Source organism: Phormidium sp. FACHB-592, assembly GCF_014695795.1.
In the GTDB taxonomy this organism is placed as follows: Bacteria; Cyanobacteriota; Cyanobacteriia; order Leptolyngbyales; family Leptolyngbyaceae; genus Stenomitos.
The window spans coordinates 1-40,723 of the sequence record NZ_JACJOZ010000065.1; the positions used below are offsets into that span (position 1 = coordinate 1).

Sequence of the window (40,723 nt, forward strand, 5' to 3'; positions counted from 1 at the left end):
CTCATCGGTCAGGTCACTGTCGTAGTAAGGCTGACTCATATCCTCAAGCCATGTAGATGTCACTCTTCTGGTATCGCGCCTTTGTGACCGTAGTTGTCTTCTACTTCACATACATTTACAAACAGTTTCTTAAGGTAGGTGCAATGCCTGCCTTACTCATTCTCTGCGTCCTTAAGCGAAGTACTTCTGGCGCTTATGCCAAAAGACGTCGATCGCCTTCTAAAGCCCTACCGATCTAACTTTAGGGGTATGTTTGGCAAATCTTCATCCTTAACAATCAAGCGTAAGGCAATGAGGCACACACATCATGGTTCGCTCGCTGACGCTCTGGTTAATTTGGCTGGGTTTTATCCTTTACTTGCTCTTTTTGGCACCGCCCTTGCAGGCTGATACGCTTCAGCCCCTTCAATCGCTACTAGCAGGAAAACTTCCTTCGATTAATCCCGTCATCCTGTCGCTGTTTAGCCTGGTGGGTATTTGGCTCTTAATCTATAGCTGTCTCATTTTCGCAGACGGGAGAATGCAGTCTTTACCTGCGTGGATGTTTATGCTTGCTTCGATCGCTACTGGTGTATTTGCTCTCATTCCATACCTAGCATTGCGTCAGCCTAATCAATCCTTTTCGGGCGAAAAAGATCCGTGGCTTGCTGTATTAGATTCGCAGACGACTGGGATCGTTCTAAGCATCAGCACACTGATTCTGATGCTTTATGCCATTGTGTGGGGCGATTGGGCTAGTTTTGCCCAGGAGTTTTTAACGAATCGGTTTGTGCATGGCATGAGTCTTGCTTTCTGTCTGTTCTGTGTATTGTTTCCCTACCCAACCCTGTTACAGGATGATATGGCGCGACGTGGGCTGACACCCAATTCTCAACTCTTTCATCTAGCAGTGTGGGTGCCCCTATTGGGACCGCTCGCCTATTTGTGTTTACGTCCTTCACTGTTGGCATTTCGGTTTGGTAATGCTTGAGAACCGTTGCTTTCATTGGTGGCGTGATGTCGATTGCCTGGTTTGTAATCATGCGGCGTTTGAGGTCTGAGAGAGGCTTTTTAATCCTCACTACGCAGCAGGCAACGCAAGCGATACGTTAGCCTTAAGCAGGCTCAACGAGGGTTTCCATCACCGTCTAGAGGAACCCTCTGAACCATTGTGTGCAATGGGTTTGAGTCAGTTTGGGCTGTTCTTCATAACTTTTGCCAGTGCTGGGTTTTTTAATCGTTCTACTGTCGTCAGCCTTTTTTTGCATTCAAAACGTCATTGTCAGGGTGCTCTTTAACGAACAAACTGTTTTGGGTGTGTTCCCTACGGGTGGCTTTGTTGCGCCGACGTTGCCCAATTCGTTTCTGCTGATGTTTATGCGGATGCTGCTGGCAGTGCCGTTGATGGCAGCTCTGGCTGTCAGGTTGTATCCACCGACCTGGAAAGAGATTGGGCAGTTACGCCACTCGGAGCAACGCCCCACTTTGCAACGGGCGATCGCCGGTGGCGTGCTGATGTTTCTCTACCTGGCGCTGCTCTACGTGTCAATGGGGCTGATTCCGGTAGGCATTGCGATTACGCTGTTCTTTGCATATCCCGTCTTTACAGCGCTTTTTTCGTGGCGTTTGTTTGGCGATCGCCCGACTCCTTTTCGTTGGAGCGTGATGGGACTGGTGCTGTTGGGCAGCATCCTCACCTTGCCGCACACGAGCGCTGCGGTTGAGCAGACAACGTTAATTGGCATTCTGACGGGGGTTGCATCGGGCATTACTTACGCCCTTTATACAGTGGTTGCCCAAAAGAGCTTTGAAACGTTCCATCCTGTACCCTTCACCTGGCTCAGTTTTTTGATCACGCTGGTTTTGTCAGGAGTCAGCCTGTTGTTTTGGCAGGAACATGGCACAGCGTTGCCCTGGCTACCGCTCTGGATTGGTGGTCTACTGTCTGCGATCGTCACCTTTGCAGGGCACTTGCTCAACAATATTGGCATTCGCATGATTGGTGCCACCTCTGCCTCCATCATTGGTGCTAGCAATCCCGCGCTGACGGTCGTGCTTGCCTGGTTGATGATCCAGGAAACGCTGAATGGCTTGCAAATAACAGGAGTGGCGATCGTTACTTTAAGCGTCGCGCTGTTAGGTCGAGAAAGAGGGTTGGAGAAGGGATGAGGGGAGAGGGAAAGGATAAAGGCTAAAAGTTTTACTCCATCCCCCCACACTCTCTTTTGCCCTTTGCCTTTTACCTTCTGCCTTCTGCCCTTTGCCTTCCACCTTTCTTCAAACTTCCTTTTGCAAAGCAGTCGTATCCCAGGCTCCATCCAGATCGTGGGTCATGCCTCGATCGTCTGCTCGTAGCACTCGTTCAAGGTCTTGCCGGAGTTGTTGCCCCCGGGCAAACCGGGTATCGTCTTCCAGCGTTGCCATTTCCCACAGGGCTTGCTCATCATGCGTTTTAAAGATGCGGGCAGAACGGTGTGCCTTGTAGGCACGAGTACCGAGGAGTCTGAGGGCTGCTTCTCCCATTTCAAGGGCAGAGTCAAAGGTTTCGCGCTGTACGACTTCGACACCGCGCCGAATGAACTCATAGGCATGACGACGATCGATCGCGCGTGCCAGAATTTTGAGATGAGGAAAATGCTTTCGCACCAGATCTACCACATGGAGCGATCGGTCGCGATCGTCAATGGCAACTACAAAAAGCCGTGCATGCCGAGCGCCTGCTGCATGAAGTAAATCAAGCCGGGAGGCATCGCCATAAAAGACCTTGAAGCCAAACCGTCGCAGCAGTTCAATTTGGGTCGGGCTGTGATCGAGAACGGTGGCTTCAAACCCATTGGCAATGAGCAACCGACCCACAATCTGCCCAAAGCGCCCAAAGCCAGCAATGATTACAGGGGTTTCGCCATCATCAATTTCATCCGCTTCTGCTTCGATTTCGGCAGCAACGAAGCGTGGTTGAATCAACCGATCGTTGATGATCATGATCAACGGGGTGAGCGCCATCGAAAGCGCGACAACGACCACTAACGGTCCAGTTACGTCTTCGGTAAGGACTTTGTTTTGAGTTGCGAAGGAAAACAGCACAAAGCCAAACTCGCCGCCTTGCGCCAGCGCACAACCAAACAGCAGACTTTGGCTCATTTCTAGCCGAAAGACGCGCCCTAGCCCAAACAACACTGCAAATTTGACGATCGCCAGCACCAGCACCAGGCACAGAATCAACAGCGGTTGCTGCATCAAGAGATTAAAGTCGATGCTGGCTCCAACGGAGATAAAAAACAGCCCCAACAACAAGCCTTTAAACGGCTCAATATCACTTTCTAATTCATGGCGATACTCATTCTCAGCCAGCACAACCCCTGCCACAAAGGTTCCCAATGCAGGAGACAGCCCTACCTGCTGCATCGCCAGCGCAATGCCAACCACCAAGAGCAATGCTGTGGCGGTAAAAATTTCGCGCTGCTGTGTGGTGGCAATAAAGCGAAAAAGCGGGCGTGTGAGAAACCGTCCGCCCAGGATAATGCCGCTGACTGTGCCAATGACTAGCAGCGCTTGTTGCCACGCGGGTAACCCTGCACTCGCTCCGCCTGACTGCTCTGCTGCAACTAAAAGCACCCGATCGGCGACCGCACCTATAGCCGTGATTGCGGGTGCTGCCAGTAGCGGCAAGAGCGCCAGGATGGGAATAACCGCAATATCCTGAAACAGCAGCACTGAGAAGGCAGACTGCCCGGCTTGGGTTTTCGTGAGCCCTTTTTCATTCAGAGTTTGCAAGACGATCGCTGTAGACGATTGCGCCAGAATCAAGCCCACTGCTAGTGCTGTTTGCCAGGGAAGCCCTGCCACAAAACCGATCGCAGCCAGCACCAGCGACGTGACTAGCACCTGCAAGCCGCCCAAACCCAAAATTGGGAGCCGTAGCCGCCACAGCAGCGAGGGTTGCAGTTCTAACCCCACCAAAAACAGCATCATGACCACGCCAAATTCAGCGAAATGCATGACATCTTCGTCCTCGCCGCCGACAAACTTCAGCACAAACGGACCAATGATCACGCCTGCAATCAGATAGCCCAGCACAGAACCAAGTCCTAGCCGTTTGGCGATCGGCACCGATGCGACAGCCGCTACCAGGTAGATAAAGACTTGAAAGAGGAAACCTTCGTCATGCATAGTGTGTCACCTCTGGTTGTTTCAGCAGCCAATCGAGTTTCGGGTTCAAATGCTTTCGTTGCCGTAGCTGTTCCCAATTGATTGTGTCGTCACGCAGTGCCGTAATAACTGCGCGGTAGTCTGCGGCGTGCTGGTCGATTTGATGGCGTTCTTGCAGGCGATGCGTTCCCTGCACAACAAACGGTGGTAGATACTCCATACCGCATAGACCGGCTGTTTGCTCAAAGGGCACCAGCAGTTCACGAATGGTAAAACGGTTATACCCCTTCTGGCAGTAAGCTTCTTTGTCCCCACCCGTTGTGATGGCAGTGAGGAATTTTTTACCGCGTAAAGCCGTGCCGCCATGCCCATAGGCAAAGCCATGTTCCAGCACTAGATCTTGCCACTCCTTTAGGATCGCGGGGCTGCTATACCAATAAAACGGATGCTGAAACACAATCACATCATGTGTCAGCAGCAGGTCTTGTTCTGCTTTGACATCGATATGAAAGTTGGGATAAACCTCGTAGAGATCACGAATGGTGACGGATTCCAAACCCTGTACGGCTCGAATCAACTGCCGATTGATCCGCGATTTTTCGAGCGCTGGATGAGCAAACAAAATCAAGATCTGGTTAGGAGTATCCATGAGTTTTGCTCTGCGAGGTGCAGGTGAGGAATGCTGTGCAAAGGATAGCATTTCAGCGGTGAGAGCATAGCAGTAGCGAAGCCCAACCTGTCACGCCCTACGTAAGCAACGATCGCACTTGACCCAGCGATCGCATCGGCTGACCTACTGGTGCGTTAACTGGAGCCAGTTCAGCGATCGCTCGACCTATCTCAAAGACTGCTCGACCTATCTCAAAGACTGCTTGACCTATCTCAAAGACTGCTTGACCTAACGCAAAGACTGCTCGACCTAACGCAAAGACGACTCAACCCGGTTCAATCCTTGCTTGAGCCATCGTTTTGCTCACTCGACTGAGCTTTGCTCTAGCTCATCCAGGTAATTTAACCACTCAACCAATCTCAGAACTTGCTCGTCCTACCTCAGAGATAACTCAACCAGGTTGCAGGCTTGCTCGGCTATAGAATGCAGTGCTTCAGCACGATCGCCCCCACGTAGGTTGGGTTGAGGAACGAAACCCAACACACGCCCCTGTTACATCCAAGCTTCTGTAGCCCATCCTAAACCCATCCGTTACAGAGCAATTCATGCACTACCGTCGCACCAAAACTCCCGGTGCTACCTACTTCTTCACAGTTGTTACCCATCAACGTCAACATATCTTTTGTGAGGCTCAAACGATCGCTTTACTGCGTACCGCTTTTCGCACCGTCAAAGCCAAACATCCTTTCACCATTGATGCCATTGTCATCCTTCCTGACCATCTGCACTGCCTCTGGACATTACCCGAAGAGGATGCAAACTTTTCTACTCGCTGGAGGTTGATCAAAAGCGAATTCAGCCGCCATTGCCCTGCTCAATACAAACGACAATGCTCAAAATCTCGTCACAGTAAAGGGGAGCAAGCTATTTGGCAGCGACGCTTTTGGGAGCATCAGATTCAAGATGAATCGGATTTGATTCGACATGTCGATTATATTCACTACAACCCCGTGAAACATGGTTTGGTTGAAGCACCAAAAGATTGGGCATATTCCAGCTTCCATCGATTTGTCCGAGAGGGCGTTTATGCAGAGGGTTGGGGTGCCAACGAGAGTATCAGCTTTCCTGGTTGGATTGCTAGAGAATAATGCTTGAGTTTCGTTCGCTCAACTGGCAGCGAATGGTTGTCATCCCAGTTAACAGGTGTTGGGTTTCGTTGCCTCAACCCAACCTACGGCTACTGAAGAATGGCATGAGGATGGGCGATCGCGCTGACCGCTGTTACAGTAAGGGTCAATATCTTTCGGCTCTATAAAATCCATGACCCGCGACGAACTGCTGCAACTGATCGATCGCGCCCAGCAGGAAGGGTGGGAAACACTCGACCTGGCTGGCAACGATTTAGAAGAACTACCGCCCGAAATTGGCAGGTTGACCCGGCTCAGAACCCTCATCCTGGGCAAATGGGATGAGGAAGAGAGAGTGTGGAAGGGCAATCAGCTACGCACACTGTCAGCAGTCATCGGGCAGTTGACCAACCTGCAAACCCTTCATCTTAGCGGCAACCAGCTACGCACGCTGCCAGCGGTCATCAAGCAGTTGACGAACCTGCGAACCCTTCATCTTAGCGGTAATGAGCTGATCACACTGCCAGAGTTCCTTGGGCAGTTGACGAACTTGCAAACCCTCTACCTCTACAATAATGGGCTGAGCACACTGCCAGAGTTCCTTGGGCAGTTGACGAACCTGCATACCCTTAACCTTGGCAGCAATCAGCTAAGCAGGCTGCCAGAGTTCCTTGGGCAGTTGACGAACCTGCAAACCCTCTACCTCTTTGACAATTTACTAAGCACACTGCCAGCGGTCATTGGGCAGTTAACAAACCTGCAATTCCTCCATCTCAGCGGCAATCAGCTAAGCAGGCTGCCAGTGGTCATCGGGCAGTTAACGAACCTGCAAACTCTCTACCTCTACGACAATGGGCTGATCACACTGCCAGAGAGCATCGGGCAGTTAACGAACCTGCAATCCCTCTACCTTGGCAACAATAAGTTAAGCAGGCTGCCAGTGGTCATCGGGCAGTTAACGAACCTGCAAACCCTTGACCTCAGCAGCAATAAGCTAAGCACGCTACCTGAGTCCCTTGGGCAACTGACCAACCTGCAAACCCTTAACCTCAGCAGCAATGGGTTGAGCACGCTGCCAGAGTCCCTTGGGCAACTGACCAACCTGCAAACCCTCAACCTCAGCAGCAATGGGTTGAGCACGCTGCCAGAGTTCATTAGGCAGATGGTATCCCTCAAAACGCTGGATTTACGGGGTAATCCGGTGCCCATTCCGCCTGAAATTTTAGGATCAAAGGAACCCTACAAAGACCCAGGCGATCTGAAGGCAATTCTCAATTTCTACTTTCAGGTGCAAGACCTGGCTGAGACAGAGCCGCTGTATGAGGCGAAGCTCTTAATTGTGGGGGAAGGCGGAGCCGGAAAAACCTCTCTGGCAAAGAAGCTTGAGGATAAAGACTATGACCTCGACTCAAAGGAAAAGTCTACGGAGGGCATTGAGGTCATTCGTTGGAGTTTTCCACTTCCTAACGGGCAGGAGTTTCGCGTCAACATTTGGGATTTTGGCGGTCAAGAGATCTACCATGCCACCCATCAGTTTTTCCTTACCAAACGTTCTCTTTATGCTCTAGTCGCCGACGACCGCCAAGAAAACACCGATTTTTATTACTGGCTCAATGTGGTGGAGCTACTCAGCGACAACAGCCCCGTCATCATTATCAAAAATGAGAAGCAAGACCGCCAATGCCCCATCAACGAGCGCCAACTGCGGGGAGAGTTTACCAACCTGGAAAAAACACTGGCGACTAATCTGCAAACCAACCGAGGCTTGCCAGAAATTAAGGATGCTGTTCAACGCTATCTCTCACAATTGCCCCACATCGGCACTCCCTTACCCAAGAAATGGAAAGAGGTTCGTGCTGCCCTAGAAGCCGCTGCTCAAACCAATAACTACATCAGTATCGAAGACTACTTTCAGCTCTGCCAACAAAATGGCTATACTGATCGACCCAATATGCTGCAACTCAGTCACTACCTGCATGATTTAGGTGTCTGTCTCCACTTTCAAGAGGATGACCTGCTGAAGAAAACCATCATCCTCAAACCCGAATGGGGCACCACCGCTGTCTATAAGGTGCTCGACACCAAAAAGGTTAAAGCTAATTACGGCAGGTTTACCCGCGACGACCTGACTGAGATTTGGAGCGATGCTAAGTATGCTGACATGTGTGGTGAACTCTTGCACCTCATGATGCGCTTCAAGCTCTGCTACGAAATTCGCGACCAGCCCCACCACTACATTTCGCCACAACTACTCGACATTGAGCAGCCCTCTTATAATTGGGACACCTGCGATAACCTGATCCTGCGGTACAAGTACGACTTCATGCCCAAAGGCATCCTCACTCGCCTCATTGTGGAGATGCACCAATCAATCGAGCAACAAACTCTAGTCTGGAAAACGGGTGTTGTGTTGAGTAACAACAGAGCCAGAGCCGAAGTCATTGAGTATTACCATCGCGGCGAAATCACCGTTCGCGTTTCTGGAAACGACAAAAAGGGCTGGCTCTCCGTCATTGACCACGAATTCGACAAAATCCACGCCTCTTATAAACGGCTCAAGTACGACAAGCTCGTTCCCTGCAACTGCACCATCTGCAAGGGCAGCCAAGAGCCTCACGCCTACCCAATGGAAAGGCTCTTGCAGTTTTTGCAAGACAGAAACCCTATTCAATGTCAGAAAAAACCTTACGAACTGGTTGATGTTCGCAGACTAATCGACGATGCTCTAGACTTTGAGGCAGCTGTTAGGGAAGAGCAACGAAAAGACGAACAGCGCCAAAGTGGAGATGGAGCCTTCGCTGGCTCTACGATCGGCACACTTATCTATCAACCACATCAGAGTGAAATCACGCAAGGAGATATAACCGTGAATGAGCCACCACAGCCACAAGAACCTTCTCCCTCAGAGCCAAAGGTCACTCTCCCCTCAGCCTTTCGCAACGGCATGTTCTACGTGTTGGTTTTTGAAGTGGTCTTTTGTGTGATTGCTTTCTTTTCAAGAGATTTACCGCTGCCCACGCTGATTGTTATTCTGATCGCTACACTGCTGGCATTTGTCTTGATTGGTGTCTTTCAACTTCGCTCAGACGATCGCCTCTCCGAGAAAACGTTTGGAGAACTGGTTACCCTGGTGCTTGAGCAGTTACCCGTCTTAGGCGGCTTCTTTAAACAAGTCTTAAGACTTTTTGGCAGAGGGTAGTTTGCAAGGTTAGTCGAGGTATTTCACTCTATTTCATACGGCTCAGCGATTGCGTGTCTCAACTACTGTTGGCGATCGCTGCACCCTCCCGATCGAGCCATTGTCTACAATTGAGTACATCGCTATTGTCTGGAATGCCCTATGCAAATCACTCTGTCACCCGAACTAGAGCAGTTAGTACAGCGCCAGATCGACAGTGGTAAATATCAAACTGCGATCGATGTCATTCTGGCAGGTGTGCAACTGCTTGAGCAACAGGAAGATCCTTATCAAGGGCGACTGCAAGACCTGCAACAAGATGCGTTGCTTGGTTGGGAAGCGGCTCAACGGGGTGAAGTAGTTGATGGTGCAACGGCGATGCAGCAAATCCGCACTAACCTACACTCGCGCCACGCTTCTTCTGAATCATGACTCCGCAGTTTCGTCTGACTCAGCCTGCAATTCAGGATATTGAGGAAATCGCAGATTATATTGCCAATCAGTCTGGGTTAGAGCAGGGCGATCGCTTTCTTGCCAAACTCAATGCCAAATTCTCTAAAATTACTCAGTTTCCTAATCTTGGGCGACAGCGCGACGAAATCTTACCAGGGTTGCGGAGTTTGTCGATAGATAACTACCTAATTTTCTACATCGTCTCTCAAGCAGGGGTAGACATTCTTCGAGTCGTCAGCGGCTATCGTAATCTGACCGATCTGTTCGCAGACTCCAATGAGTAAATGCACATTGACGTAGCCCTGTTCTAAATTTTCGTTGGCGGGAATTCTAAGGGGACAGGTTGAGTGGGCGATCGGTGCTGCAAATACCATTCGTCCCGCCGCATTTACTACTTGGAGATCTTCTCATGCCTTACGAAAATATTAGCGCGTCGATTTCACCAGAGAAATTGCATGAAATCAAAGCTGCGATCGCTTTACTCGATGCCAATATGCCGTTCTTGATTAGCCTGACACCCGACGAACGCCGCAAGCGGGTCAAAATGGGCGACAAGAGTTTAGCCTTCGTCAGCAATAGTTTGAACGTGACCCAAAACAACGCTGACGTTGTGCCTGCCAGCTTTAACGTTGCCGAATTTAGTCGCGATTATCAGTTGACGATCGCGCTCACGGAAGTGCTCAACCTGCTAGAGCAATTATCTGAAAAGGTAGACGACACCCTGATGGCAGTCGGCAGCGAATCAATGGCAAGCAGTCTGCTGGTGTATGACTATGTGAAAACTGCTGCCAAACACGCACCCGGCTTAAAGAGTGTTGCTGATCAACTTGGTGAAAGATTCAAAGCAATGGGCAACAGACGCGCTAAACCTGAGCCAAGCACAGCTCAAGCTATCTCACCCATAAGCTAACCGAGCTTAAAACAAGCTCAACCCAGATCAAAGATAGTCTGACTGATCGAATATATAGCTCGACTCATAGCAACGATCGCCCGACTTAGCTTAAAACTCACTCAACCTGGTTCAGACATTGCTCAAGCTACTCTGAAGCTAGCTCGATTCAGCTCAGAGGTAGCTCGACTCAGCTCAGAGGTAGCTTGACTCATCGCAGAGATAGCTCGTCTTGTCTTAAAGATAGCTCGACTTATCCCAGAGATAGCCCGACTCATTCCAGAGATAGCTCGGCTCATCGATTAATGCGTTACGGCTGCGCCTCAGACGATCGCTCTACTGCATCTAAAAGCGCAAAACGGACTAAAGGTAACTCTAGCCCGCTTCGCGGTCATTGGAGAACGCCAGCGCTAGGGCGATCGTGACGTTAGCCTGCGGGAGGAGGAACCGGGGCTTCGAGACCGTCGATCGGGCTAATGTCCTTCGTAAAACAGATCAGGTCTGCGAAGGTAAACGTCCCTGGCACTTTAGCAGGCAATGTAGGTTTCCAGTTGCGATTCCGCACAAAGAAGGAATCGCTATCGCCCTCCAAGAGACCCAAGAAGACCTCTGCCACAATGCGGCTACCCACTTCACCCAGGCGTAAGCCCTTTTGCTGCACGTGCGCTTCTTTAAGGATGTAGTACCAGAGCGGTGTTTCCTTATCAAAGCAAAACTGCTTTGCAACAGCACCATCAGAACCTGACGCAATCTCGCTTGAACTCAAGGGTTTGAGCTTCATAAAGCGTGCCACACTTTGACCAGAGGGTAGCCCCATACTGCGTCCCCGCAGCAGATTTCGCACCGCCAGCGATGTCGGTTTCTGCATATTCGGTACATCCGGGATATTGGGGATGTCCTTCAGCGGATTGACAAGGAAGGGATCAAGCTTGCGAGAGTGGTTCACTGGCACGGCTGGGTCAATCTCAAAGAAGCGTCTCCAATCAATAATCCAGTTAGTGGGCAAGAGCGCTTCTAGCCCTGGACCATCAGGCGGCATGCGTCTAGATTTGCCCGTAAAGTTAAACAGCAGACCCAGTGTTGCTGGGGTGAAGCTATCGGGAGCAATATCCTTGAAGGTAAAGACGCGGTTGTAGTCGTAGGAACTGCGGATCATGCTGTGACCCAAGCGGTACGCTGCCACCGAGAACTCTACTGGGATAAACGGAAAGGTGTTGAACTTATAAAACTTGCGACCCTCACTCAGCACTTTGTTGACCTGATTGGAGTCAAGAATGCGATCGAGGAAGTCAAACACCACAATCCATTGATAGTGCCACACCACTAGCTGTCTGGCTTCTTCAAAGACCGTCTTGCTGATCTCAGCTTTGCGTGGAATCGAGCCGTCTCTAAGTCCATCAACAATCTTGTTGTGGAACTTCAGGATCGCCAGGTGAGTTTGCGCCACCAGCAAGTTCTCGTCATTGCGAGGATCACCCAATAACGCGACTGTGCTGGGGGCACGAGGCAGATCGTGATCACCCTTAACGACGATTACGCCGTTGGCATCGCTGCTCTCCTCGTTCTTGCCAATGAGGAACTTCTCTTTGTCCTTAAGCTGAAACAGGTATGGCTGATCATCAGGACCAGAGCCATACACGCTATCCAGATCGAGTGCAGGTGTGCGGAAGTTGACAACGGCTTGAGGATCGACTTGCTTCTCTTTCAACGATGTGGGGTCAAAGGTCAGGTCATGATCAACAAACTGCCCCAAGTATGTAAAGCCAGCAGGCACATTGCGATTATCGCCATCGGGATGGTCTCTCAGTGGCTCGGATGGGTCAGTGCGATCGTCGATCATGGCATTGCCCAGTACTACCAGGCTGTCGATCGGTGGTGTAAACGCTGGCAGCTCCGGAAACATTCTGCCGAATTTGCCCGTCTTGGCAAAAGCGCCCTGAGGTGTGTTGTCTCCGTTGCGAACACTAAAGCCGTGTTGTGGTGATGGCATAAGCTTCCTCTTAAAAAGTTTTCACCTAACTAGGAGACAGCCTAAGTGATGAGGCAAAGTATTGATGGTACCCGTTCGGGTTATTTTTCTTTGTGTAATTAGTTTTCTGTTTTAGCGCTGCATGGTCACAGTTGCCATCACACGAGCGCTTAATCACAATGGAAGGGGTGAGAAGGTAAAAAACAACGGCAAAGGGAGTCAAGGAAGCATGACTGAGTATCAGAAAATCGAGTACCGCATTGGCAAAGACGGCAAAATTGTCGAAACAGTATTGAATGCATCGGGAACCAGTTGTATGGAGGCAACAGCAGCGATCGAGCAAGCGCTGGGTACGGTCGAGTCGCGTGAGCTACTGCCGAGCTATAACGAGAGCGAGGAAACCTTAGCTGTAGACCTTACCCAGTCACTACAGCAGCATGAGCAACATTAGAGCAAGTGAGCCAAGTCAATGACTAATGATCCCGAGCTGTTTTGGTTTGGCGTTGTGCTGACCCTCGTCACCATTTGCTTTACGCTGAGTCTGGTTGGCGCGGGCACGAAAACGTTAGCAACACCGCCGACCGCAACATCTGATGTGAACTCGATCGCCAATGCCGAAATCGTTGCGCTGCAACAACAGTGCCAACGGTTACGCGCCGAACTTCAGCACCAAAAAACGCAGCTTAATGTAGACTTCCAGGACAATACCTTTGCTCAACTGCAACCCCTACTGACCCATTACCCCAGCGCCCGCAAGATGGCAGAGAGCAAGCCCGATTTGCCTGCCCGCAACTTCAACGCGCTGTTTACGCCCTTAGAAAACCTGCTGCAAACCTGGCACGTCGAATCGATCGGCTCTGCCTGGGAGCAAGTGTCGTTTAATCCGCAACTGCACCAACCCGATGTGGAGGATATGACTACGGGTGAGCCAGTCTATGTTCGCTTTGTTGGCTATACCCAGGGCGATCGCATCCTCAGCCCTGCGAAGGTCAGCCGAACGTTGCCAGGAGGAGCGGAGAGAAAGGTATAAGTTATGAGTTATGAGTTTTGAGTTGCTTGTCTGTCTAACGCTATTTCTAGCTCCCCAATCTGATTCCCTTCTAACAACCAAAAACTAACAACTAACCACTCCTCCATGACCGCGATCGCGATCGACTTTGGCACTAGCAATACGGTGGTCAGCCTTTGGGAGCCAGATACACAGGCACCGAAAACGCTCAGGTTTCCGGGTCTTTCGCGGTTGTTCAAGCTGACCACGCCAGCAGGGGATGTGCAGGACGTTCCGGTGGTGCCGACGCTGGTGTTTGTCAAAGATGCAGCAACGCTGCTACTGGGAGAGCAGGTGCGATCGCAGCGGTTAGGTCTGTCGCAACCAGAGCGTTTATTCAAAGCGTTCAAGCGTGAATTGGTTGCTGATTTTCAGCCGCCAGCGCGTCAGTTGGATGGACAGTCATACAGCGCGGAGTTCGTGTCAGAGAAATTTTTGCAGGTTATCTGGCAACAGCTTCAACAGCAGCAAATTCAACCGACTCAGGCAATCTTTACGGTGCCGATCGGTGCGTTTGAGCGTTATCTCGGCTGGTTTCGCGATCTAGCAAAGCGGCTAGATATTCCAGACGTACAGTTAGTTGATGAAGCGACGGCAGCAGCGTTAGGGTATGCCGTACAGCATCCTGGTGCGTTGGTGTTAGTGGTTGACTTTGGCGGCGGTACGCTTGATCTCAGCCTGGTACGAACGATTGTCACTCCAACGCAGAGGGCAACGGATGCGGTGCCAGTGCAATGTGCCGAAATCCTGGCAAAGTCTGATGCTTACCTCGGTGGTGAAGATATTGATCTCTGGATTGTGGAGGATTATCTGCACCAAATTGGTTCTTCGCGTAGTGCTGTCGGTGCTGTCGGCTGGCAAAATTTGCTGTCATTGGCGGAACGGCTCAAGATTCGTTTATCCAGCGTGGAGTCTGCGAAAGAAAGCTGGTTGGATGAAGAGACGTTTATGTCTTACGACATGGAGCTGAAGCGCGATCGCTTCGAGTCCATTCTGGAAGCGCGGCAGCTTTTAGAACAAGTACGGCAGGCGTTGGATGCAGTACTGGCGATCGCGATCGCCAATGGCATTCGCAAAGCGGAGATTGAACAGGTTTTGCTTGTCGGCGGCAGTTGCCTGATTCCTGCTGTGCAGCAGCTTGTGTTGTCTTACTTTGGGCGGCAGCGTGTCCGGTTCGATCGACCGTTTGAGGCGATCGCCCATGGGGCGCTTGCGGTCAGCCAACTAGCGCGCCTTGACGACTATTTACACCACACGTATGCCATTCGTCTTTGGGAACCCTCTGCTGGCACCCATACGTATGTGCCTCTTTTTAAGCAGGGCAGCCGCTACCCCTGCCAGCGGTTAGAGCCGTTGACGCTACAAGTTGCCAGTCATGGACAAACGGAAATTCGGCTAGATATTGGCGAAGTTGCCACGATCGCCCAGTCAGAGATGACTTACGATGCCCAGGGTCGAATGACCAGCACCCCCTTGCTACAACGAGAAACCTATCGTTCGCTTGAAAGCCAGCATGAAGCCGTTTGCATTGCGCGGCTCAACCCACCGGGGCAAGTTGGGGTTGATCGTGTCACCGTACAGTTTGAAGTGAATGAGCAACGATCGCTTGTCGCCACGGTGCAAGATTTGCTGACCAATCGGGTTCTGGTAGAGCGGGTCGCGATCGCGAAACTGCGTTAAATCGATTTCTAACCAACAAAAGACCCGTAGGGGCAGGTTTGACACCAACGTGATCGGCTATGAGCAAAGCTTCTGGCAAAACCTGTCCCCTACAAGCAGTATATTCTTGCTCAGTAAGCTCCTAAAGAGTTAAAGAGCCAGCAGACGCGAGTTCAGGTGATGTCAGTCTGCTCAACGAGGATTGCCAGATAAGATGGTACAAGGGTATCGCTATCGCTTACTGGTAGGAGTTCATGACGGATTCTGCTGCATGGCAAGTTCAATCGATCGCGCCGCTACCGGACTGGTTTGTGCAGGCAGTCAATCAAGCTGCGAACCTGTCTGCATCCAATGTGGCTGCGCCGTATGTGGCTCAACTATTGTGGCAACGTGGCATTCAAGACCCCGATCGCTTGGCAGGTTTTCTCAACCCAGATTGCTATCAGCCTGCTAGCCCGTTCGACTTTGGGCAAGAGATGCAGTGGGCAGTGGAACGGTTGCAGCAGGCGCGTCTCCACCAGGAACCGATCGCCATCTGGGGTGACTTCGATGCGGATGGCGTTACTGCAACGGCGGTGCTGTGGGATGGGTTGGGGCAGTTTTTTTCGCAGCAGCAAACGCTGTTTTACTACATTCCCAATCGCTTGACTGAATCGCATGGCTTGTCGCAGCAGGGCATTGACACGCTCTATGCGAAGCACTGCCGTCTCATCGTCACTTGCGATACGGGCAGCACCAATCTGACGGAGATCGAATATGCTCGCAGCCTGGGAATGGATGTGATTGTGACCGATCACCACACGCTGTCGGCTATGCGACCGCCCGTTACGGCGATCGTCAATCCTCGTCACTTACCGACGGATCACCCGTTGGCAACTCTATCCGGTGTGGCAGTAGCTTACAAACTCGTAGAGGCACTTTACGAAACGCTGCCCGACATCCCACAAAAGCCGTTGGAATCATTGCTCGACCTAGTGGCGATCGGTCTCATTGCCGATTTAGTTGAACTGAAAGGCGACTGTCGCTATCTCGCACAGCGCGGCATTGAGCAACTGCAAAAGCAGTCTAATCCAGCAACTGCAACGCGGCCGGGGCTGTCTAGATTGTTGGCATTGTGCAAACGTAGCGGCGATCGACCTACTGATATTTCCTTTGGTCTGGGACCTCGGATTAACGCAGTGAGCCGCATTCAAGGTGATGCCCACTTCTGCGTCGAACTTCTGACCAGCCAGGATGCTAGGCTCTGCAATCATTTGGCAGAAGCCACAGAACTCGCTAACACACGCCGTAAAGCACTGCAAAAAGAAGTCATTCAGCACGTCAAAGCCCGACTTGCCCAACTTGATCTCTCAACCACTCGCGTCATTGTGTTGGCAGACGACCAGTGGCAGCTTGGTGTTTTGGGTTTAGTTGCTGGTCAAATTGCTCAGGAGTATGGACGACCCACAATTTTGTTGAATACGGAATTGGAAGAAAGGCAGGAGGCAGGAGGCGGAAGGCAGGAGGCAGAAGGCAGAAGGCAGGAGGCAGAAGGCAGAGGGCAGGAGGCAGTTGAGCCGTCAGCCGTTAGCCGTCAACAGCAGAACTCAACCCTTCATCCTTCATCCTTTATCCCTCATCCTTCATCCTCTCCTCTCGCTCGTGGCTCTGCGCGTTCAGTTAACAATATTGACCTTTATCAATTGGTGCAAGACCAAGCGCATCTGCTGCATCGGTTTGGTGGGCACCCGTATGCAGCAGGTTTAAGTTTGCCCGTGGAAAACATTCCGCTTTTTACAGAGGCGCTCAATCAACAGGCGCGGCAAATGGCTGAGATGGCGCGTCCATCACTTCAGGCTGATTTGGCACTGACGATCGCCGCCTTAGGCAAGGAGCTTTTTCAAGCATTAAAGCTATTGGAACCCTGTGGGATGGGCAACCCAGCGCCCAAACTATTGATTCAAAACTGCTGGTTTGAGCAGGTGCGAAATCAAAATATTAAAGACTGGAAGGGTGGGAAAGTTCGCTACATCAAAACTGAATTTGAGCTTCGGGATGACTCGACTCAGCACGGCTTTCCGGGTCTTTGGTGGGAGCATTACCAGGATGAGGTGCCCAGAGGCAGGTGTGACGCGATCGTCGAACTTGATTTCAATACTTACCAAAAGCGTTACGAAATCCGTCTCATTGCCGTGCGTCCCTGTGAGTCAACCGCACTAACCGCTTCTAGTGCTGCTAGTGATGGATGGCTACTGGATTGGCGGGGTTTGAACAGTGTGCCTACTCACGCCTCTCCCCTCTCTCCTCCCCTCATCCTCTCCCAATGCCCTACAAGCTGGGCGGAGTTGCAGGTCTGGTTTCGTCGCGCCAAACAGGAACAACGATCGCTGGCGATCGCCTACGCTGCACCACCGCAAACAGAACCACAGATGCTCTGGCAACAACTGGTTGGCATTGCCAAATACCTTAGCCGCACTGGGCAATCTGCTACTCGCATCCAGCTCTTAGAGAAGCTGGGCATTGGCGATCGCGCCCTCAAGCTCGGCTTTCAAACGCTGGAACTGCTGGGGTTTACGCTGCGTTTTAGCGACAATGCGTTTTACGTTTCCTGGCAGGAGCAGCCGTCGCACTTCAGCACCGATACTGCATTAACGGCAGCTGTGGAGCAATTTGCGATCGCGGTGAAGGAAGAACAGTTCCGTCGCCAGTATTTCTATCAAGTGCCCCTTGCTACGATGCAAGCGGTGGCGCAAGCTGCTTCAGCAGAGCGTACTACGCCTCTCAACCTGGACGATCCTTAGGGCACTGCTTCGTCGATCGTGCGGGGTTGAGGCTGACGTTTGAAGAGAAAACGCCAGAGCCGATAGGTAACAAACGGCAGTACCCCAAGGACAACAACGCCAGCCACTACAGGAAGGGCGATCGCCAGTGCTGACAAGCCAAGGGCGACAAGTAGTTCTAGCGTTGCAAGAATGGGATTCGTCAAGCCACCGGATGTAGCGGTCGAGCCGATGCGTAAGAGGTTGAGCACGCCTTTTGTGAGCCCGGCAGCACCGCCACCAGCGATCGCGGCTAGCGTCCATTGCGCTAGCGGACTCATATCTGGCGCTGTTGCAGCCGTGACGACAGTGCCCGCAACAATGGCTAAGGGTGTGGCAACGGTATCGAGTAAATGATCGAACCAGGGAATGTAGTAACCAGCAATTTCTAGACTACTGGCAACTGCAAACGCAATCAGTGCATGATCGGTGCCAACCCATGCCACATTTGAGGGTAAGTCTAAATGCCCGACGATCGCGGCTGCACTGACGACTAGCAACGGTACAAAAACCCTGAATCCACAGGCAGCACTCAAGCTCACGCCTAGCAGCAAACTGATGAAGGTATCCAAGCGCGTCGTCCTCTCCTTACGTTCGTCTTAGCTGTCCATGACTCAGGCAACTTCAGCTATTGTGACGAATTTCTGGTGGGCAAACATCAGCCCAGAGAACTCGATCGCGCTCACTCAACGGGTGAGCGTTTTTGTGATATTTCTTGGTCGATCGACATCCAAGCCACGTTGTACCGCGATCGTGTATGCCAGCAATTGCAGCGGCACCACGGTAAGAAAGGGAGACAACAGTTCGTCGATCGCAGGTACGGTCAGTGGATGAGCAAACACGGTGCGATCGGCTGGCTCGGTGACAGTCGTAATGCCAATTAAGGGTGCGCCGTTTGCTTTTGCCTTCTCCGTGTTGGCAAGCATTGAGTCATAAACGCTGCCAGCAGGCGCGATCGCAATCACTGGCACTGTTGCATCCAGCAGCGCGATTGGTCCGTGCATAAATTCGCCGCCTGCATACCCTTCAGCATGGATGTAGGTCGTTTCTTTGAGTTTGAGTGCGCCTTCCAGCGCGATCGCATGATTAATGCCGCGACCCAAAACGATGCAGTCTTTGACGTTTGCAAAGGTTTGGGCAATGGTCTGAATGGGTTCGTGCTGGTGCTGAAGCGTTGTTTCGATCTGGTCGGGCAGCGATCGCAAAGCGGCGATCGTGGGCGCTAACTGTTGCGGTGAGAGAGCTTGACGACGAAAGGCAAACTCCAACGCTAAACAGCAAAACACAACCAGTTGAGCCATAAAGGTCTTGGTGGCAGCAACCCCGACCTCTGTACCTGCTAAGGTTGGCAGGGTGTAATCAACCGCTTTTGTCAACGAACTTTCTGACTGGTTGGTGATGCCTAGCAACCAGGATTGCAACGAGCTTTCTGCTGGCGACGATCGCCGCTTTGCCGCCGCGATCGCCGCTAATGTATCTGCCGTTTCGCCAGATTGCGTGACTGCGATCGTCAGCGTGTTTCTAGCTAACGGAAACGGTGCGGAGACAAATTCGGATGCCGATCGAACTCTGGTGGGAATGCCTGCAAGTTGCTCAAACCAGTACTGCGCGACCAGGCTGGCATGACGACTGGTGCCACACGCCACAAGCTGAATCTCTGACACAGTAGCGAATAACTCATCTGGTAACGCCAGATTAAAGGGGTTGGAGGATAAGGATGCATCTTGATCGCTATCCCAACCAGGCTTGAGGTATGCAGCCAAACATTGACGTACTACGTCTGGCTGCTCGTAGATTTCCTTCAGCATGAAGTGAGCAAACCCTTGTCGATCGTGCGGGTCGACGTCAGCATTTTGAATCGGTTTGTGCAGTGTCAATGGTGCCCTCAACTACTCTCAAACAGCGCCATTACTATACCGTAACCAGTTGGCAGGGAGGCGTTTTGCTGCGATCGCCAAGCTCAACCGTTTCGATGGATCGTAGAGATTGAAGTGCGATCGCGGTTTTCTCATCGTGCAGGCGATCGACTTAGACAGCCGCTTTTTCGCTGATTCTACGAATGGGTCGTTTCCGCTGACTTTTGCGAACACCACCCGCCATTTCATACTCAGAACTATCTTTGCCATACTCAAAGGCAACACCCAGCAACATCTTTTCGGAGAGTGCCATCAAGGTCTTTTCGGCTTCTAACATAGCGGCACGATCGGCATCCAGTAAAGAAAGCGTTGTGTTGTAAGCAGCAACCCGTCGACGAGTGGTTTCAATCAATTCTGTGAAGGCTTCAACGGTTAGCCCTTTACCTAAATCAAGCGCTGGATTAATGGATTTTAAGCCTGCAATGCGACGCTCGGCTTTATCAACACTGGCTGAACTGCGCTTTAGACGTGCCATAGATGAACCTCTTTAAGAATGAAATGGATAATGCCAAGATGGCTGCCAGTCAAGAGAGTCATCGCCAGAAAAACTACGGATTTTTGTCTGCTTCAGGTGCAATGCATCCGTAAATTCATTGATTAGCCACTTTTTTATAGTTGCAATCAACAAATGCATACCCAATATCGAGAAACCTGAACAAAATGCAAGAAAGACAAACCTGAAATCAAGCAACGCTAACTTGAATTAAGCAAAACTTATAGATATTCAATAAAGCTGAAGCTTAAAACCTTGAACACTTATCGAAAATCAAGAAATGGGTACGTGTTGCAAGCATTTGTGGTTGATGAGCCAGATCTAGCGTTAAAGCTTGAAGAGATTGAGTTTTGCGATCGCTCGGTTTTGTTGCGAAAGGTGCGATCGAGCTTGTAGCTATGAAAGGAGTATGAGAGGTGTAATAGCCTCACCCAACTAGAAGATAGTCTGAAGTTCTCAGCCTTTTCTCTTGTGCAAAACTAATATGCACACAAGTCCCAGTCTAAATGTACCTAAATGGATTTTAGGCAGCTAAGTATCAGTCTAAACACCCAATTGAGGTTAAATAGGTTGCAACTGTCTATCTATATCCCTCATTTAGGGTAGATAGACACATAGGGTCTGTTTAATCAAGAGTTAGACTGCTGACCATCGGTTATGACAATATTTTAGAATCTCAGCTAGGATATGGCAAACTATTACTTCTCAAACGAAAGAAAATATGAGGGTAGAGGAGCTTTACAAGCCTGAGATCATTGAGGATTTTCAACTTGCTGGTTTTTGTGCAGAGACGGTTGCTGATGGAGAAACGGCAATAGTTGTGCAAAAGACTTTTATAACTTCATTAGAAAAAGACTTCCTCTTAATTGCAAAAAATTTCTTATCTCTAATTGTGCCATTCGATCCCGGTGCATCCTTAAACTCATTGCTGGTGATTATAAAACCAGATAACAAAGGTTATATCTATTATGATTTCCCCTTTGGCTTTCAAGTAGTTGCAAAAAGGGATTTAAAGGCACATCATGCTGTATTCAAAAAAGATATAGTAGACATTACTTCAGTCTTTTTCAAAGATGTGGTCATTGATCTGAATCCTCAAGACGGAGACAGAGTCATATGGCTATTTCGGCAAAATTGGACCTTTGGATTATTTTTTGATCTCAGCGGTACGCTGAAATCAGAGTCAGTTTTAGAAGAAATGGGTGTCTATTATCGTAAGCTTGCTTACTTGAGTGAGTACCTATTTCTAGAGAAAAGCAGCAATTTTACCCGAATTTTAGAAGATGGCTGGTTCCCTTTCGTCACTTTGATTGGTGAAAGCATGGAGGACTTGCGAACTTATTATGAGGAAGGAGAGGAACATCCATCAATTATGGAAAGACTAATATCATCTTTTGATGAGGAAAGATTAACAGATATTACCTCTCGTTGGTGGGGAAACCCCTTGTTTAATTCTAAGAAGAAGATTCTACAAGCAGGAGTTAACAGCTATTTAGCGAATACTGAAGAGGGATATATCAACTCAGTTAAGAATCTCTCAACTGAATTAGAAGGAATTATTCGGGTTTCCTACTATACAGATTATGGGAAGAACCCAAGCTCTATAAAAGAACTAAAAGAATATATTACGAACAAAGGAAAGAATAAGTTTAGTAGTTTAGGCTCTCTATGTTTTCCAGACAAGTTTCTGGATTATCTGAGTGGCTATATTTTTAAAAGTTTTGATGTTCAAGCAGGGAAGATACCTGAAAGTAGACACTCAGTAGCACATGGTGTAGCTCAAGATGATGTGTATAATCGGGAGTTTGCTCTCAAAATTATTCTTACTTTAGACAACATATACTTCTTCTTGGGGGGTAAGCCATAGCCTAGTATACAAAACGCTAAATGCCTAACTACCAAAGACGTGCAATTGCAGGTGGTACTTACTTCATTACTCAAGTGCGATCGCCGATCTTGTAGGATATTTTGCTGCAAAGTAAACAACCCACAGAGATAGAGAGTGTTGAGACTTCGGCGTGAGCGTTCGATCTAAGCTCAAGCAAAAGGGCGCATAGTCGAAACACAGATTGATGTCGGAACAATCATTGCCGGGTTAATAAATACTCTAATCAGGGTAGATAAACGGATGGAGTATGTTTAATAGGGAGCTAAACCGCCACTAAATTGGGCATCCTGTTAAGCAGTAGAGTGACGCTGGATATGAGAATTTTAAGGCAAACCTCAACTCGCTTAGTCACGCGCCACAATCAACCAGGGGAGCGTCTAGCGGCTGTCTGTTGTTTACTTCTTGCTGTTGGACCAGCTTTACTTGCCAGTTCGGTGCCAGAAATCAGTTGCCAACGGAATGGCGCTCTCACTCAATGCAAACTCATACAGCGTATATTTGGCAAGTGGCAACTTCTTGAACAACCGATCGTTCTACAAGGAGCTAGAAGTGAAGGCATCTGTGGCTATAGTCGTGTAAGCGGTGCAGACTGTGTTCATAACAAATTTGTAGTGATCGTCCAAACACAAATCGGTGAGATTCGATTCATTAGCTATGCGTCCTCTAGGGAAAAGGCGATCGCTAAAATTCAAAGATTTATCAAAGACCCAAATCAACCATCGCTCGGCATCCGGTCAGTAAGTTGGTCATTAGATAACCTCATTAGTAATGGGGGCTGGTTTGTGTTTGCGATGGTGCTGCTGATTGTTGCTTGCAGCCGTTTAGATAATGAGCGAACCTATAAGTGTGACTTTGACAAAACAAAGGATTGGGTTACAGTCATACAGCAAAAAATGTTTACGAGCAAAGTCACTGAATTTCCTGTGTCAAGCATTAAGTCAATTACTCTTGACAGAATAGGAATGAATGATTGCATCATTCTGACTCTGCAATCTGGTCAAAACGTTTGTATTGCTCAAGCATTTTGGGGAAAGAAAGAGCGTGAATACCATCGCCCTGTAGGATACATTATGGTCAACAAGACCCTTGAGAAGGATATGCAAGCGATCGCCTCATTTCTACAGATTTAAGGTTTAACAGTCCACTTGCACACTGACCGTATAAAGATAGTGATCGCTGATTTTGTAGGTGTAGTGCGATCGTCGATCTTGTAAGGTGCGTCGCTGATAAGCAAACCTACCTTACTATTGAGCATTCTTACACTACGAGTTGCTTAAACAATTCCATGCCCAGCTACCAAAAACCTGCAATTGCAGGTGATCATTAATTTTGACCTGGATGCAAGTCGATATGGAAGCTGACGGTGCGTTTACTTGACAGCAACGCACCCTATGAGAGAAGCGCGATTACACCAAGTTACTCATAGGCTATACAGAGTTTGGAAGATATACGGAACTTTGCTGCCTATTTACCCAGACTAGGGCTAATGTAAATGTGCCTGCTGTCAATCTACCTATTTAGATGAAGCTTCGCTAAGTCTTGCTTAACTGAAGTGGGAACATGAGCATACAACTTACTCTTTCATTTCTCATTCTGGCTGTAGTTGATAGTTTAAATCCGTCAATTATTTTAATGACGCTGTACTTACTTTCAACGAAACGACCCAAGAAGCGAACAGCAAGCTATATCTTTGCCGTCTTTGTTACTAATTGGACGTTAGGTTTGCTCGTCTATTTCGGTCTAGGTGCTACCCTCTCAGCTATCATCAACCGAATCATATATACGACGAGTTGGTGGGCTTACGCTATTCAGTTTGTTGCTGCCGTCGCTTTACTTATTGCTGCTGTAAGGATGAAAACAGAGGCGGACACCAGTTTAACGAGAAAACCGAAAAAAATTAATCCAGTGGCGACATTTAGCCTTGGTGTCGGGCTGACGTTTTTGGAGTTTTCAACCGCCGCCCCCTATCTTGGTGCTATTGCGGCGTTGACGAAAGCCGCGCCGCCCACATTACTTGTCATTACGGCGCTCGGCTTATACAACATTATTTACGTCGGCATACCGCTCACGTTGTTCAGTATTTTCTTGTTCAAACATGACCAAGCACAGCCGTTACTCACTCGGATCAATCTGCACGTGAGTTGCTGGATAAAGAAAATTATGAAAGTTGCTTTTTTTATTTTGGGTGTGCTGTTACTAGCCGATTTTGTCGGCTATTTGCTCGGTCATCCATTTCTTGTACCCCAATAACTAAACGTAATCAACAAGTTTGCTTTCTTGGTCTAGCTTTTATACGGTTCTTGAAGGCGCGCTTTGGCAAGTTGGCTGGTTACATTCAAGCGCTGCCAAACAAAAACTAGTAGTGGAACCACAGCAATCAATAGTGAAGCACTTGCCATTGATCATTAACTGGTTCACATGTTCATGCGATCGCCTGCAATGGCAATGCAACAGCCTGCATAATCAATGCAACTTGCTTTGGTGGAAACTCGCATCTAGCGACGCTTAAAACCCTCTGATTAAGCAAGCTATGGAAAACTATTGGTTAAACCGTGATGCTGGTAGTTATTAAGAAGGTTACTAGTCAACCTAACAACTCGATCGAAGCAGACTGCTAAAGGCGTAGTGGTAATGTCTTCCTAGGCATTGGAACCAGATAGGCGATCGCAGCGATTTGAGTTGAATCAACTGCTGGTGAATGCAGGCATTTAGTAGTATGACTGAGAGATTACCGTTGCGTTTGGCTCCAAGTCCTTCATCTTTATGTCTTCTAACAGTAACAATCAGGTCTATCCCGTTCTTTGGCGTGAACAGTCGCCAGCGACCCCGCTGCAAGGTCACGTGTTGTTGATCGACCAAACCCGCTTGCCAAATGAATATACAGTCGTGGAGATTAACCGCTACGAGGATATGGCACGGGCGATCGAAACCATGATTGTGCGTGGCGCTCCAGCGATCGGCGTAGCGGCTGCCTATGGTGTGTATCTCGGTGCGCGAGATATCCAAACGAGCGATCGTAGTGAGTTTCTAGCTCAACTAGAGCCAGTGGCAGAACGGCTACGGGCAACTCGTCCTACCGCAGTAAACCTGTTTTGGGCGATCGATCGCATGGTTAAAACAGCGCGGCAAACCCTGGGTTCAGTGGATCACTTAAAGCAAACGCTGCTAGACACAGCCAAAGCAATCAATGCTGATGACATACAAACCTGCCACCAAATTGGCGATCACGGGCTCAAAGCGCTGCCAACCAACCCGAAAAAACTACGCGTTCTCACTCATTGCAATGCAGGTGCGCTGGCAACCGCAGGCTATGGCACAGCGCTTGGTGTAGTGCGATCGGCATGGCGTGATGGACGTTTAGAGCGAGTCTATGCCGATGAAACTCGTCCACGCTTGCAGGGTGCGAAGCTGACAGCCTGGGAATGCGTTCAAGAAGGTATTCCCGTCACGGTGATTACTGACAATATGGCAGCCCATTGTATGCAACGAGGCATGATTGATGCGGTCGTCGTGGGAGCCGATCGTATTGCGGCAAACGGTGATGCTGCCAACAAAATCGGCACCTATAGCGTCGCGTTAGTGGCAAAGGCGCACAACATTCCCTTCTTTGTCGCAGCACCGTTATCCACAATCGACTTTGCGATTGCCGATGGTAGCGAGATTCCGATTGAAGAACGCAATCCTAGCGAAATCTATACCGTGGGCGAGACGATTCTGTGTCCAGCAGGTGCAGAGTTCTATAATCCTGCGTTTGATGTCACGCCAGCAGCCTTGATTAGCGCCATCATTACCGAATATGGCGCGATCGCTCCAGCTCAACTCAGAGAGCAACTGGCTGACAAACAGGCTGGGTAGAACTCAACAGGCTGGGTAGAAAGAACTTCGTGTAGCATTCTTGCTACCCAGCACTCAACGACCGCGATCGCTCAAACACCAATAATTTTGCCGTCAGTGTTCAGGAGTTCGGCGATCGCCTGTCGTTCCGCTGGTGGATGAGACGGTAACACCTGACGAGCATCCGTAATCAGCCAGTCGAGGGAGGCTGCCTGTACGTCGATCGTTGCACCTGTTTTATCAACGCAGTAGCGACCAAATACCAGCTTGTCTACCAGCCGCACACCAGGACCCAGACGGGCATATTCAAAAATAACGCTGTTATCGACCGTTGCCCCGCTGCAAATCCAGCAGTTTGGACCAATCATGGTCGGTCCAATAATAGTGGCACCGTCCTCAATATGCGTCATTCCGCCAATATAAACGGGACCCTGAATATCTACTTTGTCCCAGTTGACCGACACATTTAAGCCTGTATAAATGCCCGGTGCAACCTGGCGACCAGGAATCTCTACATTCTTGACTTCACCATTCAAGACGCTGCGGATCGCTCGCCAATAGTCAGGTGTTTTGCCAATGTCTACCCACTCAAAGTCCATCGGTACACCGTAAAAGGGCGCACCTTTTTCCACCAGCTTGGGGAATAGTTCTCCACCAATGTCAAATTCCACGCCCGAAGGAATGTAATCAAAAATTTCGGGTTCAAAGATATAGATGCCTGTGTTGATGCAGTTGCTAAGGGCTTCTTCAACGGAAGGTTTTTCTTGAAACGCTTTGACCCTACCCTCATCATCCGTCACGACCACCCCGTAGCTCGGGACTTCTTCTTGGGGCACCGTCTTCATGACGATCGTGGCGATCGAACCCTTTTCGCGGTGCCACTTTACGGCAGCAGTTAAGTCAAGATCAATCAGTGCATCACCACACAACACGACGAACGTATCGTCAAAAAACGGGGAGAAATCTTGAATGCGCCGCATGCCACCTGCTGAGCCGATCGCCTCACCAACCAGTTCGCCATCAACAATACGCCCCTCAAAGGAGTAGGCAATCTGCACGCCAAAGTGCTGCCCATCACGGAAGTAGCTTTCAATTTCGCTTGCCAGATGGCTCACGTTAACCATAATTTCATCGAATCCATGCTGCCGCAGCAGTTCCAGCAAAAACTCCATAACGGGTTTTTGCAAGATTGGAATCATCGGTTTTGGAATGGTGTAGGTAATGGGACGGACGCGCGTTCCCTTACCGGCTGCTAGAATCATAGCTTTCATAGATCGTTCATCTCCCCAAACCTTCGCCACTAAATGTTAGCTAATTACGCCCAATGCTTGAATAAGCTGGCGGAAGAGGCAGCCCTGTGCTGATGCTAGGCGATCTTCAGAACGAGTCAATGTAAAAGAATGACTCTTTGTGAAGCCCTATTAAAACTAGATAACTACTTCATCACATCTATAGTTAAGTTTTATAACGAAGGCGCGGATACCACCTAGCAAAAGCGATTGCGCGTTTCCCGTTCCATCAAGCTTGTGTCAACCGCAATGTTAACAAACTTAATCAGGTGACGCACGCGCTGACCAATCTGCCAATTCAGATAATGCTTGCTCAGAGAGAAGCTGAATTTTGAGATCCTGATAAAATTCCTCTTGTGCCAGTTCGACTTTTGATTGCGCTGACAGCAGTAGCAGTGCCCAAAAGATGCCAACTCGATCGTGCGTCGCGTTGCCTGCATGAGGATCATGGGGAATTCCGACTTTATACTCGCTTGCCTGAGACCATAGCTCTAAAAGTAAATCGAAATCGAGCCAGCTTTCGCCCTGCGCGATCGTCTGCCACTGGTCTATAAAAAACTGCTCCAGCGCTACCGCCATCTCTGACAAATTTTCCTGGTGGGCAAGTTGAGCGATCGCCCGTACCGCTTGATTGCGCGATTGGGGTCGGGGACGACGTACACGCGGTGTTTTCTCGTCTAGAGCAGTGGCGATCGTGCGTAGCTGGTCAATCAGCTCTTTCAGCGTGACTCGCCGTCGCTGAGGCGGCTGGGCAACCGCACGACGACGAATTTGGCGCTCCAGGTTAGCTGGCAAGGCACCACCCACTAACCCATCTGCGTCAAGGTCTACGTCTTCCTCTGGCTCTGGTTGTGGTGCCACTGGCTCTGGCTGAGAGAGGCTATCTGCTTTAAGCAGCACCAGCATAGAGGCATACAAAAACGCTTGTCCCGACTGAGACAAGGTTGCTTCATACAGTTCACGTCCGCTGTTAAGGGGTGTCAGAGTGCTGAGAAAGCGATCAATCACCTCAATCACTTTGACATCCCACGGATCAATTTCGCCCCGTTCTGCCAGGTCAATAAGAAAGGCGATCGCGTCCTGTGCAAGAGAAAGGGTCATGCAGGCACCTACCGAAGAGGAATTCGAGCAAACCAGAGAGCTGCCAGCACAATAAACGCAAGCAGGAGCAAGGGCACCCAGAGGCTCCAAAGACTCAGCGGCGTAATCAGGTCAGAAATCATTTTTTGTATGCTAACTCAGAGGGATAGAGGCAGGGCAACGTAATAAGCGCTAAGTTCAGAGTCTTGAGTGATGAAGATGAAGCTTAAACTCAAAACTCAAAGCTGTTAGCTTCTACTGGGCGTAGGCTTCCGCTTCGTTTCCTTGAGTAGAGTGTGCGGCGGCAGGCAAAAGCCGCTGTTGTTCTTCAAGTTCCGCTTTGTAGCGTTCAACGTTTTCTTCAAGCTCCTGGATTCGAACATCCTTAACTCGCACATCTTTCTTAGAGTCGAGCGCCCGCTGAAGCTGAGTCCACACGCTAAAAACCCAAGCTAGCACTGCCCCAATGCCCATTGCCAGGATCAGTTCGACGGAAAGCGGCGCTTGCAGTTCAATCCCTTTAACAATCCGAATCACGGCTGGGTCGGTATTTTCAATGCCGAATAGCACTAAAGCCAGACAAATAACGAAGATAATGACAAAGTTAATTTGTCGCATATTAACGTCCTACACTTGCAGATCACTTACTTCTGCCTAGAGAATAGCTGTTCTGAACAGCTACGTCTCGATCGGCTACTCAAATTTGTAGCAGAGGCAGGGGCAAAATGTTGCAGTCGATCGATTGTTTTGAGATTTCAGATGGAATGCGAGGCGCTAAGTTAGTAGCCATTCCTACTCCCTGCTTCCTACTCCCCTCTGGCTAAGTGCTCAAGTTGCAGCCTACTCTCGACTCTATAGATTCCTTGGTACGATTTCTGTCGCCACGCCTGCGGTCTGTTTGGTGCCATACATGGCGTCTAGCGTGCCTTTGATTGTACCTGCGATTGGCACAGCGACCACCACACCCAAAAAGCCAGCCACCTGAAGCCCTACCAGAAGCGCAATCAGAATGACGATCGGGTTGAGTCCGGTGAAGCTGCCCATCATCCGTGGTGCGAGAACGTTATCACGAACTTGCTGCATAATTGTGGCAGAAACGCCAACCCAGGCTGCTAAACCCACATCTTGCAGCAACAGCAATAGGGTGACTAGACCGATGCCTAAGGTAGCACCGATAAAGGGGATGAGTTCGGCAATGCCAATCACTAGTGCAAAGAGGAGTGCAAAGGGCACCTTAAGCACCAAAAAAATTGGGATCAACACTGCGGTCATAAAAACAGCTAGCAGCAGTTGGCTGATGAAAAAATTCTGAAAGTTGAGTCTTAGTGAGATGCCTAGCGGAATGCCGATGTGGGGGGGAAGAAACTGAATCAGACCATTCCAGAGGCGATCGCCATAGAGCAGCATATAAAACGCCAGCACCAGCACTAGCGTGCCGTCAATTAAACCGCTGACAGTACCGAGGGCAAAACTAAGTGCCTGTGCCGCCAACGTCTGAAGCTGGCTTTCGATTTGACCACTAATGCGTCCCGTGATGCCCTGCAAATCTAGGGGTAGGTTGCGTGCCTTTGCCCAACTGTCGAGAGATTGTAGATTGTTGCGGCTTGCCTCTAACCAGGCAGGAATGCGTTCAAGCAACTGGGTAGCTTGCTCGATCAAGAGCGGTACTAGCGTTACACCCAGAATCACAAGTAGCGTGAAGGTCGCTAGCAAGACTACTGTCACTGCCTGGGTGCGAGTCATCCGGGCACGTTCAAAAAAACGTACTGAATAGTTCAATAAGAAGGCGAGAATTGCCGCGATCGCCAGTAGCGTAATGAGATGTTCAAAGTAACGATACACCTGGGTCAGCAGCCAGACGTTCAACCCCACGATCGGACCGATGAGACCGAAAACAAGTAGACGTTGAAGTTTGGTTGAACGGCGCATCGCAAACCCTCTCACAAAGGTTTTAGCAGAAGTGTACAACCCAACTTGCCACAAAATGGCTCATCCTGGTTCGATTACAGGACAGTCTTTACCTCTGGATTCGCTTTAACTGGGCAGTCTCAAAGCGCTGATTATCATACGCAGTGGTTTAAGCGGTCAGCAGTTTGCAGTCAGCTATCAGCATTGGCTTTAGAGCTAAAAGCTGATGGCTGATGGCTGATGGCGCTTGATGATGGGTACTTCAAATACCTGCCAACAACAACCAAAAGGACGATTACTAGAGTGCCAAATCCTAATGGGCTAGGTAACCAAAAGACAACTTCCAGATGGTTCAAGGCACCAGGAACGAGCTGCCAAACTAACGTTTTCCCCGATCGCTCACTGTCCGGCTGATTGACGTTAGCAGACACGATGCTTTTGGCACCCCACGGCGTGTACAGCCGAAACTCCAAGCCAAGCAGGGACGCAGGGCTGAGTAGCACACTACCACTGGATGAAAGTACGCCGAGCGATCGCAGATCTAGGTCGTAGCGGAGATGATTGCGCTCGACTAACAGCAAGTTGCTGGTGGCAATGGTAAAGCGAGAGACAACAGGCGGCAGGGCGATCGCGGCTGCTACAGTTGGGCTGTCGTTCTCCAGAGGGCTAACAAACTGGTTGAACTTGGTTTGTAGTTCCCCACTGCTCGTAAAGGGAATCGTGACTAGCAGATCATCATCTGGCAGTTGCTCGAGCCGTCCGCCCAGCCGTTGAGTTCGCTCTTTAATGAGCGCTAACCATTGTTGTGCTGTGCCACCACTAAATTGTTTCAGCCGTTCCTCAATCTGGATGTGCTGCACGAATTCACCCCCATTGGCGCTGTCAAACCGCACACCAACGTCGTAGCGTACACAGCCAGATAGCAGCAGCGAGAGCAGTAGCATTAACCAGAGCGATCGCGATCGCTGGATAATTTGTGTCGCAAGCTGTCTAGTTTGCTGAAATGGCGACTGTTGGGAGTGGAGCCTCTGGTTTGGCGCGTCACTACTGATTAGCGGCATGGCGGTTCGATCGTGGAAACGAAGGCTTACGAGAACTCAGCATACGCGAAGATTATGAGGAAATGATTGTGCTGTTACATGAACCACACCAGTCCGCCTAGCACCAGCACTCCAGCCCCTAGAGCAACCCAAATAAAGCGATTATCCTTCGTGTTCACTCGCTGGGGATCAATCACATCTTCAAGCTGAAACGCTGGTTTCTCAGATTGTTTGGCAGGGGCGATCGTTGCAGCCGTTAGACGATCGCGCTCATCACCGTCACCCAGCGCAGTGAGATCGGGAATCTGGGTCAACCATTCTGGACGAGCGGTAAGCCGAGGCGCTTCCAGAATGTAAAGCAGGCGGCTGCCTTGTTTGCGGATTTGTAAATCAGGGTGTCGGCTGACTTCACGACAAAGAGCAAGTGCGTCCGATCGCTGCCCCATCGCTTCGTAAGCGGTCACTAGCCAAATTTGTACTTCGCCACCAAAGCGAGAGGTGACATTGACCAGCGTTTTAGCAGACTCTAAAAACTGCACTGCTTTGCGGTATTCGCCACGCTCGAAGGCAGCTTTCCCAGCCTGATAATCTGCTCTGGCAGTATCGAGAGAATCTAAACTCACAATAGTCGAACGCTATTACAACAGTGTGAACCGAATGAGGGAGTTGCCTAAAACAACAGACCTTCTCCATTCTATCGGAACAAGTTAAGCTAGAAAGGAGTCCTATGGGGCAAGGGATTTCAGCTAGCAACTTGCTTCTGTAGGCGTCATACCAGGCAATGAGGGTGTCATTGCTTACCTCAATTTTTCCTTCCTTTACGGTAAAAACGATGGCTAAAACACCTTTGACGCTTTGGCGTATACAGTCCTTGTCTGGAACGTACTCCCGAAAGCCTTCTCTCCTGAGCGCATCGCTTTTACTGAGCGTTGTAGCGATGGCTGCGTGGTCGCCTGCTGCCAGTGCCAAACCAGGGCTGCGCGTGCCGAGTAATGGTTACGCTACGCCAGGGAAGACGATTACATTTCCGCCTGTGCGCTCGTTTCATGGTTCGGGCTACTATCCGTTTCGGCAGCCTGTTCATCCTGTGTCAGGGTTTGGGCTTTCGATACAAATTGGTACTCCAACTTATTACCCGTCTGTCGTTTATCCCTCTGGGGGCTATCCCTCTAGCTACACCTATCGGCAACCTAGATTTCCGCAGCATGGCAGCGTTGACAATTCAGTCTTGCTGAATCCAACGGTGATTAATGGTTCCATTCGCAATTCAACCTTAGTCAACCCGACGATCGTCACTACTCCCAATGCCTCTGAACAGTATTACCCTGAACAGTCCTATCCTGGGCAAGCTTACCCTTCACAAGCTTATCCAAGGGTGTCTTACCCAGCGCCTTATTACAATATCCGCACCGTCATTCCAACGGTTCGCCCCGAACCACAGGTAGTGATTGATCCTCAATATGGCGTGCGTTATCAGGCTCCATCTTCTAGCACTGAGCGGCAAGTAGTAGTTGATCCTCAATATGGCGTGCGCTACAGCAACCCTTCTGGCTATTGAGCTAGCGCACCATGCCCATCAGAGTTACTTCCCACACCAAGCGTGGCTGTACGTTTCGCATGAGATACTGTCGTGCTTTTTCTAGCAGGCTGATGGGTGTCGCGTTTGGTAGCGGGTGGTCGATCGTGCAGCTTTGTTGCCAGTATGTTTGTTGTAGGTAATCAATCAGCCAGCGCTGCGCCTCTGCTTCCAATACTTTGTCAATATCACGGGCAAGGCTGAGCGCCTCTCGAACGGTGCGTGGCGGTTGGGTGATGGCTTGCAGGAGGTCTGCTGGCATTGCCTGAAGTTGCTGCCAGTGGGCGATCGCTGCGCCAGGGCTACCTTGTGCAAGCTGCAAGACTTCTGGATGTTGGAGAATTTCAGACTGTCCTGATCGCTCCAATACCTGCGCCATGCCACCGACGCTCAAGCGATAGAACGGAATGCGCTGACAGCGGGATACGAGTGTGGGCAACAATGACTCTGTGCTAGGAGCAATCAGAATGAGCGTTGCCTGTCCCGGTTCTTCTAGCGTTTTTAGCAGCCCATTAGCGGCTCCTTCTGCCATTGTTTCGGCATGGTCGATGACTACGACCGATCGCGATGCTTCCAGAGGCGCACGCGCGAGAAAGCGGGCAATTTCGCGTATTTGTTCTAACCGTACAACGGGTGGTGTCTTGGGTTTGAGACCTGCGTCTGCTGCTTCTACGATCGATAGTCGCTTCCCCTGATGCAAGTAGGTGGGCGCAACCCACAGTAAATCGGGATGGTTCCGTTGCTGAAGGCGCTGCCGCAAGGCTGGTGTAGGGGCGATCGCTCCTTTGCCTGCACTAAATAAAAGCGTTAAAAAACACTCAGCCGCCAGTTGCCGCCCAATGCCAGGTGCGCCTGCAAAGAGATAGGCAGGTGCTAGCCGATCTTTGGCGACTGCCTGGGTCAGTAGCTCGACCGCGTGGGTTTGTTCAACCAGTGGCGCAAAGGGAGACATGAGGGAAAGGCTAACGGCTAAAGGATAAAGGCTCAAAAACTTTTTAGCCCTCACCCTTCCTACTTTCTAACCCATACCACTTTGCAAACTGCTGACTCAAGACCTTCTGGATTTGTTCAGCAACGTTCGCTTCCGTCTGACTGGCATCAATGCGGGTGATGCGTTGGGGATAGCGTGCGGCTAGCTCGGTAAAGCCTTGCTGGACACGCTGGTGAAAGGAGAGGTCGGCTTGCTCAATGCGATCAATGGTGCCGCGTTGACGGGTTCTGGCTAACCCTGTAGCTGCATCCAGGTCGAGCCAAAGGGTAAGGTCGCTTTCTAGCCCGTCGGTGGCGATCGCGTTAAGTTGAGCAATGAGATTGAGGTCAATGCCGCGCCCGTAGCCCTGATACGCGATCGTTGAGTCGGTGTAGCGATCGCACAAAAGCAGTGCTCCCTGATGCAACTGCGGTTTGAGGTATCCCTCGACGTGTTGGGCACGGTCAGCCGCATAAAGGAGCAATTCGGCACGGCTTTGCATGACTTCTGTCGATGGCTCCAGCAACAGTTGGCGTACTTGCAAGCCGAGTGCCGTCCCACCTGGTTCGCGGGTGGTAACGAGGTGCTGAAGGCAGCCTTTCGCTTGTAGCAGTGCTTGCCAACCGCTGTCTACCAACCATTGCTGCGATCGACGCAGTTGGGTCGTTTTGCCACAGCCTTCTACACCTTCAAAGACAATCAACTTACCGTGCATAGTATTTTACAGCGCAGACCCTAAGTAGTAGTCTATGGATATTCGACTCTCATACGCACCTGGTTATGACATTGGTTTTTAGCCTTGCTTGACACGTTTTTACTGGTCAGAAGGGTATTTCCAGTCTGCCAAAACCTGAAGATAAGGCTTGTTATGCTAGATGAACGATATGATAGCGAAGTTCTAATGTCACGTGTCCGGGGTTAGTTATGGCTCGTTATACTTGCCTGTTTACAGTTGCGGCATCTGTAGGAAACGTCCAACGCCTGCTGAGCGAGACTTTGGAATCCTGTAATTTCGATATTATTTACGAAACCGGCGATTACTTGATGGCGCGTGAAGTACCGGGCAATGTTGCCTTTACACAACTGGTCACTGTTGAGGTGCTGGTTGATAAGACGCTGGCGACCGATCGCGAAGTTCGCATGAGCTTTGTGATTAAGAATGAAGAACTGCCGCTGCAAACTAATAACCACTGTCGGCGGATGTACGAATTGGTGAGCCAGGCGATCGCCGATAATCGCCATTGGAGTTTGATTGACACTGTTGCTGGTTAATGCCCCAAGCCGGTTGATGGCTTTGATCACTGCACTATCTGCTACCCAACGCGCTGCTCAATGTTGCGATTGCTGAAATCTAAGAGGCAAGCACTTTATTTCTGTAGTAGTAAGACGGGTAAGGTCTTAGCAGTGGTAGAGTCTGCATTGAGGGTTTTGAGGTAGACCATGAAGGCGCAAGTATTTCGGGGCGTAAACCAACTGAGCTACGAGGAGATTCCGGTTCCAGCAGTCGCAGCGGATGAAGTGCTGGTGCAAGTGCAGGTTGTTGGCTTGTGTCAGTCAGATATCAAAAAAATTCGTTATCCCCTTTACAATCCGCCGCGCATTTTTGGGCATGAGACCGCTGGAACGATCGCTGCTGTAGGGGCTGATGTGCATGATTGGCAGGTCGGTGATCGCGTGGTCGTGTTGCATCATATTCCCTGTATGCACTGCGCCTATTGTCTGAATGACAACTTTTCGATGTGTGATGTTTATAAAAACATCACCACAACAGCAGGCTTTGCACCTAGTGGTGGTGGCTTTGCTGAGTATGTCAATGTGCCAGGGCATATTGTCCGCAGTGGCGGTCTAGTAAAAATTCCTGACGACGTAACGTTCGAGCAAGCTAGCTTTGTCGAGCCAACTAACTGCTGCTTAAAAGCTGTCAAAAAAGCTCAAATCGCGCCTGGTCAGACGGTCTTGGTTACAGGTGCAGGTCCGATCGGGCTGATGTTTATCATGCTGGTGAAATATTTTGGGGCACGAGCGATCGCCACTGACTTATTGCCGACACGTATCGAAAAAGCGCTCAGCGTTGGTGCCGATGCTGCCTTTGATGCCCGTGATCCTGAGCTAACGACCAAAATTCATGCGCTAACTCAAGGTATGGGCGTTGATACTAGCCTCCTGGCAGTACCCAGCGACAAAGCCTTCTTTCAGGCACTCGACTGCACTCGCAAAGGCGGCAAAATTCTGTTCTTTGCCGAATTTCCGGATGAACTAGAGATTCCGATCAATCCAAACATTCTTTATCGGCGCGAAATCGACTTGATGGGTAGCTACAGTTCGTCCTATCGGGTGCAAGCATTAGCAGCAGATATCGTGTTCCATAAGCGGATTGATGTCGATGCATTGGTGAGCGATCGCTATCCGCTTAAAGATCTAGCAACGGCTGTCGAGCAAGCCGTCTCACCGGGACCGGAAACCTATAAGATTCTGATTTACCCGTAAGCCAGTTTGCTTTCTTGTCCTCAGGCTGTTTCCCAAACAGCCTGAGGACAAATGATGGCCAATGTAAAGCCAAAGTCCCGACAGTTGCTTACATTCGTTCCAGTACAGGAATACCCAGTAGAGCCAGCCCCAACTTGAGCGATCGTGCTGTCAAATCAGCCAGAATGAGCCGCGAGGTTCGTAATGGTTCTTCTGCATCAAGAATGGGGCACTGCTCATAAAACCGATTGAACTTCTGACTCAGCTCAAAGAGGTATTGGCAGAGCCGATTGGGCAGGAGATCTTCATCAATCTGCGCCAAAACCTCGTCTAGTTGCAGTAGGTGTTTTGCCAGCACTAATTCTGTTTCGTCTTGCAGCAAGATCTTGGCATCCGTGCCCAATGCCTCAAAGTCAATTTGTCCCTTGCGGCTGATGCCTTGTACTCGCACATAGGCATAGAGCATATAAGGAGCCGTGTTGCCTTGTAGGGCAAGCATCCTGTCGTAGCTAAAAATGTAGTTGCTAGTGCGGTTCTGGCTCAGGTCGGCGTACTTAATAGCGCTGATGCCAGTTACTTGTGCAGCGTGGGCAATAAATGCCTCGCTTTCTTGCCGCTCTTCTGCTTGAAGGCGCGCTTCTAAGTCAGCACGAGCACGAACGATCGCTTCATCCAGCAAATCTTGAAGACGCACTGCTTCACCCGATCGAGTCTTTAGCTTCTTGTTATCCTCTCCTAGCACTAAACCAAACGGCGCGTGAACGAACTTCACTGCATCTGTGATCCAGCCAGCCCGTCGTCCTACCTGAAAAATTTGGGTAAAGTGATTCGTCTGCTCCATGCCCACAGGGTAAATGACCCGCTGTGCCTTATCTTCCTTCACCCGATAACGAATGGCTGCTAGGTCGGTTGTTGCATAGTTGTAGCCACCATCTGACTTTTGTACAATCAGCGGTAGCGGTTTACCTTCCTTATTTGTAAAACCTTCCAGAAACACGCACTGCGCTCCGTTATCCTCGACCAGTAGCCCAGTTGCCTTCAAATCTTCGACCACACTTTCTAGCAAGGGATTGTAAAATGATTCCCCCCGCTCAAGGACATGTGCAATGCCCATCAGGTCGTAGATGACGCGGTAAGAACGGCTAGATAATTCACACACAATTTTCCAGGCTCGCAGGGTTTCTGCCTCGCCTGCCTGAAGCTTGACAACAGACAGACGCGCTGCCTCACGAAAGTTCTCATCGTCATCAAACCGCTTTTTTGCCTGCCGATAAAACGTGGACAGATCGCCTAAATCTAAGGATTCACTAGCTGTTAACGCTGCTGGGTATGCTTCCCGTAAGTAGGCAATCAGCATCCCAAATGGCGTGCCCCAGTCGCCAATATGACTAATGCGCTGGACATCATGTCCCACAAATTCAAGAATACGGGCAAGGCAGTCTCCGACGATCGCAGGACGCAAGTGTCCTACGTGCATCTCTTTGGCAATGTTGGGGCTGGGATAATCGACAATGACACGCTGCGGCTGGTCAATCGCTGCCACTCCTAGACGGGGATCAGACTGAATAGCTTTGATCTGCGCCTCTAGGTAGCTCGTTCTAAGGGTCAGGTTAATGAAGCCTGGTCCGGCTACGGTGGGCGGCTCACATAAATCAGCTAGATTAAGCTGTTGTACAAGCTGCTCGGCGATCGCTCGTGGAGCTTTACCTAACGGCTTTGCTAACGATAACGACACATTCGCCTGATAATCCCCAAACTTAGGGTTACTTGCAGGCACCAAAATTGGATCAACAGACCCATAATCAGCACCAAAGGCAGCTATTAAGGCTTGCTCAAAGCGATTTTTCAGTTGAGCGATCGTAGAAATCATAGCGAGAAATTCACAGCAAAAAATGTGGTTTTAGTCCTAGACCGCAACCGTATTCCATCAGCGTACTCTGGTTAGACCCCCAGTTGCAGCGCCTATACCCATTTCCCCGCATTCAAAGAGCTTTGCCCCGCACTAGTACCGTTCTTCTCATTATTCAGTGTCTATATTCCTGGGAATTCATGACTGTAGTGAGGAACAGCCCAATTCGTTGCCTCTAAGTTGATACTGCGATCATCCAGCTATAGCCCAGCCTCTTCGCTTAGAGGAATATTGATGCTCTGTTGCGTTATCCGCTTGTTGCGTCGTAAGAGAAATGGGGCATCTTAGAAACGGCTTTCTTTGCTCGTTCCGCCAATCTTGCGATTGATGCTTCTAACTTAAAAACCTTTTTAAATCTGTCTAAAAATTAAATATAACTTTTTGGTAGCCTAATAAGGATCTGAACTTCCGCAAAGCTGCTGTCCCCAATTGTTTTAAACCTCAGCGCAAGAACGAGAGTTTTAACTCTCTTAACTACCTTTCAAGCTATCCTCCGCCCCCACTCAGGGTCTACCATCATGCCAAAAGCAACCGTCGAAGCCAATACCTTTCTCAAAAAGCGAGTCTTAGGAGCAAGCGATTTGACTGACTCCGAGAAGATTCTTGTGACTAAGGGCAGCACTTTTTATGTCACTGAGTTTTCTCCTGATCGCAATCAACATCTCTTTCTAAAGCTGGCGTCGCCAATGACGGCTAAGGACGGCAAAACCAAGCTGGAAGCTGTCTACGCTTACGATCCGCACATTCGAGTTGAGGGCGAAGAAGCGACTCAGGCTGTGAAGCTCAATGTTCCTTATGCCAGCCAACTAGGAAATGAAGAAATCGCTAGAGCCGGAGAGATCTGGTACGACTGGCGGCAATGCAACACGACAAGTAACACGATGTTGGCAAATTATTTGCTTAAAGGGGAGCTAACCAATAGAGCAAAGGAGCAGGGATTACCAGAGCCAGAATCAATTTATATGCGGTTGGTTGCTAAGTACGGAGACACCACTGACCATGATGCTCAGACCAGGGCACTCAAAGATTTAGGTATCGAGTCGTATTTTAGCTATACCCTTTCATCAAAGGATGTACTGCTATCTCTAAAAGCAAACATACCAGTCGCGGCTGGCTTTGCCTACAAATACGACGGGCATATCTGCATCATTGTTGGACATGATCCTGCGAAGAAAGTATGGCTAGTGCATGATCCCTATGGTATTCGCCACGGCGCTAGCGATAACTACGACATTGGCATTGGTGGCGCTTTTGATCCCTACACTTACGACACCATGCAGCGTATTTTTTGGGATCAGGGCGGTGAAGCAGGCTGGGGTAGAATTGTCACCAGTATTAAAGGAAAACCAACTGGGCTCCCAACAGGACTGTAAACAGTACTTATCCAGGAAGATTAGCGATTGAGTAATCTCATACTAAGATCCAGCCACGTTGATTGGGTTACTGGGGCACTACTCGAAATGTAGTCGACCCCAGTTTCAGCAACCGAGCGAATAGTCTTTAGAGTAATATTTCCAGATGCTTCAATTTTGATGCGATTGCTCGTCTGTCGAATGATTTGCACTGCTTCTTGCATCATCTCTAACGGCATATTGTCCAGCATAATAATGTCTGCTCCATGCTGCAGAGCTTCTTTTACCTGTTCTAAACTCTCCGTCTCTACTTCTAGCGTCAGTGGGTAAGGCATCCCAGCGCGAACAAGTGCGATCGCCGCTTCAATGCCGCCCGCTGCTGCAATGTGATTATCCTTAATCATCACACTGTCATCCAGTCCCATTCGGTGATTAACACCCCCGCCCACCTGCGTTGCATATTTTTCCAGTAGGCGTAATCCTGGTGTCGTCTTACGCGTATCAACCAATCGCGTTGGTAAATCTGCAATCTGTTCCACATACTTGCGTGTTAACGTTGCAATACCGCTTAGACGCATTGCCAGATTCAGCGCTACCCGTTCACCTGTAAGCAAAGCTTCCATCGATCCTCGCATCGTAGCGATCGTCTGTCCCTTTTTGGCTCCTGCCCCCTCAAGTACCTTTGCATCAAAGCTAACGCGTTCATCTAGAAGCTGGAAAACTCTAGCAGCGATCGGTAGTCCAACAACCACACCATCCTCTTTCGCAATCCATGCCGCTTCACCAACGGGAGGTGGGTCACTAAAGAGAGACAAGGTCGTGCGATCGCCCCGACCGATATCTTCTAGAAGCCACTCTTGCAGAAGTGGCTCCAAAACAAGCCACGGAGGTAATACTGCCTTCACTCTCACAGCCTACTTAACTCCATACGGCTTAACGTTCTGGACAATAGTTTAGCAGCGTAGCTTTAGAGAGTTAGCTTCAGCCCCAGTTTCCCCTTCTGCCGATACTTTCCTACATTCCTAATTTCTTTTTTTTCCTGCTTGACGTTTCCTTCTTCTGTTGTTATGTTAGATAAGCGGTGAGGCAAGCGCAGCGAAAGTGAAGCGAGCCGAGGTCGCCTGAACCTAGAGAATTAAATAG

The 40,723-nt window shown here is 49.9% G+C and carries 37 protein-coding genes; 21 read left to right on the top strand and 16 right to left on the bottom strand.

Annotated elements, in window-relative coordinates:
• The first annotated feature begins 56 nt into the window (after positions 1-56).
• The 3 genes from H6F86_RS16845 to H6F86_RS16855 all read left to right on the top strand — a co-directional run bounded on the left by H6F86_RS16845 (position 57) and on the right by H6F86_RS16855 (position 2,148).
• Positions 57-239, top strand: coding sequence for a hypothetical protein (locus H6F86_RS16845; RefSeq protein WP_190449894.1), 183 nt, complete (start codon positions 57-59; stop codon positions 237-239).
• Between the two features lie 68 nt (positions 240-307).
• Positions 308-970: a hypothetical protein gene (locus tag H6F86_RS16850; RefSeq protein WP_190449895.1), complete on the top strand. Its 663-nt coding sequence runs from the start codon at positions 308-310 to the stop codon at positions 968-970.
• A gap of 230 nt (positions 971-1,200) precedes the next feature.
• Positions 1,201-2,148 (top strand): EamA family transporter, encoded by a 948-nt coding sequence (locus tag H6F86_RS16855; protein WP_190449896.1) that lies wholly within the window; start codon positions 1,201-1,203, stop codon positions 2,146-2,148.
• A 108-nt stretch (positions 2,149-2,256) separates the two neighbouring features.
• On the opposite strand, the gene H6F86_RS16860 is transcribed toward H6F86_RS16855, so the two are convergent.
• Both H6F86_RS16860 and H6F86_RS16865 read right to left on the bottom strand, forming a co-directional pair.
• The gene (locus H6F86_RS16860; protein ID WP_190449897.1) at positions 2,257-4,149 is read right to left on the bottom strand and encodes a monovalent cation:proton antiporter-2 (CPA2) family protein; all 1,893 of its coding nucleotides are present in this window, start codon (positions 4,147-4,149) and stop codon (positions 2,257-2,259) included.
• Entirely contained in the window at positions 4,142-4,777 is a 636-nt protein-coding gene (locus H6F86_RS16865; protein WP_190449898.1) for an NAD(P)H-dependent oxidoreductase, read from the bottom strand. The genes H6F86_RS16860 and H6F86_RS16865 overlap by 8 nt, the downstream gene beginning before the upstream one ends.
• Before the next feature lie 118 nt (positions 4,778-4,895).
• On the opposite strand from H6F86_RS16865, the gene H6F86_RS32870 reads away from it, so the two are divergent.
• From H6F86_RS32870 to H6F86_RS16890, 6 genes are all read left to right on the top strand, one after another.
• Entirely contained in the window at positions 4,896-5,030 is a 135-nt protein-coding gene (locus H6F86_RS32870) for a hypothetical protein (protein ID WP_277881683.1), read from the top strand.
• A 313-nt stretch (positions 5,031-5,343) separates the two neighbouring features.
• The gene (locus H6F86_RS16870; protein ID WP_190449899.1) at positions 5,344-5,886 is read left to right on the top strand and encodes a transposase; all 543 of its coding nucleotides are present in this window, start codon (positions 5,344-5,346) and stop codon (positions 5,884-5,886) included.
• 172 nt (positions 5,887-6,058) lie between these two features.
• The gene (locus tag H6F86_RS16875) at positions 6,059-9,064 is read left to right on the top strand and encodes a COR domain-containing protein (protein WP_190449900.1); all 3,006 of its coding nucleotides are present in this window, start codon (positions 6,059-6,061) and stop codon (positions 9,062-9,064) included.
• A gap of 141 nt (positions 9,065-9,205) precedes the next feature.
• Positions 9,206-9,475, top strand: coding sequence for a type II toxin-antitoxin system ParD family antitoxin (locus H6F86_RS16880; RefSeq protein ID WP_190449901.1), 270 nt, complete (start codon positions 9,206-9,208; stop codon positions 9,473-9,475).
• Positions 9,472-9,780 (top strand): type II toxin-antitoxin system RelE/ParE family toxin, encoded by a 309-nt coding sequence (locus H6F86_RS16885; RefSeq protein ID WP_190449902.1) that lies wholly within the window; start codon positions 9,472-9,474, stop codon positions 9,778-9,780. Before H6F86_RS16880 ends, H6F86_RS16885 begins: the two co-directional genes overlap by 4 nt.
• Before the next feature lie 125 nt (positions 9,781-9,905).
• On the top strand, positions 9,906-10,406 hold the full coding sequence (locus H6F86_RS16890) for a hypothetical protein (protein ID WP_190449903.1): 501 nt from the start codon (positions 9,906-9,908) through the stop codon (positions 10,404-10,406).
• Between the two features lie 406 nt (positions 10,407-10,812).
• Here the strand turns inward: H6F86_RS16890 and H6F86_RS16895 are convergent, their stop codons facing one another.
• Positions 10,813-12,375 carry a heme peroxidase family protein gene (locus H6F86_RS16895; protein ID WP_190449904.1) on the bottom strand — a complete coding sequence of 521 codons (1,563 nt, stop codon included), beginning with the start codon at positions 12,373-12,375 and terminating at the stop codon, positions 10,813-10,815.
• Between the two features lie 208 nt (positions 12,376-12,583).
• On the opposite strand from H6F86_RS16895, the gene H6F86_RS16900 reads away from it, so the two are divergent.
• The 4 genes from H6F86_RS16900 to H6F86_RS16915 all read left to right on the top strand — a co-directional run bounded on the left by H6F86_RS16900 (position 12,584) and on the right by H6F86_RS16915 (position 17,841).
• Positions 12,584-12,805, top strand: a complete 222-nt coding sequence (locus tag H6F86_RS16900; protein ID WP_190449905.1) for a DUF2997 domain-containing protein — start codon at positions 12,584-12,586, stop codon at positions 12,803-12,805.
• 18 nt (positions 12,806-12,823) lie between these two features.
• Positions 12,824-13,384, top strand: coding sequence for a molecular chaperone GrpE (locus H6F86_RS16905; RefSeq protein WP_190449906.1), 561 nt, complete (start codon positions 12,824-12,826; stop codon positions 13,382-13,384).
• A 105-nt stretch (positions 13,385-13,489) separates the two neighbouring features.
• Positions 13,490-15,082: an Hsp70 family protein gene (locus H6F86_RS16910; RefSeq protein WP_190449907.1), complete on the top strand. Its 1,593-nt coding sequence runs from the start codon at positions 13,490-13,492 to the stop codon at positions 15,080-15,082.
• 233 nt (positions 15,083-15,315) lie between these two features.
• On the top strand, positions 15,316-17,841 hold the full coding sequence (locus tag H6F86_RS16915; protein ID WP_190449908.1) for a DHH family phosphoesterase: 2,526 nt from the start codon (positions 15,316-15,318) through the stop codon (positions 17,839-17,841).
• Here the strand turns inward: H6F86_RS16915 and H6F86_RS16920 are convergent.
• The 3 genes from H6F86_RS16920 to H6F86_RS16930 form a co-directional block, all read right to left on the bottom strand.
• Positions 17,838-18,431, bottom strand: coding sequence for a DUF4126 domain-containing protein (locus H6F86_RS16920; RefSeq protein WP_190449909.1), 594 nt, complete (start codon positions 18,429-18,431; stop codon positions 17,838-17,840). The genes H6F86_RS16915 and H6F86_RS16920 overlap by 4 nt on opposite strands.
• Before the next feature lie 114 nt (positions 18,432-18,545).
• On the bottom strand, positions 18,546-19,736 hold the full coding sequence (locus tag H6F86_RS16925) for an isomerizing glutamine--fructose-6-phosphate transaminase (protein WP_190449910.1): 1,191 nt from the start codon (positions 19,734-19,736) through the stop codon (positions 18,546-18,548).
• Positions 19,737-19,887: 151 nt separating this feature from the next.
• Positions 19,888-20,250 carry a hypothetical protein gene (locus H6F86_RS16930; RefSeq protein ID WP_190449911.1) on the bottom strand — a complete coding sequence of 121 codons (363 nt, stop codon included), beginning with the start codon at positions 20,248-20,250 and terminating at the stop codon, positions 19,888-19,890.
• 739 nt (positions 20,251-20,989) lie between these two features.
• On the opposite strand from H6F86_RS16930, the gene H6F86_RS16935 reads away from it, so the two are divergent.
• The 4 genes from H6F86_RS16935 to mtnA all read left to right on the top strand — a co-directional run bounded on the left by H6F86_RS16935 (position 20,990) and on the right by mtnA (position 26,011).
• Entirely contained in the window at positions 20,990-22,135 is a 1,146-nt protein-coding gene (locus H6F86_RS16935; RefSeq protein ID WP_190449912.1) for a hypothetical protein, read from the top strand.
• 335 nt (positions 22,136-22,470) lie between these two features.
• A complete protein-coding gene (locus H6F86_RS16940) occupies positions 22,471-23,286 on the top strand; it encodes a hypothetical protein (protein WP_190449913.1) in 816 nt (271 codons plus the stop codon).
• A 430-nt stretch (positions 23,287-23,716) separates the two neighbouring features.
• Positions 23,717-24,406, top strand: a complete 690-nt coding sequence (locus H6F86_RS16945; RefSeq protein WP_190449914.1) for a GAP family protein — start codon at positions 23,717-23,719, stop codon at positions 24,404-24,406.
• A gap of 513 nt (positions 24,407-24,919) precedes the next feature.
• Complete coding sequence (gene mtnA, locus H6F86_RS16950; RefSeq protein WP_190449915.1) at positions 24,920-26,011, top strand: S-methyl-5-thioribose-1-phosphate isomerase; 1,092 nt, start codon at positions 24,920-24,922, stop codon at positions 26,009-26,011.
• Positions 26,012-26,082: 71 nt separating this feature from the next.
• Here mtnA and H6F86_RS16955 read toward each other — a convergent pair whose 3' ends face one another.
• The 6 genes from H6F86_RS16955 to H6F86_RS16980 all read right to left on the bottom strand — a co-directional run bounded on the left by H6F86_RS16955 (position 26,083) and on the right by H6F86_RS16980 (position 31,930).
• Positions 26,083-27,261, bottom strand: a complete 1,179-nt coding sequence (locus H6F86_RS16955) for an NDP-sugar synthase (RefSeq protein WP_190449916.1) — start codon at positions 27,259-27,261, stop codon at positions 26,083-26,085.
• A gap of 279 nt (positions 27,262-27,540) precedes the next feature.
• Positions 27,541-28,380 (bottom strand): ScpA family protein, encoded by an 840-nt coding sequence (locus H6F86_RS16960; protein ID WP_190449917.1) that lies wholly within the window; start codon positions 28,378-28,380, stop codon positions 27,541-27,543.
• Positions 28,381-28,614: 234 nt separating this feature from the next.
• Positions 28,615-28,977, bottom strand: a complete 363-nt coding sequence (locus H6F86_RS16965; RefSeq protein ID WP_190449918.1) for a LapA family protein — start codon at positions 28,975-28,977, stop codon at positions 28,615-28,617.
• 234 nt (positions 28,978-29,211) lie between these two features.
• Positions 29,212-30,288, bottom strand: coding sequence for an AI-2E family transporter (locus tag H6F86_RS16970; protein WP_190449919.1), 1,077 nt, complete (start codon positions 30,286-30,288; stop codon positions 29,212-29,214).
• Between the two features lie 170 nt (positions 30,289-30,458).
• Positions 30,459-31,328, bottom strand: coding sequence for a DUF3153 domain-containing protein (locus tag H6F86_RS16975; protein WP_190449920.1), 870 nt, complete (start codon positions 31,326-31,328; stop codon positions 30,459-30,461).
• Positions 31,329-31,402: 74 nt separating this feature from the next.
• Positions 31,403-31,930: a hypothetical protein gene (locus H6F86_RS16980; RefSeq protein ID WP_190449921.1), complete on the bottom strand. Its 528-nt coding sequence runs from the start codon at positions 31,928-31,930 to the stop codon at positions 31,403-31,405.
• A 209-nt stretch (positions 31,931-32,139) separates the two neighbouring features.
• On the opposite strand from H6F86_RS16980, the gene H6F86_RS16985 reads away from it, so the two are divergent.
• Positions 32,140-32,865 carry a hypothetical protein gene (locus H6F86_RS16985; protein WP_190449922.1) on the top strand — a complete coding sequence of 242 codons (726 nt, stop codon included), beginning with the start codon at positions 32,140-32,142 and terminating at the stop codon, positions 32,863-32,865.
• Between the two features lies 1 nt (position 32,866).
• Here the strand turns inward: H6F86_RS16985 and H6F86_RS16990 are convergent, their stop codons facing one another.
• Complete coding sequence (locus tag H6F86_RS16990) at positions 32,867-33,835, bottom strand: DNA polymerase III subunit delta' (protein WP_190449923.1); 969 nt, start codon at positions 33,833-33,835, stop codon at positions 32,867-32,869.
• A gap of 43 nt (positions 33,836-33,878) precedes the next feature.
• Positions 33,879-34,568, bottom strand: a complete 690-nt coding sequence (gene tmk, locus H6F86_RS16995) for a dTMP kinase (protein ID WP_190449924.1) — start codon at positions 34,566-34,568, stop codon at positions 33,879-33,881.
• Positions 34,569-34,777: 209 nt separating this feature from the next.
• Between tmk and H6F86_RS17000 the strand changes: the two genes are divergently transcribed.
• The gene (locus H6F86_RS17000; protein ID WP_190449925.1) at positions 34,778-35,125 is read left to right on the top strand and encodes a hypothetical protein; all 348 of its coding nucleotides are present in this window, start codon (positions 34,778-34,780) and stop codon (positions 35,123-35,125) included.
• Between the two features lie 168 nt (positions 35,126-35,293).
• On the top strand, positions 35,294-36,340 hold the full coding sequence (locus tag H6F86_RS17005; RefSeq protein ID WP_190449926.1) for a zinc-dependent dehydrogenase: 1,047 nt from the start codon (positions 35,294-35,296) through the stop codon (positions 36,338-36,340).
• 88 nt (positions 36,341-36,428) lie between these two features.
• On the opposite strand, the gene argS is transcribed toward H6F86_RS17005, so the two are convergent.
• Positions 36,429-38,189: an arginine--tRNA ligase gene (gene argS / locus H6F86_RS17010; protein ID WP_190449927.1), complete on the bottom strand. Its 1,761-nt coding sequence runs from the start codon at positions 38,187-38,189 to the stop codon at positions 36,429-36,431.
• Positions 38,190-38,746: 557 nt separating this feature from the next.
• Here argS and H6F86_RS17015 point away from each other — a divergent pair.
• A complete protein-coding gene (locus tag H6F86_RS17015) occupies positions 38,747-39,601 on the top strand; it encodes a C39 family peptidase (RefSeq protein ID WP_190449928.1) in 855 nt (284 codons plus the stop codon).
• A 20-nt stretch (positions 39,602-39,621) separates the two neighbouring features.
• Here the strand turns inward: H6F86_RS17015 and nadC are convergent, their stop codons facing one another.
• Positions 39,622-40,485: a carboxylating nicotinate-nucleotide diphosphorylase gene (gene nadC / locus H6F86_RS17020; protein ID WP_347240545.1), complete on the bottom strand. Its 864-nt coding sequence runs from the start codon at positions 40,483-40,485 to the stop codon at positions 39,622-39,624.
• Between the last annotated feature and the right edge of the window lie 238 nt (positions 40,486-40,723).

Excerpts from the sequence above, each read along its gene's own strand:
- H6F86_RS16845 (WP_190449894.1), top strand. The coding sequence starts at position 57 with ATGTCACTCTTCTGGTATCGCGCCTTTGTGACCGTAGTTGTCTTCTAC.
- H6F86_RS16850 (WP_190449895.1), top strand. The coding sequence starts at position 308 with ATGGTTCGCTCGCTGACGCTCTGGTTAATTTGGCTGGGTTTTATCCTT.
- H6F86_RS16860 (WP_190449897.1), bottom strand. The coding sequence starts at position 4,149 with ATGCATGACGAAGGTTTCCTCTTTCAAGTCTTTATCTACCTGGTAGCG.
- H6F86_RS16865 (WP_190449898.1), bottom strand. The coding sequence starts at position 4,777 with ATGGATACTCCTAACCAGATCTTGATTTTGTTTGCTCATCCAGCGCTC.
- H6F86_RS16870 (WP_190449899.1), top strand. The coding sequence starts at position 5,344 with ATGCACTACCGTCGCACCAAAACTCCCGGTGCTACCTACTTCTTCACA.
- H6F86_RS16875 (WP_190449900.1), top strand. The coding sequence starts at position 6,059 with ATGACCCGCGACGAACTGCTGCAACTGATCGATCGCGCCCAGCAGGAA.
- H6F86_RS16880 (WP_190449901.1), top strand. The coding sequence starts at position 9,206 with ATGCAAATCACTCTGTCACCCGAACTAGAGCAGTTAGTACAGCGCCAG.
- H6F86_RS16885 (WP_190449902.1), top strand. The coding sequence starts at position 9,472 with ATGACTCCGCAGTTTCGTCTGACTCAGCCTGCAATTCAGGATATTGAG.
- H6F86_RS16890 (WP_190449903.1), top strand. The coding sequence starts at position 9,906 with ATGCCTTACGAAAATATTAGCGCGTCGATTTCACCAGAGAAATTGCAT.
- H6F86_RS16895 (WP_190449904.1), bottom strand. The coding sequence starts at position 12,375 with ATGCCATCACCACAACACGGCTTTAGTGTTCGCAACGGAGACAACACA.
- H6F86_RS16900 (WP_190449905.1), top strand. The coding sequence starts at position 12,584 with ATGACTGAGTATCAGAAAATCGAGTACCGCATTGGCAAAGACGGCAAA.
- H6F86_RS16905 (WP_190449906.1), top strand. The coding sequence starts at position 12,824 with ATGACTAATGATCCCGAGCTGTTTTGGTTTGGCGTTGTGCTGACCCTC.
- H6F86_RS16910 (WP_190449907.1), top strand. The coding sequence starts at position 13,490 with ATGACCGCGATCGCGATCGACTTTGGCACTAGCAATACGGTGGTCAGC.
- H6F86_RS16915 (WP_190449908.1), top strand. The coding sequence starts at position 15,316 with ATGACGGATTCTGCTGCATGGCAAGTTCAATCGATCGCGCCGCTACCG.
- H6F86_RS16930 (WP_190449911.1), bottom strand. The coding sequence starts at position 20,250 with ATGGCACGTCTAAAGCGCAGTTCAGCCAGTGTTGATAAAGCCGAGCGT.
- H6F86_RS16935 (WP_190449912.1), top strand. The coding sequence starts at position 20,990 with ATGAGGGTAGAGGAGCTTTACAAGCCTGAGATCATTGAGGATTTTCAA.
- H6F86_RS16940 (WP_190449913.1), top strand. The coding sequence starts at position 22,471 with ATGAGAATTTTAAGGCAAACCTCAACTCGCTTAGTCACGCGCCACAAT.
- H6F86_RS16945 (WP_190449914.1), top strand. The coding sequence starts at position 23,717 with ATGAGCATACAACTTACTCTTTCATTTCTCATTCTGGCTGTAGTTGAT.
- mtnA (WP_190449915.1), top strand. The coding sequence starts at position 24,920 with ATGTCTTCTAACAGTAACAATCAGGTCTATCCCGTTCTTTGGCGTGAA.
- H6F86_RS16955 (WP_190449916.1), bottom strand. The coding sequence starts at position 27,261 with ATGAAAGCTATGATTCTAGCAGCCGGTAAGGGAACGCGCGTCCGTCCC.
- H6F86_RS16960 (WP_190449917.1), bottom strand. The coding sequence starts at position 28,380 with ATGACCCTTTCTCTTGCACAGGACGCGATCGCCTTTCTTATTGACCTG.
- H6F86_RS16965 (WP_190449918.1), bottom strand. The coding sequence starts at position 28,977 with ATGCGACAAATTAACTTTGTCATTATCTTCGTTATTTGTCTGGCTTTA.
- H6F86_RS16970 (WP_190449919.1), bottom strand. The coding sequence starts at position 30,288 with ATGCGCCGTTCAACCAAACTTCAACGTCTACTTGTTTTCGGTCTCATC.
- H6F86_RS16975 (WP_190449920.1), bottom strand. The coding sequence starts at position 31,328 with ATGCCGCTAATCAGTAGTGACGCGCCAAACCAGAGGCTCCACTCCCAA.
- H6F86_RS16985 (WP_190449922.1), top strand. The coding sequence starts at position 32,140 with ATGGCTAAAACACCTTTGACGCTTTGGCGTATACAGTCCTTGTCTGGA.
- H6F86_RS16990 (WP_190449923.1), bottom strand. The coding sequence starts at position 33,835 with ATGTCTCCCTTTGCGCCACTGGTTGAACAAACCCACGCGGTCGAGCTA.
- tmk (WP_190449924.1), bottom strand. The coding sequence starts at position 34,568 with ATGCACGGTAAGTTGATTGTCTTTGAAGGTGTAGAAGGCTGTGGCAAA.
- H6F86_RS17000 (WP_190449925.1), top strand. The coding sequence starts at position 34,778 with ATGGCTCGTTATACTTGCCTGTTTACAGTTGCGGCATCTGTAGGAAAC.
- H6F86_RS17005 (WP_190449926.1), top strand. The coding sequence starts at position 35,294 with ATGAAGGCGCAAGTATTTCGGGGCGTAAACCAACTGAGCTACGAGGAG.
- argS (WP_190449927.1), bottom strand. The coding sequence starts at position 38,189 with ATGATTTCTACGATCGCTCAACTGAAAAATCGCTTTGAGCAAGCCTTA.
- H6F86_RS17015 (WP_190449928.1), top strand. The coding sequence starts at position 38,747 with ATGCCAAAAGCAACCGTCGAAGCCAATACCTTTCTCAAAAAGCGAGTC.